Origin of the sequence: Pseudomonas sp. Os17, assembly GCF_001547895.1 — a bacterium.
GTDB lineage: Bacteria > Pseudomonadota > Gammaproteobacteria > Pseudomonadales > Pseudomonadaceae > Aquipseudomonas.
This window is the reverse complement of the sequence record NZ_AP014627.1, coordinates 1957024-2012529: the sequence shown is the minus strand read 5'-3', so window position 1 is coordinate 2012529 and position 55506 is coordinate 1957024. Positions and strand designations below refer to the sequence as shown.

The 55506-nt window shown below is 62.8% G+C and carries 60 protein-coding genes (1 of these 60 only partly in view); 9 read left to right on the top strand and 51 right to left on the bottom strand.

Annotation, left to right across the window (positions count from 1 at the left end):
• The first annotated feature begins 372 nt into the window (after positions 1–372).
• Entirely contained in the window at positions 373–1179 is an 807-nt protein-coding gene (locus POS17_RS09135; protein ID WP_060838263.1) for a c-type cytochrome, read from the top strand.
• Positions 1180–1479: 300 nt separating this feature from the next.
• Here the strand turns inward: POS17_RS09135 and POS17_RS09130 are convergent, their stop codons facing one another.
• The 12 genes from POS17_RS09130 to POS17_RS31600 all read right to left on the bottom strand — a co-directional run bounded on the left by POS17_RS09130 (position 1480) and on the right by POS17_RS31600 (position 9920).
• Entirely contained in the window at positions 1480–1821 is a 342-nt protein-coding gene (locus POS17_RS09130) for a ribonuclease E inhibitor RraB (RefSeq protein WP_060838262.1), read from the bottom strand.
• 213 nt (positions 1822–2034) lie between these two features.
• A complete protein-coding gene (locus POS17_RS09125) occupies positions 2035–2268 on the bottom strand; it encodes a hypothetical protein (protein ID WP_016964988.1) in 234 nt (77 codons plus the stop codon).
• A 143-nt stretch (positions 2269–2411) separates the two neighbouring features.
• Positions 2412–3020, bottom strand: coding sequence for an START domain-containing protein (locus tag POS17_RS09120; protein ID WP_060838261.1), 609 nt, complete (start codon positions 3018–3020; stop codon positions 2412–2414).
• A 43-nt stretch (positions 3021–3063) separates the two neighbouring features.
• The gene (locus POS17_RS30775; RefSeq protein WP_082729197.1) at positions 3064–3318 is read right to left on the bottom strand and encodes a YkgJ family cysteine cluster protein; all 255 of its coding nucleotides are present in this window, start codon (positions 3316–3318) and stop codon (positions 3064–3066) included.
• Between the two features lie 168 nt (positions 3319–3486).
• On the bottom strand, positions 3487–3987 hold the full coding sequence (locus tag POS17_RS09115; protein ID WP_060838260.1) for a hypothetical protein: 501 nt from the start codon (positions 3985–3987) through the stop codon (positions 3487–3489).
• A 76-nt stretch (positions 3988–4063) separates the two neighbouring features.
• A complete protein-coding gene (locus POS17_RS09110; protein WP_011060145.1) occupies positions 4064–5503 on the bottom strand; it encodes an aminotransferase-like domain-containing protein in 1440 nt (479 codons plus the stop codon).
• A gap of 203 nt (positions 5504–5706) precedes the next feature.
• Positions 5707–6519, bottom strand: a complete 813-nt coding sequence (locus tag POS17_RS09105; protein WP_060838259.1) for an OmpA family protein — start codon at positions 6517–6519, stop codon at positions 5707–5709.
• The gene (locus POS17_RS09100) at positions 6516–6872 is read right to left on the bottom strand and encodes a DUF4398 domain-containing protein (protein ID WP_016964456.1); all 357 of its coding nucleotides are present in this window, start codon (positions 6870–6872) and stop codon (positions 6516–6518) included. Before POS17_RS09100 ends, POS17_RS09105 begins: the two co-directional genes overlap by 4 nt.
• 9 nt (positions 6873–6881) lie before the next feature.
• Complete coding sequence (locus tag POS17_RS09095) at positions 6882–7706, bottom strand: substrate-binding periplasmic protein (protein WP_060838258.1); 825 nt, start codon at positions 7704–7706, stop codon at positions 6882–6884.
• Positions 7707–7787: 81 nt separating this feature from the next.
• A complete protein-coding gene (locus tag POS17_RS09090; protein ID WP_047302861.1) occupies positions 7788–8717 on the bottom strand; it encodes an electron transfer flavoprotein subunit alpha/FixB family protein in 930 nt (309 codons plus the stop codon).
• A 2-nt stretch (positions 8718–8719) separates the two neighbouring features.
• Entirely contained in the window at positions 8720–9469 is a 750-nt protein-coding gene (locus POS17_RS09085) for an electron transfer flavoprotein subunit beta/FixA family protein (protein WP_015634720.1), read from the bottom strand.
• A 259-nt stretch (positions 9470–9728) separates the two neighbouring features.
• Positions 9729–9920, bottom strand: coding sequence for a hypothetical protein (locus POS17_RS31600; protein WP_016964459.1), 192 nt, complete (start codon positions 9918–9920; stop codon positions 9729–9731).
• Positions 9921–10019: 99 nt separating this feature from the next.
• On the opposite strand from POS17_RS31600, the gene POS17_RS09080 reads away from it, so the two are divergent.
• A complete protein-coding gene (locus POS17_RS09080) occupies positions 10020–11684 on the top strand; it encodes an electron transfer flavoprotein-ubiquinone oxidoreductase (RefSeq protein WP_060838257.1) in 1665 nt (554 codons plus the stop codon).
• A 168-nt stretch (positions 11685–11852) separates the two neighbouring features.
• Here the strand turns inward: POS17_RS09080 and POS17_RS09075 are convergent, their stop codons facing one another.
• Positions 11853–12743: an AraC family transcriptional regulator gene (locus tag POS17_RS09075; RefSeq protein WP_060838256.1), complete on the bottom strand. Its 891-nt coding sequence runs from the start codon at positions 12741–12743 to the stop codon at positions 11853–11855.
• 180 nt (positions 12744–12923) lie between these two features.
• Here POS17_RS09075 and POS17_RS09070 point away from each other — a divergent pair, with 180 nt between their 5' ends.
• Positions 12924–13976 carry an NAD(P)-dependent alcohol dehydrogenase gene (locus POS17_RS09070; RefSeq protein ID WP_060838255.1) on the top strand — a complete coding sequence of 351 codons (1053 nt, stop codon included), beginning with the start codon at positions 12924–12926 and terminating at the stop codon, positions 13974–13976.
• A gap of 109 nt (positions 13977–14085) precedes the next feature.
• Here the strand turns inward: POS17_RS09070 and POS17_RS09065 are convergent, their stop codons facing one another.
• A complete protein-coding gene (locus tag POS17_RS09065) occupies positions 14086–14565 on the bottom strand; it encodes a GNAT family N-acetyltransferase (protein ID WP_060838254.1) in 480 nt (159 codons plus the stop codon).
• Positions 14566–14693: 128 nt separating this feature from the next.
• Between POS17_RS09065 and POS17_RS09060 the strand changes: the two genes are divergently transcribed.
• The 3 genes from POS17_RS09060 to POS17_RS09050 all read left to right on the top strand — a co-directional run bounded on the left by POS17_RS09060 (position 14694) and on the right by POS17_RS09050 (position 17076).
• Positions 14694–15335 carry an HD domain-containing protein gene (locus tag POS17_RS09060; RefSeq protein ID WP_060841903.1) on the top strand — a complete coding sequence of 214 codons (642 nt, stop codon included), beginning with the start codon at positions 14694–14696 and terminating at the stop codon, positions 15333–15335.
• A 115-nt stretch (positions 15336–15450) separates the two neighbouring features.
• Positions 15451–16668, top strand: a complete 1218-nt coding sequence (locus tag POS17_RS09055; protein ID WP_060838253.1) for an MFS transporter — start codon at positions 15451–15453, stop codon at positions 16666–16668.
• 84 nt (positions 16669–16752) lie between these two features.
• Positions 16753–17076, top strand: coding sequence for a hypothetical protein (locus POS17_RS09050; protein ID WP_060838252.1), 324 nt, complete (start codon positions 16753–16755; stop codon positions 17074–17076).
• Positions 17077–17151: 75 nt separating this feature from the next.
• On the opposite strand, the gene POS17_RS09045 is transcribed toward POS17_RS09050, so the two are convergent.
• The 20 genes from POS17_RS09045 to POS17_RS08955 all read right to left on the bottom strand — a co-directional run bounded on the left by POS17_RS09045 (position 17152) and on the right by POS17_RS08955 (position 35142).
• On the bottom strand, positions 17152–18081 hold the full coding sequence (locus tag POS17_RS09045) for a PfkB family carbohydrate kinase (RefSeq protein ID WP_060838251.1): 930 nt from the start codon (positions 18079–18081) through the stop codon (positions 17152–17154).
• Complete coding sequence (locus tag POS17_RS09040) at positions 18074–19540, bottom strand: purine-cytosine permease family protein (protein ID WP_060838250.1); 1467 nt, start codon at positions 19538–19540, stop codon at positions 18074–18076. Before POS17_RS09040 ends, POS17_RS09045 begins: the two co-directional genes overlap by 8 nt.
• Before the next feature lie 154 nt (positions 19541–19694).
• Positions 19695–20693 carry an ADP-ribosylglycohydrolase family protein gene (locus POS17_RS09035; RefSeq protein WP_060838249.1) on the bottom strand — a complete coding sequence of 333 codons (999 nt, stop codon included), beginning with the start codon at positions 20691–20693 and terminating at the stop codon, positions 19695–19697.
• Entirely contained in the window at positions 20690–21403 is a 714-nt protein-coding gene (locus POS17_RS09030; protein ID WP_047302846.1) for a GntR family transcriptional regulator, read from the bottom strand. The genes POS17_RS09035 and POS17_RS09030 overlap by 4 nt, the downstream gene beginning before the upstream one ends.
• Before the next feature lie 68 nt (positions 21404–21471).
• On the bottom strand, positions 21472–22035 hold the full coding sequence (locus POS17_RS09025; protein WP_060838248.1) for a DUF1285 domain-containing protein: 564 nt from the start codon (positions 22033–22035) through the stop codon (positions 21472–21474).
• Between the two features lie 18 nt (positions 22036–22053).
• Positions 22054–22656: a DUF4823 domain-containing protein gene (locus tag POS17_RS09020; RefSeq protein WP_060838247.1), complete on the bottom strand. Its 603-nt coding sequence runs from the start codon at positions 22654–22656 to the stop codon at positions 22054–22056.
• A 100-nt stretch (positions 22657–22756) separates the two neighbouring features.
• On the bottom strand, positions 22757–23725 hold the full coding sequence (locus POS17_RS09015; protein WP_060838246.1) for a GTP 3',8-cyclase MoaA: 969 nt from the start codon (positions 23723–23725) through the stop codon (positions 22757–22759).
• A gap of 139 nt (positions 23726–23864) precedes the next feature.
• Entirely contained in the window at positions 23865–24503 is a 639-nt protein-coding gene (locus POS17_RS09010) for a TetR/AcrR family transcriptional regulator (protein WP_011060125.1), read from the bottom strand.
• A gap of 799 nt (positions 24504–25302) precedes the next feature.
• Positions 25303–26094 (bottom strand): TatD family hydrolase, encoded by a 792-nt coding sequence (locus POS17_RS09005; RefSeq protein WP_060838245.1) that lies wholly within the window; start codon positions 26092–26094, stop codon positions 25303–25305.
• Between the two features lie 84 nt (positions 26095–26178).
• Positions 26179–27165 carry a DNA polymerase III subunit delta' gene (locus POS17_RS09000; protein ID WP_060838244.1) on the bottom strand — a complete coding sequence of 329 codons (987 nt, stop codon included), beginning with the start codon at positions 27163–27165 and terminating at the stop codon, positions 26179–26181.
• A complete protein-coding gene (gene tmk, locus POS17_RS08995; protein WP_016968275.1) occupies positions 27158–27790 on the bottom strand; it encodes a dTMP kinase in 633 nt (210 codons plus the stop codon). The genes POS17_RS09000 and tmk overlap by 8 nt, the downstream gene beginning before the upstream one ends.
• A 19-nt stretch (positions 27791–27809) precedes the next feature.
• On the bottom strand, positions 27810–28976 hold the full coding sequence (gene mltG / locus POS17_RS08990) for an endolytic transglycosylase MltG (protein ID WP_060838243.1): 1167 nt from the start codon (positions 28974–28976) through the stop codon (positions 27810–27812).
• 3 nt (positions 28977–28979) lie between these two features.
• A complete protein-coding gene (gene pabC, locus POS17_RS08985) occupies positions 28980–29795 on the bottom strand; it encodes an aminodeoxychorismate lyase (RefSeq protein ID WP_060838242.1) in 816 nt (271 codons plus the stop codon).
• The gene (gene fabF, locus POS17_RS08980) at positions 29795–31039 is read right to left on the bottom strand and encodes a beta-ketoacyl-ACP synthase II (RefSeq protein ID WP_060838241.1); all 1245 of its coding nucleotides are present in this window, start codon (positions 31037–31039) and stop codon (positions 29795–29797) included. The genes pabC and fabF overlap by 1 nt, the downstream gene beginning before the upstream one ends.
• A 110-nt stretch (positions 31040–31149) precedes the next feature.
• Positions 31150–31386: an acyl carrier protein gene (gene acpP / locus POS17_RS08975; RefSeq protein ID WP_003175607.1), complete on the bottom strand. Its 237-nt coding sequence runs from the start codon at positions 31384–31386 to the stop codon at positions 31150–31152.
• A 196-nt stretch (positions 31387–31582) separates the two neighbouring features.
• Positions 31583–32323, bottom strand: a complete 741-nt coding sequence (gene fabG / locus POS17_RS08970) for a 3-oxoacyl-ACP reductase FabG (protein WP_047284730.1) — start codon at positions 32321–32323, stop codon at positions 31583–31585.
• 16 nt (positions 32324–32339) lie between these two features.
• Positions 32340–33278, bottom strand: coding sequence for an ACP S-malonyltransferase (fabD, locus tag POS17_RS08965; RefSeq protein WP_060838240.1), 939 nt, complete (start codon positions 33276–33278; stop codon positions 32340–32342).
• Between the two features lie 126 nt (positions 33279–33404).
• Positions 33405–34415 carry a phosphate acyltransferase PlsX gene (plsX, locus tag POS17_RS08960; RefSeq protein WP_082729196.1) on the bottom strand — a complete coding sequence of 337 codons (1011 nt, stop codon included), beginning with the start codon at positions 34413–34415 and terminating at the stop codon, positions 33405–33407.
• A 3-nt stretch (positions 34416–34418) separates the two neighbouring features.
• On the bottom strand, positions 34419–34601 hold the full coding sequence (gene rpmF / locus POS17_RS30770) for a 50S ribosomal protein L32 (RefSeq protein ID WP_003179396.1): 183 nt from the start codon (positions 34599–34601) through the stop codon (positions 34419–34421).
• 13 nt (positions 34602–34614) lie between these two features.
• Positions 34615–35142 (bottom strand): YceD family protein, encoded by a 528-nt coding sequence (locus POS17_RS08955; RefSeq protein ID WP_009047832.1) that lies wholly within the window; start codon positions 35140–35142, stop codon positions 34615–34617.
• 105 nt (positions 35143–35247) lie between these two features.
• Here POS17_RS08955 and POS17_RS08950 point away from each other — a divergent pair, with 105 nt between their 5' ends.
• On the top strand, positions 35248–35826 hold the full coding sequence (locus POS17_RS08950) for a Maf family protein (protein WP_060838238.1): 579 nt from the start codon (positions 35248–35250) through the stop codon (positions 35824–35826).
• Between the two features lie 55 nt (positions 35827–35881).
• Here POS17_RS08950 and sppA read toward each other — a convergent pair whose 3' ends face one another.
• From sppA to rluC, 3 genes are read right to left on the bottom strand one after another with little or no spacing between them, the layout of a single operon-like run.
• Positions 35882–36871: a signal peptide peptidase SppA gene (gene sppA, locus POS17_RS08945; protein ID WP_060838237.1), complete on the bottom strand. Its 990-nt coding sequence runs from the start codon at positions 36869–36871 to the stop codon at positions 35882–35884.
• A 21-nt stretch (positions 36872–36892) separates the two neighbouring features.
• Positions 36893–37555, bottom strand: coding sequence for an HAD-IA family hydrolase (locus tag POS17_RS08940; protein ID WP_060838236.1), 663 nt, complete (start codon positions 37553–37555; stop codon positions 36893–36895).
• A complete protein-coding gene (gene rluC / locus POS17_RS08935; RefSeq protein WP_016965316.1) occupies positions 37545–38501 on the bottom strand; it encodes a 23S rRNA pseudouridine(955/2504/2580) synthase RluC in 957 nt (318 codons plus the stop codon). Before rluC ends, POS17_RS08940 begins: the two co-directional genes overlap by 11 nt.
• A 715-nt stretch (positions 38502–39216) precedes the next feature.
• On the opposite strand from rluC, the gene rne reads away from it, so the two are divergent.
• Complete coding sequence (gene rne, locus POS17_RS08930) at positions 39217–42474, top strand: ribonuclease E (protein WP_060838235.1); 3258 nt, start codon at positions 39217–39219, stop codon at positions 42472–42474.
• A gap of 62 nt (positions 42475–42536) precedes the next feature.
• Here the strand turns inward: rne and POS17_RS08925 are convergent, their stop codons facing one another.
• From POS17_RS08925 to POS17_RS08870, 12 genes are all read right to left on the bottom strand, one after another.
• On the bottom strand, positions 42537–43133 hold the full coding sequence (locus tag POS17_RS08925) for a nucleotidyltransferase family protein (RefSeq protein ID WP_060838234.1): 597 nt from the start codon (positions 43131–43133) through the stop codon (positions 42537–42539).
• Positions 43130–44125 carry an XdhC family protein gene (locus tag POS17_RS08920; RefSeq protein ID WP_060838233.1) on the bottom strand — a complete coding sequence of 332 codons (996 nt, stop codon included), beginning with the start codon at positions 44123–44125 and terminating at the stop codon, positions 43130–43132. The genes POS17_RS08925 and POS17_RS08920 overlap by 4 nt, the downstream gene beginning before the upstream one ends.
• Positions 44125–46440 (bottom strand): xanthine dehydrogenase family protein molybdopterin-binding subunit, encoded by a 2316-nt coding sequence (locus POS17_RS08915; protein ID WP_060838232.1) that lies wholly within the window; start codon positions 46438–46440, stop codon positions 44125–44127. The genes POS17_RS08920 and POS17_RS08915 overlap by 1 nt, the downstream gene beginning before the upstream one ends.
• Positions 46437–46907, bottom strand: a complete 471-nt coding sequence (locus tag POS17_RS08910; RefSeq protein ID WP_016968267.1) for a (2Fe-2S)-binding protein — start codon at positions 46905–46907, stop codon at positions 46437–46439. Before POS17_RS08910 ends, POS17_RS08915 begins: the two co-directional genes overlap by 4 nt.
• 251 nt (positions 46908–47158) lie before the next feature.
• On the bottom strand, positions 47159–48178 hold the full coding sequence (gene murB, locus POS17_RS08905) for a UDP-N-acetylmuramate dehydrogenase (RefSeq protein ID WP_060838231.1): 1020 nt from the start codon (positions 48176–48178) through the stop codon (positions 47159–47161).
• Entirely contained in the window at positions 48175–48639 is a 465-nt protein-coding gene (locus POS17_RS08900; protein WP_060838230.1) for a low molecular weight protein-tyrosine-phosphatase, read from the bottom strand. The genes murB and POS17_RS08900 overlap by 4 nt, the downstream gene beginning before the upstream one ends.
• Positions 48639–49403, bottom strand: coding sequence for a 3-deoxy-manno-octulosonate cytidylyltransferase (gene kdsB, locus POS17_RS08895; RefSeq protein WP_060838229.1), 765 nt, complete (start codon positions 49401–49403; stop codon positions 48639–48641). The genes POS17_RS08900 and kdsB overlap by 1 nt, the downstream gene beginning before the upstream one ends.
• Positions 49400–49585 (bottom strand): Trm112 family protein, encoded by a 186-nt coding sequence (locus tag POS17_RS08890; RefSeq protein ID WP_011060103.1) that lies wholly within the window; start codon positions 49583–49585, stop codon positions 49400–49402. The genes kdsB and POS17_RS08890 overlap by 4 nt, the downstream gene beginning before the upstream one ends.
• 23 nt (positions 49586–49608) lie before the next feature.
• Positions 49609–50619, bottom strand: a complete 1011-nt coding sequence (gene lpxK, locus POS17_RS08885) for a tetraacyldisaccharide 4'-kinase (protein ID WP_060838228.1) — start codon at positions 50617–50619, stop codon at positions 49609–49611.
• The gene (locus tag POS17_RS08880; RefSeq protein ID WP_060838227.1) at positions 50619–51047 is read right to left on the bottom strand and encodes an ExbD/TolR family protein; all 429 of its coding nucleotides are present in this window, start codon (positions 51045–51047) and stop codon (positions 50619–50621) included. Before POS17_RS08880 ends, lpxK begins: the two co-directional genes overlap by 1 nt.
• Complete coding sequence (locus POS17_RS08875; protein ID WP_016968261.1) at positions 51044–51679, bottom strand: MotA/TolQ/ExbB proton channel family protein; 636 nt, start codon at positions 51677–51679, stop codon at positions 51044–51046. Before POS17_RS08875 ends, POS17_RS08880 begins: the two co-directional genes overlap by 4 nt.
• A gap of 117 nt (positions 51680–51796) precedes the next feature.
• Complete coding sequence (locus tag POS17_RS08870) at positions 51797–54013, bottom strand: DNA internalization-related competence protein ComEC/Rec2 (protein ID WP_060838226.1); 2217 nt, start codon at positions 54011–54013, stop codon at positions 51797–51799.
• A gap of 139 nt (positions 54014–54152) precedes the next feature.
• Between POS17_RS08870 and POS17_RS08865 the strand changes: the two genes are divergently transcribed.
• Positions 54153–54668, top strand: a complete 516-nt coding sequence (locus POS17_RS08865; protein ID WP_060838225.1) for a DUF2062 domain-containing protein — start codon at positions 54153–54155, stop codon at positions 54666–54668.
• Positions 54669–54721: 53 nt separating this feature from the next.
• On the opposite strand, the gene POS17_RS08860 is transcribed toward POS17_RS08865, so the two are convergent.
• Positions 54722–55501 (bottom strand): ABC transporter permease, encoded by a 780-nt coding sequence (locus tag POS17_RS08860; RefSeq protein ID WP_060838224.1) that lies wholly within the window; start codon positions 55499–55501, stop codon positions 54722–54724.
• Positions 55498–55506: the 3' portion of an ABC transporter ATP-binding protein gene (locus POS17_RS08855; protein ID WP_060838223.1), read on the bottom strand. It continues 924 nt past the right edge of the window; only the last 9 of its 933 coding nucleotides appear in the window; its start codon lies beyond the right edge, outside the window — the gene reads right to left on this strand; its stop codon occupies positions 55498–55500. The genes POS17_RS08860 and POS17_RS08855 overlap by 4 nt, the downstream gene beginning before the upstream one ends.

Sequence of the window (55506 nt, the reverse complement as noted above, 5' to 3'; positions counted from 1 at the left end):
ATTCGAAAGTACGTCAGGCGGGGCTCATCCTCTTCGCAACCACATTGCTGTTGATCTTGCCGAACCTCACCAAAGTGATCGGCTGATACGGGGTTGCTCGACCAACCGACCAGCACCTTGCCCCCCGGTTCTCGCCGGGGGCTGGCTGTCGCGTGTCCATCTTGCTGAGCAACCGCAAGCAGGAGGCTTCATGTCGCCACCGCCCCGTCCACGCAGGAAGGCCAAGACCCGCTAGCCAAGCGCGACTATTTCGGTATCGTGAACCACGCTGACCACAAAGAACGCCGGGATGCCTGGTCGACCCTGTGTCGCAACCGCAAGACCTGCAGCCCGATGACGCCTACCCACTGACGAAGATCCGACGGCCATCCATTGAAAGCTCTCCTCCTTTGCGCTGCCCTCCTGACGAGCAGCCCGCTATACGCCGCCCAACTGCTGATCGACCTGGGCTCCGGCAGCCGCACCTGGCAGACCGAAGAACTGCTCAAGCACCCCGCCGCGCGGACCATCCAGATCAAGGACGACGTGTCCTACCACCGCGACATGCAGTACCGGGCCGTGCCCATAGCGGCCCTGCTCCAGGGGCTCAAGGCCGATGACCACCTGCAGGCCGTGGCCCTGGACGGCTTCGCCGCCGAACTGAGTGCCGCGCCTCTGCTCGACACCCAGGGCTCCCAGGCCTGGCTGGCCATTGAAGACCCAAGCCAACCCTGGCCTGCCCTGGCCGCGGACAAGCCCGGCGCCGGGCCTTTCTACCTGGTGTGGACGAACCCGCAAGCCGGGCATGTCAGCCCCGAGCAATGGCCATTCCAGGTGGCGCGCATCCAGCGCCTGGCGCCGGTGGCAGAGCGCTTTCCGGCCCTGGCTCCGGATCCGAAGCTGGCCAGCAATGATCCGGTCAACCAGGGTTTCATCCTGTTCCAGAAGAACTGCCTGGCCTGCCACCGCCTCAATGCCGCCGGTGACTCGCAGTTCGGGCCGGACTTGAACATTCCCTACAACCCTACCGAGTATTTCAATGGCGACTTTCTCAAGCGCTACATCCGCGATCCGCAGAGCCTGAGGCGCTGGCCACAGGCCAAGATGCCCGGGTTCGACAGCACTGTGTTGCCGGATCAAGAGCTGGAGTTGTTGCTGGGCTATCTGCGACATATGGCGGGGCGCAAGCAGCTGCCTTGAGCTGATGCGGGTGTTATCTATCGCCTGGATAGCCAGAGTTGATTTCACGGTCCGGCCAGGCAGGCGGACAATCGCGTCCATCGAGCAAAGACTTCATCACGCCTGATGAAGTCGCTGCTGCAACCTTGATGACGCCGATGACAACCGGGTCCGGGCTCTCCCGACCGGTTCCCTCTCCTGACCGGTCTTCCCTTTTAGCCACCCTCCCGGGTGGCTTTTTTTTACCTTTGAGCCCCCTGAAAACGCAATTGGCCGACCCGAGGGCCAGCCAATTGTCCATCTTGATGCAATGGCTCCGGGTTAAACCAGGCGCCCGCGAATCTCCTGCTTCACCCCCCATCCGTCAATGATGCCGCCCAGAGGCTCGACCACGGCCTCGAAGTCCTGTTCAAAATCCCCGATGCCGCCATAGGTGGCGTACATCACCTTGCTCAGTTCCAGATACCAGGCGCCGTCATCACGCACGCTGACCTGGGCGTTCAAGGATTCACCGCGAAACTGTCCTGCCGCCCTGCGCGCCCGCTCCTCATCCGGGAAAATGGCGTAGAACTCGATGGGATGGAATCGTGAAAAATCAAAACCGCCTTCTTTCATGCGGCGCAGCACACTGCTGCTGAGGTCTTCTTGAACGGCTGTGCTCATGAAACGTCCTCCTCAAACCGATGGATAGACTTTCCGTGCTTCCCGACTCGCCGGCCAAAGCAACCGGCATCACGACCCGGGGCGGGTCGTCAGGAAACAAGCATGGAGCTGACAAGATCAGAGCTAGGCGAAGAATTTGCTGATCTCGTTTGCAGATTAGCGCCAACGCCTGGGCGCCGCCAGAAATAGCTGCGCAAGCGATCTCTGTCGTATCTAGATCGGCGTGATGCTGAGAATCTGAATGCTGTTCTGCTCTTTCAGGCTTTTGAGAGTGGGGGCTTCGATACGTCCGTCCAGATCATTCAGATCCAGTTCGGCACTGACCGGCAGCAGCTTGGCCCTAACCAACTGCGCGGCCCGTTCCAGCGTCGGCTCCTGTTCGCAATCGAAGTCTTCGACGGACTGCACACCATGATCGTCCACGAAAGTGACTTGCCACTTTTGCATCAGCGCCTCCTCGATAGCCCTGTCAGTGGGCCTACAACATCTCGACCTTGAGCCAGAGGCAAACGTTCCACGGCACGGGCGGGCCAGCCAACAAAAAGGCCGCCCGGAGGCGGCCTTGATCGAACCCTTGGACCGTCAGCCGATCATGGCTTTTCGGCACGGGCCTTGAGCGCCTTCAGAGTGTTGAAGGGCGCATCCACCACGAACTTGTTGGCCAGCCAGGACGGCACGCTGCCACCGGGCTCGGTGTGCACCTGATAGGTCACTTCGACCTGATCGGCACCTTTGGGCACGAACTTCCAGTAACCCTCGACCTGGGATACACGCACGAAACCTTTCTCTTCCGGGATGTAGGTCGGCACGCCTTCCAGCTTGCGGGTCAGACTGCCGTCCGCGGCTTCGCTGGTCGTGATGTGCAGCACCGAGTCACGCGCAGTGACCGGCCAAGGCGTGTTGAACTGGGTGTAGGTCCAGGTTTGATCGCCTTCGTGCTTGAGCAGTTTCTGGGTCTTGCACTCGTGGATCCAGGCGCAGGCACCCACCACGTCTTCCTGCAATGCACGAAGCTTGGCGATGGAGGTCTTCATGGTGGTGACGCCACGGTAGGCCTTGTATTTGGAACCGGCCACTTCACTCAAGGAGATCTTGATGCCGTCTTCATCCTTCGCCGTCTGCCAGTCTTCGGCGTGGGCTGTTGCCGATAACAGCACGGTGAAGCCACAGAGCACAGCCATTCGATACAGCGAACCCATTGTCTTATTCCTTATTGTTGAAGTTCCGTTCATTGAGAACACTCTAAGCCGCTGTCACTTGTTCCCACCATCCGAGCAAGCGGATGGCATCTTCCCGGCTTTCGCCGCAAACCTCGGGATCTGCCTGAAACGCGCCGCACACCGCTGGCCGCTCCGGCCTACCGAACAAGCCACACAGGTGTTCGACAGACAGGTGCAGGCAACGTTCTCCCGCCGGCTTGCCATTGGGCATTCCGGGGATCGGTGAGCTGATGGAAGGGGCAATGCAGCAGGCGCCACAACCTTCACGGCATTTCATGACGAAAGCTCCTCGCGACAAGCATAGTGTTGAATGACGCCGCACAAGAGTAACCGCTAAAACAGCCGTTTAAAATTACTCAAAGAACGGATTTGACGCACAACCGTGCGTGACTGATCAGTCTCCGACAAAGCGTCGCTGCAGCCAGTCACAAACAGGTTGAAGAATTTACTGCTTGAATTCGAAATCCAGGGCCGCGCCTTCGATTTCACGACGCTCCTCATTGCGCAACTGCAACTGCATTTCGTTGCTCAGCAAGCGACCGTTGAGTTGGAACGGACTGCTTTCCTTGGGTTTCTCGCCAAACATCTGCGGCAGCAACGGTTCGCGCTTGGGCAATGGCACACTGCCGACAGGTTGCAGATGCTTGACCATTTCCGGCGGCAGGCTGAGGTCCAGCTTGGGGCTCTTCAGCGGCGTCTTGATGTCTTGATAGGCCCACTTGGATTTGGGCTTGGCTGCAGCCTTCTTGCTTGCCGGCTTGCTCTTGCCAGTGCTGGCCTGGGCCTTGGCCTTGCTCGCCGAGGCCTGCTTGGCGGTAGCAGGCTTGCTCGGATGGGCGCTGCTGGCGGCCGGTTTATCGGCGGCCGAGGCTGCCTGGACAGGCGTGACAGCGACAACTCCCAACAGACAGGCTGATAACCAGATGGCAGGAAAAAAGGCATTCATAAAGGCAGGTAGATCGACAAAAGGTGCCCTATGCTCGCTTGTTGCAAGCCCCATGACAAGCACAGGGCCGCATTGTTTAAAAACCGCCGGCCGCCTCCTGGCACAACTGGCTGGCGAGCATGCCCAGGGTCATCAAGGCCCGCTCGGCCTCACGGTTCCAGGGGGTGCCGCAATTGAGCCGCACGCAGTGGTTGAACTGCTCGGTGTTACTGAAGATCAACCCCGGGGCGATGCTGATGCCCTGCTGCAAGGCCCGCACATGCAATTCCTGGGTATTGACCCGCCCCGGCAGGCTGACCCAGAGAATGAAGCCGCCGTTGGGCCGGGTGATCTGCGTGCCTTCCGGAAAGTACTGCTGCACCGCCAGTTGAAAGGCGCTGAGGTTCTTGCGGTACTCCTGGCGGATGTAGCGTAAATGCCGGTCGTAGCCGCCGTTCTCCAGGTACGCCGCAACGCCCATCTGCGTCACGCTGCACGCCGAATGAGTACTGAAGGTCTGCAGGCGCTGGATCTCCTGCTGATACTTGCCGGCGATCATCCAGCCGATGCGCACCCCCGGTGACAGGGTCTTGGAGAAACTCGAGCAGTAGATCACCCGGTCCAGGCGGTCATAGGCCTTGAGGGCCTTGGTGCGCCCTACCTCGAACATCAACTCGCCGTAGATATCGTCCTCGACCACCTGGATATCGAAATCCGAAGCCAGACGCAGCAACTGCTTCTGCCGTTCCTCCGGCATGGTGCCGCCCAGGGGATTGCTCAGACGCGTCGTCAGCACCAGAGCCTTGATCGACCACTGGTTGGCCGCCAGTTGCAGCGCTTCGAGGCTCATCCCGGTGGAAGGATCGCTGGGAATCTCGATGACCTTGAGCCCCAGCAGGTCCGCCAGTTGCAGCAATCCGTAATAGGTCGGTGATTCCGCGGCGATCAGATCACCCGGCCGGGTCAGGACCCGCAGCGACATTTGCAGGGCATCGACGCAACCGTGAGTGATCACCACTTCCGAAGGATCGACCACCACCCCGGCGTCACGCATGCGAATCGCCACCTGGCGTCGCAGTGGCTCGAAGCCCGGACTGAACATGTAGCTGAACGCCCGAGGGCTGTGAAACCGCGTGACCTTGGCCAATTGCTGGTGCAAGGCCCGCACCGGCAGGTAGTCGACGCTGGGCACCGCAGCCCCCAGCGGAAAGACCCCTTCGCGACGGGACTCCACCAACACCTGCTGGATAATGCTGCTGCGGGTCACCAGCCCTGGACGCTCGACCCGGGCGATGTCCGGCGTGGGCGCGGTCAGCGCCGGCGTCTGGTGCACGTAGTAACCGGACTGGGGGCGCGCGCGGATCAGCCCCTGGTCCTCGAGGTTGGCGTAGGCCTGGAGCACCGTGGCGTGGCTGACGTTGAGCTGCGAGCTCATCTTGCGTACCGACGGCACGCGCTCCCCCGGCTGGTAGACACCACGGCGAATATCCTCAGCCAGTTGCTGAGCGATACGTTGATAGAGCAAGAGATTGGTCATGGCACAGCACTCGATTTCACGGCGTTTTATTCTTGTGTGAAACAATACCGGCACAGTTTAGAAGTGTACTGGGACAGTTCCTACAATAGTCGAGGACACCGGGCAGTGAAAAGTAGAACTGTAGGGTTTTTGTGAGCACCTTGGCAGACATAAAAAAACCCGACGCCTAGCGGACGTCGGGTTTTTCGGGGACAACAGGGGTTTCAGCGAGCGGCGCCAAGCTGGCCCTTTTCGTCGGAGAAGACGATTTCCACTCGCCGGTTCTGCGCCCGGCCACGCTCCGACGCATTGGCTTCCACCGGGTAGTCGTCACCGTAGCCTTCGACCTGGATCCGCTTCTCGTCGATCCCCAGATCCACCAGCACGTCCGCCACGGCCTGGGCCCGATCACGCGACAGCTGCAGATTGCTCTGACGCTCACCGGTGTTGTCGGTGTAGCCCTCGATGCGCACGACACGCTTGGGGTTCAGTTGCAGGAACTGCACCACCTTGAGCACTGTGCGATTGGCCGAGTTCTTCAATTCGGCCTCGCCGGTGTCAAACAGCACGTCGCCCAGCGTCATCACCAGGCCCCGGTCGGTCTGGGTGGTCGCCAGGCTGATGATCTGCTCCTCCAGCCACTTGCCCTGCTGCTGCACGCTCAACAGTTTGGCCTCACGCAGGGCCAGTTGCAGGCGCTGTCGTTCCAGTTCGAGCTTGGCGGCGCGCTCCTGGTTCAGCGCCTGATCCGTGTGTTCCCGGGCAATTTCGCTGTAGCGCCGACTCAGGTAGGCATAGTGCTCCACATCGGCGCCGCTGCCCCAGTAGGTCGACAGTCGATCGGCACGGGCCAGGGATTCTCCGGCGCGTATCACGTCCTTGGGCGCGATACGCAACACGTTGGAGTCCTCCTTGACCTTCTGGAAGTCGGCACCGGCTTGCTGCAGGGCTTCCTCGCTGTGCTGGCCGGCACAGCCATAGAGACCGGCGCAGGCCAACAGCAACGCGCCACCAAAGATGCGGGTCGAAAGGCTCATTGGGCATCTCCCAGTTGCTTGCGCAGGCGGGTGATACGGGTGTTGAGCTCGTTCACCTGTTCCTGGCTCTTCTGGGTCAGGACCTTGGCCTCGGCCAACCGGGCATCCAGTTCTGCCTGTTCGGCACGCATCCGCGCCTTCTTGTAGGACTCATCCTGCATATTGCCCTGAGCCCGGGAGAACTTGTCTTCGGCCAGTTTCAACTCAGGCATCGCCTCGGCCGAGGCCCCCACGGCCTTGGCTTGCTCCAGTGCCTGGGCAGTGAGGCGCATTTGCTCGGTGGGCGCCGGATCGGTTGCACAACCCGCCATGGCCAACAGGGCCAGGGCAGGGAAAAGAGGTCGAATAGTCACACGTGATTCCTACGGTTTTGGGCTGCTGACGGGTTGCTGCAACTGGGCCTTCCAGCGCTCCAGATTGCGCTGCAGCAAGGCCTCCGTCAGACCGGACGCGGGCAATTCTGTCATCTTTTTTGCCAGCTGTCCGCGCAACCATGGGTCATTGCAGGCGGAGTTATGGGACAGCGCGAGAAACAGTCCCGGTTTGTCGATGGCCTGGGGAAACGCCTGCAGGTCCGCCGCCATTCCCAGGGACTGGGCCATGGCCATGCCCGCATAGCGCGGTGCCAGAACATAGTCCACTTCCCCCAGCAGCAAGGTCTGGAAGACCTGGGTCAAGTTCGGCAGGCGCTTGAGCTGCAAGTGCTCCTTGGCCACGACCTGAAAGGGCTGGGTCAACCGGGCCTTTTCCGAAACCGCGCCCGGATGGCCGGCAAGGTCCGCCACCTGGGTGTAGCTCAGGGTCGAGTCCTTGCGGGTCCACACCAGATAGTCGTTCTGCACCAGCGCCGGATGGATGTAGTCCAGAGACTCCAGCTCATTGAAGGTCAGTGGCGCATCGGCCAGCAGGTCCATGCGCCCGCTACGAACTTCATCCAGGGCGTCGGAACGTTTGCCGGCGTACAACAGCTCGACCTTGAGTCCCAGCTCCCCCGCCACTTGCTGCAGCAGATCGGCACTGGCTCCCATCAGGTGCTTGGGGTTCTGCGGGTCTTGCCACAGGTACGGTGGCGCGTCCGGGCTGCCGGTCACCACCAGACGCTCGCACTTGCCTGCTGCCAGTGACAGCGCTGGCGACAACGCCAGGCCCAACAGCGCTGCCCAGCCACTGATGCGGTGCAGATCCATGGCGATACCCTCCCCCAACAAAAAACACCCATAAAAAAACCCGGCCAAAAGGCCGGGCTCTTTATAAGTGAAGACGCCGGATTAGACCAGCTTCTCCAACTCGGGTACGGCTTCGAACAAGTCCGCCACCAGGCCGTAATCGGCCACCTGGAAGATCGGCGCCTCTTCGTCCTTGTTGATCGCAACGATCACTTTGGAGTCTTTCATGCCGGCCAGGTGCTGGATCGCGCCGGAGATACCGACAGCGATGTACAGCTGTGGCGCAACGATCTTGCCGGTCTGGCCGACCTGCATGTCGTTGGGCACGAAGCCTGCGTCCACTGCAGCGCGGGAAGCGCCGACAGCGGCACCCAGCTTGTCGGCCAGGGCATACAGGTGCTTGAAGTTGTCACCGTTCTGCATGCCGCGACCGCCGGAAACGACGATCTTGGCAGCGGTCAGCTCAGGACGATCGGACTTGGCCAGCTCTTCGCCAACGAAGCTCGACTTGCCCGCATCGTGAGCGGCGCCAACCGCTTCAACCGCAGCCGAACCACCTTCAGCGGCAACGGCGTCGAAGCCGGTGGCACGCACGGTGATGACTTTCACCGCAGCCGAGGACTGCACGGTGGCGATGGCGTTGCCGGCATAGATCGGACGCTTGAAGGTATCGGCGCTTTCGACCGAGATGATCTCGGAGATCTGGTCAACGTCCAGCTGGGCGGCAACCCGCGGCAGGATGTTTTTGCCGTTGGAAGTCGCGGCAGCCAGGATGTGGCTGTAGCCAGCGCCCAGTTCGGCGACCAGCGGCGCAACGTTTTCCGGCAGTTGGTGAGCGTAGGCGGCGTTGTCGGCCACCAGCACTTTGGCCACGCCAGCGACTTTGGCGGCGGCTTCAGCCACAGCACCAACGCCCTGACCGGCGACCAGTACATGAATGTCACCACCGATTTTGGCGGCGGCGGCAACGGTGTTCAGGGTGGCCGGAGCCAGCGCCTTGTTATCGTGTTCGGCGATTACCAAGATAGTCATGATCAGATTACCTTCGCTTCGTTTTTCAGTTTCTCGACCAGTTCAGCCACCGACTTGACCTTGATACCCGCGCTGCGTGCAGCCGGCGCTTCGACTTTCAGGGTCTTGTTGGTGGAGGCGGTGGAAACACCCAAAGCATCAGGAGTCAGCGTTTCAAGCGGCTTCTTCTTGGCTTTCATGATGTTTGGCAGAGACGCGTAGCGCGGCTCGTTCAGACGCAGGTCGGTGGTGACGATGGCTGGCAGGTTCAGTGCAACGGTCTGCAGGCCGCCATCGATTTCGCGAGTGACATTGACCTTGTCGCCGGACACTTCGACCTTGGAGGCGAAGGTGCCTTGAGCGTAACCGCTCAGGGCCGCCAGCATCTGGCCGGTCTGGTTGTTGTCGCTATCGATGGCCTGTTTGCCGAGGATCACCAGTTGTGGCTGCTCCTTGTCGACCACAGCCTTGAGCAGCTTGGCCACGGCCAGGGAGTTCAACTCTTCAGCGGACTCGACGAGGATTGCGCGATCGGCACCCAGTGCCAGGGCGGTACGCAGTTGCTCTTGAGCAGTAGCAGGACCGATGGAGACGACGACGATTTCAGTCGCTACACCTTTCTCTTTCAGGCGTACGGCTTCTTCCACTGCGATTTCGCAGAAAGGGTTCATCGACATCTTGACGTTGGCGAGGTCGACGCCGGAGTTGTCCGCTTTGACGCGAACCTTGACGTTATAGTCGACCACTCGTTTGACAGCTACAAGAACCTTCATGGATTCCTCGTTACTCTCCGGTGAAAAGAAAGTCGCCTAGGCGAGAACCTGGCGGTTGATGCTCATCGGCACAAGGGCACCTCCAAAAACGCTGGCGTACATAAAGGATGACCTTGCTCACGGGAGTGATGACCGTTGGTCAGTGGTGACCGGCGAGTCATTCATTATCGCGGCGTGTAAACTGCGCACGTTCAAGCTGTGCGGCGCATCACCTTTACTGCCTTTGCCCTGTCTTTAGAGGTGCTCTTGAAACCAACAGTCAGCCTACGGCGAGCGCAAAACCGACCGTATCTTGACCGGAACGCCTTTTCTGGTCAATACGGCAAAATAGCCGTTTATAAGCCGCGCTTCTTTGATTTATCTGGGCTGCAGCAATTTCAAACAAACGTTTGTATTGGACGCTGAGAGTGGTGTAGATATAATGCGCCGCCCAGAGAGAAAGGTCGGCCATCCACCCCTCCTCCCCCCATTTGCGATGGGAGAAAGCGCGGATGCAACGCCAAACCTCCAATTAGAAAAAACCGTTGAGCCTTGAGTAGGAGATAGCCTAGTGGAACGCGAATACATGGAATTCGACGTGGTCATCGTCGGTGCCGGCCCCGCAGGCTTGTCCGCCGCTTGCCGCCTTAAGCAGAAGGCCGCTGAAGCCGGTAAGGAAATCAGCGTCTGCGTGGTCGAGAAAGGCTCCGAAGTCGGTGCTCACATCCTTTCCGGTGCCGTGTTCGAACCACGGGCCCTGAACGAACTGTTCCCGGACTGGAAGGAACTGGGCGCCCCGCTCAACACTCCGGTGACCCGCGACGACATCTATGTCCTGCGCAGCGGCGAAACGTCCACCAAGGTTCCGGACTTCTTTGTGCCCAAGACCATGCACAACGAAGGCAACTACATCATCTCCCTGGGCAACCTGTGCCGCTGGCTGGCCCAGCAAGCCGAGAACCTGGGCGTGGAAATCTACCCGGGCTTCGCCGCCCAGGAAGCCCTGATCGACGAAAACGGCGTGGTGCGCGGGATCATCACCGGCGACCTGGGCGTCGACCGTGAAGGCCAGCCAAAAGACGGCCTCTACACCCCCGGCATGGAACTGCGCGGCAAATACACCCTGTTCGCCGAAGGCTGCCGCGGCCATATCGGCAAGCAGCTGATCAAGCGCTTCAACCTGGACAGCGACGCCGACGCCCAGCACTACGGCATCGGCCTCAAGGAAATCTGGGAAATCGATCCGGCCAAGCACCAACCGGGCCTGGTGGTGCACACCGCCGGCTGGCCGCTGGACATCATGGGCAACGAGAACACCGGCGGCTCCTTCCTCTATCACCTGGAAAACAACCAGGTGGTGGTGGGCCTGATCGTCGACCTGTCCTACGCCAACACCTACCTGTCGCCGTTCGACGAGTTCCAGCGCCTCAAGCATCACCCGGTGCTCAAGCAGTACCTGGAAGGCGGCAAGCGCATCAGCTACGGCGCCCGTGCCATCTGCAAGGGCGGCCTGAACTCGCTGCCGAAGATGGTGTTCAAGGGCGGCGCGCTGATCGGTTGCGACCTGGGCACCCTGAACTTCGCCAAGATCAAGGGCAGCCACACGGCCATGAAGTCCGGCATGCTCGCCGCCGACGCGGTGGCCGACTCGCTGTTCGCCGGCTCCGAAGGCGCCGACGAGCTCAAGAGCTATGTCGACTCGTTCAAATCCAGCTGGCTGTATGAAGAGCTGTTCGCCAGCCGCAACTTCGGCCCGGCCATGCACAAGTTCGGCCCGATCATCGGTGCCGGCTTCAACTGGATGGATCAGAACATCTTCGGTGGCAAGCTGCCCTTCACCCTGCACGACACCAAGCCGGACTACGCCTGCCTGAAGCTGGCCAAGGACTGCGCGAAGATCGACTACCCGAAACCCGACGGCAAACTCAGCTTCGACAAACTGAGCTCGGTGTTCATCTCCGGTACCAACCACGAAGAAGAACAGCCGTGCCACCTGAAGCTGACCGACCCGAGCATCCCGCTGAGCCGCAACCTGCCGCTGTACGATGAACCGGCCCAGCGTTACTGCCCGGCCGGCGTGTACGAGGTGATCACCCAGGAAGATGGCGAGAAGCGCTTCCAGATCAACGCGCAGAACTGTGTGCACTGCAAGACCTGCGACATCAAGGACCCGGCCCAGAACATCACCTGGGTCACTCCGGAAGGCGCCGGCGGCCCGACTTACCCGAACATGTAACTCGCCGCGCGACACAAGAGGCCCCCTATATGGGGGCCTTTTTCATGCCCGGCATTCGCCGCCCCGGCAGCCTGTGGAACCGGCCGCCGGCGAAAACGCGCCCTCAAGCCCGGTACCGGCTCAGGGGCATCTTCGCTGGCAAGCCGACGCCTGCAAGGGCATGGCTGCTCAGGCAGCGCGCTCTTCGCCGGGGTTGCGCTCGAAGTAGCGCTTGTACTCGCGACTGAACTGCGAGGTGCTCTGGTAGCCCACCCGATGCGCTACCTGGGCCACGCCCAGCCCCTCCCCCAACAGCAGCTGCTGGGCCTTGAGCAGGCGCAGGCGCTTGAGGTACTGCACCGGCGAGAGCAAGGTGCTGCGCTTGAAATGCTCGTGGAAGGTCGAGGGGCTCATATTGGCGCAGCGGGCCAGGGTCTCGACGCTCAGGGGCTCGGTGTAATGCTCGTGCAGATGATTGAGCGATGCCGCGACCCGGGCGAAATGCCCCTGCTGCTCCACCAGTGCCCGCAGGGCATCGGCCTGGGGCCCACGCAGGGCAGCGAAAAGCAGTTCGCGCACCCTGGAGGCGCCCATGACCTTGCACTCCAGAGGATCGTGCAGACAGCGCAGCAGCCGCTCCACACAACCACGCATGCTGTCATCGAGCACCGCCGAGGTCATGGATTCCAGGGTCTGCGCCGAAGCGGCCCGGCCTTCGGTGATGCCCATGGCTAGCACCAGCTCGCTGAGGACCGCCCGGTCGATGGCGATGGAAATGCCCAGCAGCGGCGCATCGGGCATAGCGAAGGTTTCACATTCGAAGGGCACCGACAGGGCCTGGATCAGGTAGTGCCCGGCCCCATATTCCAGGGTCCGCGTGCCCAGATAGGCCAGTTTGCTGCCCTGGACAATGATCATCAGGCTCGGCTCATAAATCTGCGGGCCGCGCGCCACATCACAGCTGGCTCGCAGCACCTGGACTCCAGGCAAGGCGGTAGCCACGAAACCATCTCGGCTGGCAAGGGGCCGGATCAGCGAAACCAGGGTGGCGTTGGCGTCCAGATGACGGGTCAGCAGCATGGGAAAAACTTCACGGAAAAAGGGATGAAAACATCATCGCAGGTCTGTCCGCCAATGCCGCGTGAAAACCGCCAAAGACGGAGGAATAGGCATGACATGCCGAGGAATCGCCATGGTTGGCCGCAGGCCCGACGCCGAGAATGCCCCGCCTCAATCGTCAGCGTTTTCGCGAGGTCCATCATGTACACCGCCATCGGTTATGCCGCCCAGTCGGCCACCACTCCCCTCGCCCCCATGAGTTTCCAGCGCCGCAGCCCGCGCCCGGACGACGTCGCCATCCAGATCCTCTACTGCGGCGTCTGCCACTCCGACATCCACCAGGCCCGCAACGAATGGGGCATCGCCGTGTACCCGCTGATGCCGGGCCACGAGATCGTCGGCAAGGTCACCGCGGTCGGCGCCAACGTCAGCAAGCACAAGGTCGGCGACCTGGTGGGCGTCGGCTGCATGGTGGATTCCTGCCGCCACTGCGAGGCCTGCGCCGCGGACCTGGAACAGTACTGTCTGGAAGGTCCGACCATGACCTACGCCACCCCGGACCGGATCGACGGCAGCAACACCATGGGCGGCTACTCCGACAGCATCGTGGTCAGCGAGCACTTTGTCGTGCGCATCCCGGAGAAACTCGACCTGGCCAGCGCCGCGCCGATTCTCTGCGCCGGCATCACCACCTACTCGCCGCTCAAGCACTACGGGGTCAAGCCCGGCGACAAGGTGGGAATCCTCGGCATGGGCGGCCTGGGCCACATGGGCATCAAGTTCGCCAAGGCCCTGGGCGCCGAAGTGACCCTGTTCACCCGCTCGGCGAGCAAGGCCGAAGAAGCGCGACGCCAGGGCGCCGATCACGTGATCGTGTCCACCGACGCGGCGCAGATGCAGTCGGTGGCCGGGCATTTCGACTTTCTGCTGGACACCATTCCGGTGCCCCACGACCTCAACCCCTACCTCGATACCCTGCGCTTTGATGGCGTGCACATTCTGGTGGGCCTGATCGAGCCGGTGGACCCGGCGTTGCACGCCGGCAAACTGGTGATGAGCCGTCGGGTGCTGGCCGGCTCACTGATCGGCGGCATCGCCGAAACCCAGGAGGTGCTGGACTTCTGCGCCGAGCACGGCATCACCTGCGACATCGAAATGCTCGACATCCGCCAGATCAATGAAGCCTTTGAGCGCATGATCAAGGGCGATGTGAAATACCGTTTCGTGATCGACATGGCGAGCCTGAAGGGCTGAATCCCCGCGTCATGCAGACCCGGCTTGGCGGTGGCAGGCGCTCCATGGAGCGGCCTTGGCCGGCAAGCCGGCTCCCGCCCAAGCCGGCGTCGGCGAACAGCGGCGGTGATCAGCCGCGGGCAAAGGCGCGCAGCACCTCACCGTCCATGCGGTACTTGACCCACTCTTCCTGAGGCTGGGCGCCCAGGGACTTGTAGAACTGGATCGCCGGTTCGTTCCACTCCAGCACGCTCCATTCGAAGCGTCCGCAATCGTTGTCACAGGCGATCTGCGCCAGGTGCCGCAGCAGTTGCTTGCCCGCCCCGCCGCCCCGCTGTTCCGGAGTGATGTAGAGATCCTCCAGGTACAGGCAGTTGCTGCCCAGCCAGGTGGAATAGCTGAAGAAAAACACCGCGAAACCGATCGGCTGTCCGTTGCGCAGGCAAATCAGGCCGTGGGCCGTGGCGCCCTCGCTGAACAGGCTGCGCTCGATGTCGGCGACACTGGCGATCACCTCATGACGTGCTCGCTCGTAGTCGGCGAGCTCGGTGATAAAGGTAAGAATCTGTGGGGCATCACTGGGCAGTGCGGGACGGATTTCGACGGACATCGACGGTTCTCATGGCGGAATCAGGCGGCCATATTAGAACGACAGTCGAAAGACTTGCACGGGCATTTATGGGAATCGGCCAATCACCGATCATGCAGCACACCGAACCGCATATCCTGGACCGCCGAATGCACTTTGCCCCCCTGCACGCCCTGGCAGAAACCTTGCTGCCCCACGCCCTCGAACCGACCAAGGACGGCTCCCACGACCTGTCCCACCTGCAACGGGTCTGGCACAACGTGCGACGCATAGTCGACGAAGAAGGCGGCAACCTCCGGGTGCTGCTGGCCGCCACCCTGCTCCACGATTGCGTGAGCGTGGAAAAAAACTCGCCGTTGCGCGCCCAGGCATCACGTCTGTCGGCGGACAAGGCCCGCGGCATTCTCGCCGGGCTGGGCTGGAGCGACGCCGAGCGCGAAGCGGTAGCCCACGCCATCGCCGCCCACAGTTTTTCCGCCGCCCTCACCCCTGCCACCCTGGAAGCCAGGATCCTTCAGGACGCCGATCGCCTCGATGCCCTGGGCGCCCTGGGCGTGGCGCGGACCTTCTACGTCTCCGGCCGTCTGGGCCTGGCCCTCTACGACCCCGCCGACCCCACGGCCCGGCAGCGCGAACTCGATGACTCACGCTTCACCCTGGATCACTTCCAGACCAAGCTGCTGCATTTGGCCGAAGGTTTCCAGACGTCCTGCGGCACCCGACTGGCGCGGATCCGGCAAGAGCGCCTGCAACGCTTCCGACAGGAGTTGCTGGAGGAAATCGGCGAGTGAGCCGGCGGGCTTACTCCGCTGGCGGCTAACCCTGAGACCACCAGGAACACAACCAACCGGCGGCGGCGCCATGTTAGAAAGCCCGGCATGACTTCCAGCATGACGAGGCGCTTTCATGTCCACGCAGGCCAAGCCGCAATCCGAGGTGCCAGGCCCCTTGTTCGGGCTGTTGTGCCTGGGCAGCTATCTGCTGTCTCTGTCTTACGGCTCGACCTTTCTCCTGTCCCTGCTGATCAGCAGCCGTGGCGGCAATGAGCACGACGCCGGCCGCGTGATCGCAGCCGCGATGCTCAGCACCTTTGTCGCCGTGATCGGCTCCGGCCACCTCTCGGACTGGCTCGGCGCCGCCCGCTCGGTGGCGCTGTTCGGCTGTCTCCTGGTGGTGGCCAGCCTGGGGTTTGCCCTGACGCCGGGGCTCGGCCACAGCCTGCTGTGGTTCGGCCTGACCCTGGGCCTGGGCTGGGGGGTGTTCTACACCCTGGGGCCGATCATCGTGGCGACGCTGGTGCAGCCCGCACAAAGGGCGCGCTATTTCGCCCTGCTGTCGGGCAGCATGCTGAGCGGCATTGGCTCCGGCCCGCTCCTGGGCCGCTTGGCCAGCGCCCTCGACTACCCGTTGACCAGTGCCTTCTGGCTGGCGGCAGCAGCCAGCCTGATGGGGGTGCTGATCTTCTGGAAACTGGGCGCCAAGCTGCTTCGACAGACCAATCACCTGGGCGCCTCAGCGGCGAAAATCAGCTGCAACGGCGCGGCCCGCGTGCTCTCGTCCAAGGCACTGTTCCCCATTCTCATGGTGGGCCTGGGGGGCTGTGTCTTTGGTGGACTGTCGAGTTTCCAGACCAGCTACGGCCCCTCCCGAGGCGTGGATTACTCGCTGTTCTTCCTCGGTTTCATGAGTGCGGCCATCGCCAGCCGCCTGCTGCTGGCCGGCATCGTGGTCAGGCACGATCCCTACCGCGCCGCCTGCCTGCTCTCGGGACTGATGGTGATATCGATCCTGCTGTTGCTGTTCGCCGTGAACGGCAGCGCCAGCTACCTGTTGGCCGCCGCCGTCCTGGGTGTCGGCTATGGCCTGACCTATTCGGTGATCAATGGTCTGGCGGCCAACGAAGCGCCGAACGGCAACACGTCACAATCCCTGTTGCTGTTCAGCCTGTCCTACTTCATCGGGGTGTTCGGCTTTCCCTGGCTGGCCGGCAGGATCATCGTCGAGGCCGGTATCCAGGCGCTGCTGTTCAGCGTGTTGGCCATTGCCGTGCTGAACTGGCTGATCAGCCTCGCGCGCCTGGGGTGGCGCCGCTTGCAGGCACCCCAGATGGCCCACGGGGCCTGACACCGTTCGTCGGCCGTCAGGCACCAACCGCCAGGCAGCACAGACCAATATCAGGTAACGACTCTGACGAATGGAGGCGACACCATGATCAAGCTTCAACTGGCTGTACTGACCCTGGCCGGACTGCTGTCCACCTGTGCACTGGCCGGCGCCACCGGGCCGGACAATCCCGTGGACGGGCCGACATCCCCCGCGCCCAAGAACACACCCAAGATCAACATCAACCCGGCCCCCATGGACGAAGGTTCGCTGCCACCGGCCACCGGCACCGACCCGCGCACCCAGGGCAACGACAATGGCCGCCAAGGCGGCGCGGGCGCTCAACAGGCCACCCCGGACAACGGCAAGACCGGCACCGCCTCGAAAACCACCAGCGGCGGCTCCGGCTCCGAAGGTAGCAGCCAGTAAGGCTGGGCCGGGGTTCATTGCACCTGGCGCTGTTCGAGGCATCGCGCAAGCCGATGTCCGGCCTGCGCCGGGCACTTAGCGAGATTCCCGGGCCTGCAGCAACGCGTCCACTTCTGCACGGCCCGGCGCGGTGGCCGGACCACGGCGGGTCACGGCAATGGCCGCTGCGGCATTGGCTCGACGGGCGGCCACCAGTGGCTCAAGCCCCGCCGCCAGCCCCGCGACAAAGACTCCGGCATGAGCGTCGCCGGCCCCGTTGCTGTCCAGCGCCTGGACCTTGAATCCGTCAACCTGCGCCTGTTGCCCCTGGGCGCCTACCCAACAGCCCCGAGCGCCGTCGCGTAGCACCAGCAAGGCCGTGGGTGACAGCCACGCACCAAGCCGCTGCAAGGCCAGTTCGATACTCGAACTGGCGGTAAAGCCCAAGGCTTCGGCGCGGTTGCTGCTCCAGATATCGATCCGCGGCAACAGGGCCGCCATCAGGGGGGAGTCGGGCGAGTCCACCAGCGGGCCCGGATCGAACATCACGGGCACCGAGCGCGGCAATGCCAGCAGCCAGTCGATCAGGGCCTGGGCCTTGCTCGCCTGCAGCAGGCTGTAGCCGCTGACATACAGATAGTCATCCGCCTGGACCCTGACCTGCGCCAGGTCCTGGGCCGAAAGCTCACCCTCGGCGCCGATATGGGAGATGAAGGTGCGCTCGGCCGAGGCATCGGTCAGGGCCACACACACACCGGTATCGGCACCCGGGCTGGACGGCAGACTCAGGCCAATGCCTTCCGCCTGCATCGCTGCTCGGGCCAGGTCGCCAAAGCGCCCCTGGCCGTGGCGCCCCAGGTAGAGTACCGGCAAGCCATTGCGCGCAGCCGCGGCCATGACATTGAAGCCGCCGCCGGCCTCGAAGCTCGCTGACTGGGCCAAGACATCACCACCGGCAGGCGGCAGGCGGTCCACGGCCATCACCAGGTCGACGATCACCTGGCCGCTATGGAGCAACCTAGGCATTGGCATTCTCGACAAAGGCCCCACGCCGATCGCGGGCTCCGCCCAGCAGAGCGTACCCACCGCCGGCCACCAGGAAGGTGACGATCCAGCCCAGGCCGTTATGCCCCAGCCAGGAATCGGCCAGCGGCCCGGTGAACCAGACGTCCTCAGCGGTGGTGCCGATGCTGGTGAAACAGAAGCCCAGAATGATCGCCAGCACCCAGGCGCCGAAAGCCCGCCACTCGATCCCGCCCTGATACCAGTAGGCACTGCTGGGCCCGACATTCAACAAATCATCGGCGCTGTAGTAATGGCGATGGATCAGGTCCACCACGAAGATCCCCACCCAGGCAGTGATCGGCACCGCCAGCAGGGAAATGAAGCTGATAAAGGGCCCGTAGAAGCTGTCGGCAATCAGCATGAAGTAGATCGAGCCGAGGAAGATCGCCACGATATCCACCAGCACCGCGTAGACCCGCTTGACCTTGAGGCCCAGGGTCAGCGCGGTGAGACCGGCGGAATACACCGACAGGTTGTTGGACAGCAGCAAGCCGCCAAAGGCCGCGATCAGGTAAGGCACGGCCATCCAGGTGGGCAGCATGTCGCGGATCGCGATGATCGGGTCCACCGCCGAAGCCAGGTGATCGTTGCCCACCGACAGCAGGCCGCCCAGGGTGATCAGCAGCACCAGCGGGATACCGGCACCGAACGCCGCCGAGGCCACCAGGCGTCCTGCCGTCACCGAGCGATGCTGGTAGCGCGACATGTCGGCCCCGGAGCTGGCCCAGCCGATCCCGGTGCCGGCCGCCATGGTGCCGACCCCGATGATCATCGCGCTCATGGGGGCCGGTGCCGCATTGAACACCGCCGTCCAGTCGATGGTGGCGCAGAGGAAACCGCCCACCAGTACGTTCAACGCGCCAAAACCGTAGGTGGCCCACTTCTGGATCACCAGCAAGGTGGCGTGGCCCAGGCCGGAGACGCTCAGGGTCATCAGTACGAAGATGCCAATGAACAGCAGGGTCAGCAGTGGCGCGTCCTTGGCCGAAGCCGGGGTCTGGAACAGGATCGAACTCAGCGACAGCAGGACAAAGGCTGCGGTGGTGGTGTTCACCGTTTCCCAGCCGACCCGCGAAAGCATCGACACCAGGGTCGGACCGATGTTGCCACGCACGCCGAAGATCGCCCGGGACAGGGTCAGGCTGGGGGCCCGACCGCGTCGGCCGGCCACCGAGATCAGGCCGACCACGGCGAACGAACCCACTGAACCGAGGATCGCCACCAACAGCACCTGCCAGATCGACAGGCCACGAAACGCCACCAGCGTCGCCCCGAGGGGCAAGCCGAGAATACTGATATTGGCCGCGAACCAGACCCAGAACAGCTGCAACGGATGACCGTTGCACTCCGCCTCGGGTACCGGTTCGATGCCGCGGGTTTCCAGTTGCCCGGCGCCTGAGCCGACCGTCGATGAACTCATGAATGAAACTCCTGTTGCCGTTATTGGGGTGTCTGGCAATTTCGGAAGTCACAGAACAGTCCGGCATTCCTGGCCGTGTTCCAGCTTTCCCTAGCGATCGGCAGTACGGCCGAAAGGTGTAGCGAGCCTGGGGCTCGGCACTGGGCGCGACGACTTAACGCAGCGCCAGCAACGCTTCTACCAGAGGCAGCAGGTCCAGTTCATTGACCTGTTGCACCTGATGGATCAACTCCGCGGGCCAGGCCTGCAAGCCCAGGCAGGCGCCCAGCATGGCGCCGAGAATCGCCGCGATGGTGTCGGTGTCGCCGCCAAGACCGGCGGCCATGCACAGTGCCTCGAAGGCCTCAAGGTGCCCCAGGGCGACCTGCCGGGCCAGGGCGAAACTGACCACCACCGACTCTTGGGAGGCCACCGAGGTACCGATCAGTTCATACAGCATTCGAGCAAAGGCCTGCTTGTCGCCTTCAATCCTCAAGGTGCCGGCCCACTCCAGGCGCGCCGCGATAGTGGCCCCGGCCACCCAATGGCCATGAGCCTGTGCCTGGCGGGCAATCTGCGCCCCCAGGGGCAGGGCCTCGATCAACGCGGCGCCATTGATGCCGGCGGACACCACCGCCGCCACCGCTGCCGCGCTGGCGATTCCCAGGTTGGTGTTATGCGTGACCTGGCAGGCCTCGACCACCGCCTGGACAAAGCCTTGAGTGCCGGCGACATCGGCGGCGATGCCCACCGGCGTGATGCGCATGGCGGCGCCATTGGTGGCGCCATAGCGTCCGGCCTCCTCCACCGACTCACCGGCGAGGATCATTTCAATGGCGCGCTTGGTGGACGGGCCGAGCAGGTCCTGGGAACCCTTGGCCTGCATCGCCGCCTCCCACTGGATCAGGCTCCGGGCCAGGGCCGCCGGATCGATCCGGCCTTGGCCCTGAACCAGCAGGCGCCCCACCAGGATCGCCTGTTCGGTGTCGTCGGTGATGGTCCCTGCGGGCAGGTTGGCAGCAATCGGCTGCTCGGGCCCCGCGTCTTCCAGGGTGCGGATCACGCCGAAACGCTGGTGGATCTGTTCATGACTCAAGGATTGGGTGGGCATGCCCAGGGCATCGCCCAGGGCCAGGCCATAGAAGGCGCCAAGTGCCCGCTGAAGCGGGCTCAACGCGACTCTCCGAATTGCAGGTGCATGCGGAAATGCTGTGGATCGAGCAGGCTCTCGACCTGCTCCATGAAACGCCCCTGGCGATCATAGGTGGTGCGCAGGGCCTTGAGAAACACATCTCCCGGCGCCCGCCCGAGCAGCTCGGCGTCTTCGGCGTTCAGGGGCTCGGCGCCGATCCACTGATCGCCGCGCTCGCCGATATAGCCGTAGGCGGCCAGGGTAATGGTCAGGGAATCATCGATCAGGCCGACCCGGGGCAAGCCTTCCAGCTCGCCGGAGGCCGGGATCAGGGAACGTTCGAGGGACAGCACCCTGCCGTCGGTGCTGCGCCGGCGGCGATCCAGGGCTATGAACTGGTCGGTGCCCAGGCGGTGCTTGAGCTCCGGTCGGCGCACGGCCTCCAGGCGCAGTACCTCGGTGTTGACCAGGGCGCCGCTCTCGGCCAGGGCCTGGGCCCAGCCATGATGCTGGTCCAGGGCCACGCCGTCGAAGGTGACGATGGACCCCACCCCGCTCTGCGTGGCGATGTAGTTGCGACGCTTGAGCTCGGCCAGGGCTTCACGCAAGGTGCCACGACTGACACCGAACTCCCCGGCCAACTGGTGCTCTCCCGGCAGTTGGAAGCCGTCTTCCAGCAGACCGCTTTCAATGCGCCGGATCAGCTCGTCGACCACTCTTGTTTTCTTATCGAATCGAACATGTTTAGGCATGTGCGGGTTGATACATGAAACCCGGGATCAAGATCAAGAAATATCTCGAAATCGAAATTGAAATGTCTTTAGGGCTCCAGGCCAATGGGGAAGAACACCCCATCACTCCACACTCCCAGCCAGCGCTGGCCATCCAGAACACGCGTCTGTGCCAGCTCCACCAACTGGTAGAAGACATTGCGATGGATCAGCGCCTCAAGGTTGTTTCGAACCAGAACATAAGGCGCAGGCTCCTGGGTCAGCGGGTCGATCACCACCCGCAGCGGATGCTCGAGGCTAGCAACCACCTGCTCGTCGACATTGCTGGTAAAGCGCAACAGTTGCCCTTCACCCTGCCCTTCGACCTCCAGGGTCACGGCGACGAAAGGAGCATCGTCGACCTTGATACCCACCTTCTCCACCGGGGTAATGAGGAAGTAATCGTCACCATCGCGGCGGATGATGGTGGAGAACAGCTTGACCATCGGCTTGCGACCGATGGGCGAGCCCAGGTAGTACCAGGTGCCGTCGCGGGCGATACGCATGTCGATATCGCCACAGAAATCGGGATTCCACAGGTGGACCGGCGGCAGGCCCTTCTCGGCCTTGGGAATCTGCGCCAACAGGTCGTTGGCCTTGCCTGGACCACTCATGTCGCTCTCCTCGTTCAATCAGTCGCTCAGGCCCAGCAAACCGCGGGCATATTGCTGCAACGGCGGGCCCAGCAGGTCCTGGGGCTTGTTGTCGTGGAACGTCAGTAATCCGCCACGACTGCGAATACGGGTCGTATCGATCAGGTACTGGGTACTGGTTTCGATCAGCATGATCTGGATGGTGCTGGTATCGACGCCCAGGCGATCCACCGCCTCCTGGTCCAGCCACTCATCGGAGTTGCCGATACGGTCGTCGGCCTTGGCGAAACGAGCGTAGAGCAAATAGTGGGCGCCCGCTTCCCGGGCTTCGGCCATGGCTTCGTTCAAGCCTTCGGGAGCTTTGGCCCGGCGCACCATGGGGAAATACTCGACAAAGCCGTTGAAGGCCTCTTCGGCCACTACGTTGGGTCGCGGGTAAGCACCGCCCGGCGGTACAAAGTGCCCTTGGGCGATGAAAATGAACGAATCCGGCTGAATGCGGAATGAACTGGTACGACGGGTATCGCTGTGATCGAGCATCCCCGCATCGCTCAGGTGATAGCGCACCCCCTCGCCCATATCACTGACATTCATGCAGCCGCCGAGTGCCAAAAAGGCCAGCAGCAAAACCAGGCTACGCATCCTACCCTCCAAAAACCGGTGACGGAAAACCGGCGAATGGCCACGGGATGCAGCTTCCGCGCCAGCTAGGCAAATGGAGGACATTCCAGCGTCGGCCAAACTAGCCGCCGATGATTTTCATCACCGTGGCGCCACCGGAAAAGGCCAGGTCCTGCTTGTCGCCCAGGGCCTTGACCAGCAGGCGCTGGAGCGCCGGCAAGGCTTGATGGCGCGGCTTGTCCAGCAGGTCGCCAACATAGTGGCGATTGCTTGACGACAGGCAGCCGTGCAGCCAACCGGTCGAGGACAGGCGCAGGCGCGAGCAGGTCCGGCAGAACGGCACGCTTTCGTTGGCAATCACCCCGAAATGACCGCGCCCGGGAATCTCGTAGCGCACGGCGGTCGCATCCAGCGGCGCGTCGGCCTGGAGGTACTCGTAGTGCTCGCCGATCATCTCCAGCAACTGTTGCAGGCTGACAAACTGCTGCAGGAAGGCATTGCCATCGCTGGCCAGGTGCCCCATGCGCATCAGCTCGATGAAACGCAGCTCATAGCCTCGCTCCAGGCAGTAGTCGAGCAGGGGCATGACCTGATTCAGGTTCTGCCCGCGCAACGGCACCATGTTGACCTTGATCTTCAGCCCGGCCGCGCGTGCTTGCTGCATGCCATCGAGCACGCTGGCCAGGTCGCCACCCCGGGCAATGCTGCGAAAAGCCGCGGCATCCAGGGTGTCGAGAGAAACATTGATCCGGCGGATCCCCGCGTCCACCAGCAATGGCAGCTTGCGTGCCAGCAACTGGCCGTTGGTGGTCAGGCTGATGTCTTCCAGCCCCATGCGTCCGACCGCGGCCATGAAGGTTTCCAGCTTGGGACTGACCAGCGGCTCACCGCCGGTGATGCGCAGCCGTTCAATACCGGCCGCTTCAATCAGATACGCCACGCCCCGAGCCATTGCCTCGGCCGACAACTCATCCTGGGCAGCCACCAGCCGCTTGCCGTTGGGCACGCAGTAGGTACAGGCGTAATTGCAGGCGGACGTCAGACTGATCCGCAAATTGCGAAAGCGCCTGCCTTGACGATCAACGATCATGGATGACTCCGGCGTAGGAAGGGAGAACCGGCCAAAACCTGACTCAAAAATCAGGTTCTGGCAAGTCCCATGCCTGAGTATATTCCTCGGACACTGCGCCATACAGATGGTCGATGGCGCAATACAGCGGCTGAATGCCTTAGCTGTTCGAGGTGTCGGGGTCGCGCTTGCGCTTGTTGCCCATGCGCACGCCGATGTCCATCAGGAACTGGAAGAAGCCCTCCTGGTCCTCGAGCACATTGCTCCAGAACGGCGAGTGGTACAGCGCCACCGCGCCATGCACCAGCGCCCAAGAGGCACAGTAGTGGAAGTAAGGCGGTACGTCTTCGAGCTTGCCTTCGCTGATACGGCCCTTGATCAGCAAGGTCAGGCGCTCGAAGTTGGAGGCGCGGATCTTGTGCAGTTCCTCGACCATTTCCGGCACCTGATTGCCCTTGACCACCTTCTCTTCCAGGCGGTCGAACAACCGGTAGCGCTGCGGGTCGCGCATGCGAAATTCGAAGTAGGCCCTGGACAGGGCTTCCTTGTCCTTGTCGACATCGGCCGAGTGCAGCAGCTCGTTCAGGTCACGCTCATAGTCGAGCATCAGGCGCAGGTAGATCTCCGCCTTGGACTTGAAATGCTTGTAGATGGTCCCTTTGCCGATACCCACGGCATCCGCAATCATCTCGACGGTGACACTGTCTTCACCTTGTTCGAGGAACAGCTTGAGCGCGGTATCGAGAATTTCTTGCTCGCGGCGACGAAACTCACGGACCTTACGAGGTTCTTTCTGCATAAGAAAAGGTCTGTTCGGGGTCAAAATCGAAGCCGCGTATTATGCCTAACTTGCGCCAAAATGCACGGATCATCCTTCGTTGCAGCTGTTTCTGGCGGAAAAGCCCACCTGACGCCATCCCCTGAATGGGTCGCCGAAACCAGGAAAATCCCGTGAATACGGGGTCGGCGCGCGGTTCACATAGCAAACATCCTGGGCCTTCGAGCCTCGGATCAGACCGCAAAGTCTAGAGCTTTTCCATAACAGGGTCCCGACACCCGCCCACGCCCCCTACTCGACGAAAATACATTCACGAGTCGCAATGACGTCATTGCTCATCAGCTTCGTTGCTTAATGGAGATTAGAAAAAACCCTGAAAAGCACCGAAAAAGACATCGGGAACGGACGAACATTCTGAAAATGCCGATGCCATTGATCAGGATCAGGCTGAGTGGAGGACTGAACTGCAACAGCTTGTGTGCAAAAAGCGCGGCAACAATCGTTGTTTTACGCCGCATTGCGCCAAAAACAGTGAAAAAGAGCGGAATTACAGGAAAAAATGCGGCGAACCTCGAAAAAATGAGAACTCAAGCGAAGCGCGCGTATTCCAAATTTGTTTAAAAACCAAGCAGGGGCAACTGGACTGAATGCAATAGTGATCAATACTTCAACTGTCGGCGGGACATCTCCCCCAAGTGAAACGCCGATTTAGGTACCGATGGACCGCGTGCCTTAGTTTTACTCCTAATGGTCTTAACCCGGATTCCCCCCCCAGAACCCGGGTTTTTTTTGCCTGAAATTCAAGCTTTCCACCACCGGATCAAGCCCCGCTCTTGACCCGAGCCAGGGGAAACAGGCGCTTGAAGTTGGCCGTGGTCTGTTCGGCAAAGGCCTCATAGGCCTCGCCGCGCAGCATCGCCAGGAACTCCGCCACTTCGCGCACGTACTGCGGCAGGTTGGGCTTGCCGCGATAAGGGATAGGCGCCAGGTACGGCGAGTCGGTTTCCACCAGCAGCCGATCGGCAGGCACCTGGCGAGCCACATCGCGCAAGGCATCGGCATTGCGGAAAGTGACGATGCCCGACAGAGAGATATAGAACCCCAGGTCCAGAGCCGCCTTGGCCATGTCCCAGTCTTCGGTGAAGCAATGCAGCACGCCGGCATTGGGCAATGCGGCTTCCCGCAGCAGCGCCAGGGTGTCGGCACGGGCACCGCGGGTGTGCACCACCACCGGTTTGCCGGTCTGCTGCGCGGCCTGCAGATGCAGACGGAAAGACTCCTGCTGCAGCTCGGCCGCTTCCGGTTCGTAGTGATAGTCCAGACCGGTTTCGCCAATGGCCACCACCCGCGGGTGGTTCAGCTCCTCCAGCAGCCAGTCCAGGGCCGGCGCCGCGCCGGGCTGCACGTCCAGCGGGTGCACCCCTACCGAGCAATCGACATCGTCGTAACGCTCGGCCAGGGCCTTGACGTCCGCGGCGTTGTCGGCACTGACGCCAATGCACAGGAAGTGCCCGACACCGCGCTGGCGGGCAGCGGCCAGTGCCGCATCCAGGGAACCGTCATGGGCGGCAAGGTCGAGACGATCAAGGTGGCAATGGGAATCTACGAGCATGGGAGCCTACAACTACATCCGATCAATGAAAGGGCCGGGCGTTGTCGTCCGACCGGATACCAGCCTGATTCAGGAGCAGGCCGCTCAGTGCCGGGACGGCAACGCCGCCCATTGCACCAACAGTGCCTCCAACAGCAACACGCGGTTGAGGTTGGCCTTGCTCAGGACCTTCTGTCGCTGGGCCAGGATCCAGTCCTGGATCGCCAGCACCTTGTCCTGGCCGGACTTCTGCGCCAGGTACTGCAACACCTTGCGCATGTCCGGCAGGCCCAGGCCGTCCTCGTCCTGGGTCAGCTGGTAACGCAGGACCAGGTTCGACCAGTCACAGAACCAGTCGAACAACAGCAACAGCGGGATGGCGTTCCAGGCCTCGGCCAGCTGGGTCGGCGATTGCTGCTGCTTGAGCAGTTTCTTCACCCCGTCCACCACCAGCGCCCGCTGCTCGCGAACCCCCTGGGCCTGCAAGCCGACAGCGGCCAGCGGTGATCCGGCGGCCAGGGTCAATAGCTCCAGCCGCTCCTCATCGGAACATTCGGGCAGGGCCCCGGCCAGCCATTGCTGGCTCATCGCCGCGCTGGGCAAGGGACACGCCTGCTGGACACAGCGACTCTTGATGGTCGGCAGCAAGCGGCTCGGCTGATGACTCACCAAGAGCAGCACGGTATCCCCGGAAGGCTCCTCAAGGCTTTTCAGCAAGGCGTTGGAGGCATTGATATTCATCGACTCCACCGGCTCGATCAGCACCACCTTGCGCCCCCCCAGCTGCGCGGTCTGCACCACGAAGCTCACCAACTCGCGCACCTGGTCGACCTTGATCGCCTTGTCCGCTTCTTCGGGCTCCAGCACGTAGTTGTCCGGATGACTACCGGCCTGGAGCAACAGGCAGGACTTGCACTGGCCACAGGCATCCAGCCCGTTCGGACGCTGGCACAGCAGACGCGCCATCAGGCGTTCTGCCAGGGCTCGCTTGCCAATGCCCGCCGGGCCGTGCAGCAGATAGGCGTGGGCATGTTGCGTGCGCCCGGCCAACTGCTGCCAGAGGCCGTCCTGCCAGGGAAAGACTTCAGCCACGGGCGCGCTCCAGCAATTGCGGGAGCAAGGCGTCCAGGGACTGCTGGACCCGGGCCAGGGGCTGCGCCGCATCCACCAGGCAATAACGCTGAGGAGCGGCGGCGGCGCGTGTCAGGTACGCCTGGCGCACCTTCTGGAAAAACGCCTGACCTTCCTGTTCGAAGCGATCCAGCCGACCGCGGGCACTGGCCCGGGCCAGGCCGACATCCACCGGCAAGTCGAAAACCAGGGTCAGGTCCGGGCGCAGCTCGCCCTGGACGAAACGTTCCAGGGCCTCGATGCGCTCAAGGCTAAGGCCACGACCGGCCCCCTGATAGGCGTAGGTCGAATCGGTGAAACGGTCACACAAGACCACCGCGCCGCGAGCCAGTGCCGGGCGAATCACTGTGGCCAGATGCTGGGCACGGGCGGCAAACACCAACAGCAACTCGGTGTCGGCATTCATGACTTCCTCACCCGGCGTCAGCAGCACTTCGCGAATCCGCTCGGCCAAGGGCGTGCCGCCGGGCTCACGGGTCAGCACCACCTCGATACCCGCGGCGCGCAGGCGCTCGGCGAGGTACTCGCGGTTGGTGCTTTTACCGGCCCCTTCCGGGCCTTCCAGGGTAATAAACAAGCCAGTCACAGGCAGTCCTTAATCAAAGTCATTGCGGGCTTTTCGGCGCGGGCGCAGGTTCCACCGCAGCGGGAGCCTCGGCGGGCGCTGGCGATGCGCTGTCCGGGCTCGGGGTGACGGCAGGCGCCGGGCTCTCGGCCTCGGGCGTGGCCGGGGCGGCCAGCGGCGCCGGACTGGAGCGGTAGTCGGCGCGACGCTTGAGCTGGAACTCGCGCACCGCACTGTTATGGGCATCCAGGTCATCGGAGAACACATGGCTGCCATCGCCCCGGGCAACAAAATACAGGCTCTTGCCCGGCACCGGATTGAGGGCGGCGTGAATCGCCTCGCGCCCGACCATGGCAATCGGCGTCGGCGGCAGCCCGGCAATCACGTAAGTGTTGTAGGGCGTGGCTTCCTTGAGATGAGCCCGGGTCAGCTTGCCGGTGTAGCGCTCGCCCAGGCCATAGATCACCGTCGGGTCGGTCTGCAGCAGCATGCCGATCTGCATGCGCCGCACAAAAACCCCGGCGATCTGTCCACGTTCCTGGGGCACGCCGGTTTCCTTTTCCACCAGCGACGCCATGATCAGTGCCTGATAGGGATCGCTGTAAGGCGCATCATCAGCCCGCTTGCTCCACTCTTTTGCCAGCACATCGTCCAGGCGGTCGTAGGCTTTTTCCAGAAGCTCGGCGTCGGTCATGCCCTTTACAAAACGATAGGTATCGGGGAAGAAACGCCCTTCGGGAAACACCCCGCCGTGGCCGAGCTTTTCCATCACCTGAGTGTCGCTGAGGCCAGCCAGGGTCTGCTGCAGCTTGTCGCTCTTGGCCAAGGCATTGCGCACCTGGCGGAAGTTCCAGCCTTCCACCAGGGTCAGGCTGTACTGCACCACCTCGCCGCGTTGCCAGAGACCGATCAGGCCCTCGGCGGTCATGCCCGGCGTCATGCGGTACTCACCACTGTGCAGAGGCTGGCCCTGAAGATTGAAGCGCCAGTACAGACGCAACCAGAACCCATCCCGGATCACGCCATCGGCTTGCAGACGATTGAAGGTGCCGGTGGGCGTCGAACCGGCGGGAACATCCAGCAACTGCTCCTGGGAGAGGTTCAGCGGTTGTTCCAGGGCCGAATGCAGTTTCCAGGCACTCGCGCCCAGCAGCAGCCCTGCCAGGACCAGTCCGGTTTCCAGCAGGAGCAGTAATTTACGTCTCACGAATCAAGCATCCAGTAGTGCGCGGGTAATGCCCTGCAGTTTACGGGTGAGCGGTCCCGCCGACCAGCGCATCCCGGCACAGGCACGCACCGGCCAGATGCCATAGACGCTATTGCAGACGAAGACTTCGTCCGCCTGCTGCAACTGATCGAGGCTTATGTCCGTGACCTCCACGGAAACTCCCAGTGACGCGGCCTGAAACAGAATTTCCGCGCGCATCACCCCGGCCACCCCGCACCGGCTCAGGTCGGCGGTCAGCAAACGCCCCTGGCTGACCAGGAACAGATTGCTGAACACCGCTTCGATCACTCGCCCGGCGCCATCGAGCATCAAGCCTTCGGCATGCTCGGCATCACGCCATTCGGCGCGAGCCAGCACCTGTTCCAGCCGGTTGAGATGCTTGAGGCCCGCCAGCAACGGCTGCTCGGATAAGCGCGTGGCACAGGGAAACAGCACAATGCCCTGCTCGGCATTGGCCGGGGCATAGGCCGGCAAGGCAGCGCCCTGGAGAATGCGTCGCGCCGTGGCTGCCGGATCGGCGGCATAGCCCCGCAGACTGTCGCCGCGGGTCAGGATCAGCTTGAGCACGCCCTCCCCCAAGGCCGCCGCATAGGCCAGCACTTCGTGGCGAATCAGTGCCTGATCGGCATTCAACGCCAGACGTCGACAACCTTCGGCCAGGCGCTGCAAGTGCCGCTCCAACAGTTGCGGCTGCCCGGATCTGACAGCGATGGTCTCGAACAGACCATCGCCATAGGCCAGGCCGCGGTCCTTGAGCGACACGGCGTCAGCCGGCCGACCGTCGACCCAGCAGTGCATCACTCGGAGAACCGGCGGAACACCAGGGAGCCGTTGGTGCCACCAAAACCGAAGGAGTTGGACAGCACCACATCAATGTCCATGCTGCGCGCAGTGTGCGGCACGAAATCGAGGTCGCAGCCCTCATCCGGCTCATCCAGGTTGATGGTGGGCGGCGCGACCTGGCTGTTGATGGCCAGCACGCTGAAGATCGCCTCGATCGCCCCGGCGGCACCCAGCAGGTGACCGGTCATGGACTTGGTGGAGCTGACTGCGAGCTTGTAGGCGTGCTCGCCAAACACGGTCTTGATCGCTTCGGCTTCTGCCAGGTCGCCGGCAGGGGTCGAAGTACCATGAGCGTTGATGTACTGCACCTGATCGACATTGAGCTTGGCGTCGCGCAAGGCATTGGCGATGCAGCGAGCGGCACCGGCGCCGTCGGCAGGAGGCGAAGTCATGTGATAGGCGTCGCCACTCATGCCGAAACCGATCAGCTCGGCGTAGATGGTGGCGCCACGAGCCTTGGCGTGCTCCAGCTCTTCGAGCACCAGGGCGCCGGCACCGTCGGACAACACGAAGCCATCACGCCCCTTGTCCCAGGGACGGCTGGCACGGGTCGGTTCGTCATTACGGGTCGACAGCGCACGGGACGCGCCGAAGCCGCCCATGCCCAGGCCACAGGCGGCCATCTCGGCACCGCCGGCAATCATCACGTCGGCTTCACCGTAGGCAATGTTGCGCGCGGCCATGCCGATGCAGTGGGTGCCGGTGGTGCACGCCGTGGAAATGGCGTAGTTCGGCCCCTGGACACCCAGGTGGATGGACAGGAAACCGGAAATCATGTTGATGATCGAGCCCGGCACGAAGAACGGAGAAATCCGGCGCGGGCCGGAATCGTGCAGGGTGCGGCTGGTTTCCTCGATATTGGTCAAACCGCCAATACCCGAGCCCATGGCCACGCCGATGCGTTCACGGTTGGCATCGGTGACTTCCAGACCGGCGTTGCGCACCGCCTGAAATCCGGCCGCCAGACCGTACTGAATGAACAGGTCGAGTTTGCGAGCCTCTTTGGCCGACAGGTACTCCTCGACATTGAAGCCCTTTACCGAGCCGCCAAAACGGGTGGAATAGGCAGAAAGGTCGGTGTGTTCGATCAGACCAATGCCACTTTGGCCAGCCAGAATGCCCTGCCAACTACTCGGCACATCCGTACCCAGTGGCGACAACATACCCATACCGGTGACTACGACGCGTCTACGCGACACAGCACTCTCCTTTTTCTAATGACGACACTTTGTATCAGGCCTAAAGAAAAAACCGCACGCCGTAACGGCAGTGCGGTTTTTCCATGACAGCAAAAGACGACTAAAAACGATTAAGCCTGGTGGCTGGTAACGTAGTCGATAGCTGCTTGAACGGTAGTGATCTTTTCAGCTTCTTCGTCAGGGATTTCGGTCTCGAATTCCTCTTCCAGAGCCATCACCAGCTCAACGGTGTCAAGGGAGTCGGCACCCAGGTCTTCAACGAAGGAAGCGGTGTTCACAACTTCTTCTTCTTTAACGCCCAGTTGCTCAGCAACGATTTTCTTGACGCGCTCTTCGATGGTGCTCATACCTTGTTTTCACTCCTAATGGACAAATTCAGGCAGCTGGCCAGTGGGTAAGTGTATAGAAAGGCTTTTCAGCTTTTCAACTGAAAGCTTCGTCCCTCAAACCCTTTGGCCATCTGCCTATAAATTGATTGCAGCTTTATAACGGATTTTAGACAGCTCGTATGACATTTTTTTGAAGCAATCCGTCACATTTGACTCACATATACATCCCGCCATTGACCGGGATTGTAGCCCCAGTAACGTATGCCGCACCGTCGGATGCCAGAAAAGCGACCACTTGCGCGATCTCTTGAGCCTGACCCAGACGACCCAGCGGAATTTGCGTCAGCAGGGCTTCACGCTGTGCTTCCGGCAGCTCACGGGTCATATCGGTGTCGATAAAACCTGGAGCAACCGAGTTCACAGTGATCGACCGCGAACCCACTTCACGCGCCAGGGCACGGCTGAAACCTTCCAGACCGGCTTTGGCGGCTGCGTAGTTTACTTGGCCGGCGTTGCCCATGGCACCCACAACCGAGCCAATACTGATAATTCGACCCCAACGAGCCTTGGTCATGCCGCGCAGAACGCCCTTGGACAGGCGGTACAAGCTGTTCAGGTTGGTATCGACCACGTCGTACCACTCGTCATCTTTCATGCGCATCATCAAGTTGTCGCGGGTGATGCCGGCGTTGTTCACCAGAATCGCCGGCGCACCGAACTGCTCAGTGATGCTGGCCAGCACTGCAGCCACGGACTCGTCGCTGGTGACATTGAGTTCAAGGCCGGTGCCCTGAATGCCGTTTTCCTTGAGGGTAGCGGCGATGCGCTCGGCACCGGAGGCGGAAGTGGCTGTGCCCACCACGATAGCGCCCATACGACCCAGCTCAAGCGCGATGGCCTGGCCGATACCACGGCTGGCGCCGGTCACCAGTGCAACTTTACCTTGCAGACTCATGCAAGCTTCTCCTAGTTCAGGCCAACGCTGCACGGGCGGCAGCGAAGGCATCTGGGGTATTCAGGTTAGAGGTCGACACGCCTTCGGCGCAGCGCTTGTTGAGACCGGCCAGGACCTTGCCCGGACCGCATTCCACCAGCTGGGTGGCGCCTTGGGCTGCCAGGGTCTGCACCGACTCGACCCAGCGCACAGGCTTGTACAGCTGCTCCAGCAGATCGCGCTTGAGAGTATCGAGATCGGCCGCTACGGCGGCGCTGACATTCTGTACCAGAGGAATCTGCGGCGCCTGCCAGTTGATCGCCGCGATCGACTCGGCAAAACGTTCAGCCGCAGGGCGCATCAGCTCGCAATGGGACGGCACGCTGACCGGCAGCGGCATGGCACGCTTGGCACCGCGGGCCTTGCAGCCCTCGATGGCACGATCCACCGCCGCCTTGGCACCGGCAATGACCACCTGGCCCGGGGAGTTGTAGTTCACCGCGCTGACCACTTCACCTTGCGCCGCTTCCGCGCAGGCCGCCACGACATCGGCGTCATCCAGACCAAGAATCGCCGCCATGCCGCCTTGACCTGCCGGCACAGCTTCCTGCATCAGCTGACCACGACGCTCGACCAGCTTGACCGCCTCAGCCAGAGTCAGGCTGCCAGCCGCTACCAGGGCGCTGTATTCACCCAGGCTGTGACCCGCAACGAAGGCCGGACGCGCGCCACCCTCGGCCAACCAGACGCGCCACAGGGCGATGGAGGCGGTGAGGATGGCCGGTTGAGTCTTGTCGGTTTGATTGAGCAGCTCTTCGGGACCTTGCCGGGTCAGAGCCCAGAGGTCGTAGCCCAGAGCATCGGAGGCTTCCTTGAATGTGTCGAGGATCAGTGGGTACTGCGCGCCCAACTCGGCCAACATGCCGAGGGACTGCGAGCCCTGTCCTGGAAAGACGAATGCGAGGGATGCAGACATGTAACAAGCCCCTAATGATCTTGTCGTCGGAGAATTGACGTCACACCGCAGTGGACGCAAGAAACTGACAGTTGGATGGCCAATTGAACTGAGCGGTCACATTTAAGCACTCCACAGGATAAACGCCTAAAGCAACAGATCTTCAAGGCGCCCGTGCAGGCGTCGCGGCAAGTCTTCCTGGATTTCGATCAGCGCGCGCTGAATTGCACTCTGAAACCCCTGAACACCCGCAGAACCGTGGCTTTTCACCACTATTCCCTGCAACCCGAGAAAGCTCGCCCCATTGTGCCGAGCCGGCGCCAGGTCCGCCTGCAATCGCCGCATGAGCGGCAAGGCCAGCGCACCGACAGCCCGGGACAGCAGATTCCGCCTGAACAATGCCTCGATACGGGCAGCGATCATGGTGGCCAGCCCCTCGCTGGACTTGAGCAGGATGTTGCCGACAAAACCGTCGCACACCACCACATCTGCCTCGCCGCGATACAGTCCGTCACCCTCGACGAAGCCTATGTAGTTCAGACCCCGCGCCTGCTGAAGCAGGCTCGCCGCCAGCTTGACCTGCTGGTTGCCCTTGATGTCTTCGGTGCCGATGTTCAGCAAGGCCACTCTTGGCCGCACTATGCCCAGGCATTGCGCTGCAACCGAACCCATGATTGCGAATTGCAACAGGTGCTCGGCACTGCAATCGACGTTGGCCCCCAGGTCCAGCAACTGGCAATAGCCACGCTGAGTGGGAATCGCCGCCACCATCGCCGGACGGTCGATGCCAGGCAGGGTTTTGAGCACGTAGCGCGACAACGCCATCAGCGCCCCGGTATTGCCGGCACTGACGCAGGCCTGGACCTTTTCATCCCGCAACAGCTCAAGCGCCACCCGCATCGAAGAATCGGGCTTACCGCGCAGAGCCTGGGCAGGCTTCTCGTCCATGGTGATCACTTCACTGGCAGGAGCGATTGTCAGGCGCGCGCGATCCACAGCCGAATGGCCGGAAAGCAGATCTTCAAGTAGGGAGGGTTGACCCACCAGGGTCAGATGCAGCGAGGGGGTAGCAGACAGGCAAGCAATACTGGCCTGAACAATGCTGCGGGGACCGAAGTCCCCGCCCATTGCGTCAATCGCGATGACTTGAGCGGACAAGGATTACTCGTCAGCGCCCTTGTCGATCACTTTACGACCACGGTATACGCCTTCTGGCGATACGTGGTGACGCAGGTGAACTTCACCGGTGGTCTTTTCTACGGACAGAGTGCTTGCCTCGAGAGCATCGTGGGAGCGACGCATGTCACGGGCAGAGCGGGATTTTTTGTTCTGCTGAACAGCCATAATTGATTAACTCCTAAACGTTTGGGTCACGCTTTAACTGCGCCAATACACTGAACGGGTTGGACCGCGTTACCTCGTCCTCGCTCGGTTCGGGCTCATCGAGCCCCGCCGGCTGCTGGCATTCTTCCGGATGATGAGCAGGCACGATGGGCAAGGCAAGCAAAAGCTCCTCCTCGATCAACGCCTGCAGATCCAAAGGATCTTCGCCCAGTTCCAGCACGTCATAACCTTTCGGCAACGACTGGGTATTCGCACCCTCCTTCACCACGGCGTAACTGCACTCGCTGTGGATCGGCAGGGTGACCAGCTCAAGACAACGCTGGCAAACCATTTTGACTTCGACGTCGATGGAGCTGTGGATAACTACAGCTTTACGCTCGTCACGCTCGAAAACGAATTTAGCCTGCACCGTACCGACATTGTCGGAAAGCGGGTCGCAGAGTCTCTCCAAATCGGCCAGCAGCAGTTCACCTTGAAGGGTGGTGCCACGGTCAGCCAATTTGCGCGGGTCAACGTGAGGTGGAATCGGGTCATTCAACATAGGCGCAGCATTATAGGGATGCCCCCAGCCATGTCAAAGGAAATTCAGCCCTGTCCGTCACTTGCCAGCCCCGCTAGAATTCCCGCCCCATCCCAGGAGATGCGCATGCTGCCTTTATTACTCGCCTCGAGCTCGGTCTATCGCCGGGAATTGCTGTCCCGCCTGCAACTGCCCTTTACCTGCAGCTCTCCCGATATCGACGAAAGCCACCGACCAGGGGAGCCCGCCATGGCACTGGTGAAACGCCTGGCGGAAGAAAAGGCTCGCGCCCTTGCAGCCACCCACCCGGATCACCTGATCATCGGCTCGGACCAGGTAGCGGTACTGGGGGAACGCATCATCGGCAAACCCCATACCTTCGACAAGGCACGCCAGCAACTGCTGGACGCCAGTGGCGCCAGCGTGACCTTCCTCACCGGCCTGGCCCTGCTCAACAGCCGGACAGGCCACTGTCAGGTCGACTGCGTCCCCTTCACCGTGCATATGCGCACCCTCGACCAGCAACGCATCGAGCGCTACCTGCACGCCGAGCAACCCTTCGACTGCGCCGGCAGCTTCAAGGCCGAAGGCCTGGGAGTCAGCCTGTTCCAGAGCACCACCGGCAGCGACGCCACCAGCCTGGTAGGCCTGCCATTGATCCGCCTGGTGGACATGCTGCTAGCCGAAGGCGTGGCCATCCCCTGACCAGACACTAAAAAGCCGGCACTCTGGCCGGCTTGGTTTGTTCAGCGCCGCACAATCAGCGCAATGCCGGCCCCTGAAAGCCCATCCACATAGCGATCTGTTCAGCCACGCTGGCGCCCAGCTTCTTCGAGAAGCGATCGAGTGGCGACTCCTGGACAGTGAAGTCCACCAGCTCTTTTTCACCAATCACGTCCCGCGCCACCGAGCTGGTATTACCCAGGCCGTCGATCAAGCCCAGTTGCAACGCCTGCTCACCGGACCAGACCAACCCCGAGAACAACTCAGGATGCTCTTTATCCTTGAGGCGCTCGCCACGCCCCTGCTTGACGCTGGCTATGAACTGACGGTGAGTGGTGTCCAGCACGCCCTGCCAGAACTGAGTTTCATCAGGTTTCTGCGGCTGGAACGGATCGAGGAACGACTTGTGCTCGCCGGAAGTGTAGGTACGACGCTCGACCCCCAACTTCTCCATGGCGCCGACAAACCCGTACCCGGCCGCCGTAACGCCGATGGAGCCCACCAGACTCGCCTTGTCGGCATAGATCTCATCGGCAGCACTGGCGATGTAGTAAGCACCAGAAGCCCCCAGGTCAGAGATCACCGCATAGACCTTGGTGTCCTTGTGCAAAGCCCGCAGACGACGAATCTCGTCATAGACGTAGCCAGACTGCACCGGGCTGCCGCCAGGGCTGTTGATGCGCAGAACAATACCCTTGACCTTGGGATCATCGAAGGCGGTACGCAGACTGCCGACGATATTGTCCGCACTGGCCGACTCCTTATCAGCAATCACACCCGTGACATCGATCACCGCGGTGTAGCTGCCGCCACGAGCCGCGTTCTTTTCCATGGTCATCAGCGGCGTGAACAAAGCCAACGCCACAAACAGATACACAAAGGTCAGCAGCTTGAAGAAGATCCCCCAGCGCCGCGCACGACGCTGCTCCTGGACACCGGCCAGGAGCGTCTTTTCCAGTAGCTTCCAGCTCTTGTCATCACTCTCTTCAGCGCCCGCCTTGCTTGGCGCTTTCCATTCGTCGCTCATGCCTGCTACCCCAGCAAAAACTTATTCGGCAGCCTGACTCAGCCAGGCATGCAATTGAGGAAAACGGTCGATGGACAAGCGCGGCTCGAAGGCCTGCAAAGCCTCGATGGACTGGGCACCGTAGCTAACGGCCACCGAATCCATGCCGGCATTGCGCGCCATCAACAGATCAAAGGAGGAATCGCCAACCATCAGAGCCTGCCTTGGCCCGACTCCGCAATGAGCAAGAATTTCCTCCAGCATCAACGGATGAGGCTTGCTGGCGGTTTCGTCGGCCGCCCGGGTGATATCGAAATATTCTTCCCAGCCATGAGCCTTCAGCACCCGACCCAATCCGCGCCGGGCCTTGCCCGTGGCAACTGCCAACCGATAACCCTCGGCCCGGAAAGCCTCCAGAGACTGCACCACGCCAGCAAACAACGGCGAAGGCTCAGCCTCCAGCGCGATGTAGTGATCCGCGTAATGCTGACGAAAGGCCATCAACTGACCTTCGTCGATTTCGGGATACAAGGTACGAATCGCCTCCGGCAAGCCAAGACCGATGATGCCCTTGACGGCAAAATCGTCACGCCGGGGAAAACCGGAGCGATCGGCCGACACATGCATCGACTCGACAATCCGACCAATGGAATCCGCCAGAGTGCCGTCCCAATCGAAGATCAACAGCTGGTAATCAGGGTGCACTCAAGCGCTCCACGGTCTTGGCCCACATTTCATCCACCGGCGCCTGCAGCTTCAGCTCGCCGCCATCAGGCAGCGGCACCGTCAACATATAGGCGTGAAGGAACAGGCGCTTGCCGCCCAATTCGCGAATCTCGCGGGTGAAATCATCGTCGCCGTACTTGCTGTCACCGGCAATGCAGTGCCCGGCATGCAGGGTGTGCACGCGAATCTGGTGAGTGCGGCCAGTCACCGGCTTGGCCTCGACCATGGTGGCGAACTCGCCGAAGCGGCGCAGCACCTTGAACACCGTCAAGGCCTCCTTCCCTTCTTCATTGACCTCCACCATGCGCTCGCCAGAACGCAGGTTGCTCTTGAGCAAAGGCGCGCGCACCTGCTTCAGGGCCGTTGCCCAGTGGCCACGCACCAGTGCCATGTAGCGCTTGTCCACACCATCACCACGCAGCGCGGCGTGCAGGTGGCGCAACATGCTGCGCTTCTTCGCGATCATCAGCAGACCGGAGGTGTCGCGATCGAGGCGATGCACCAGCTCCAGCTCCTTGGCATCCGGACGCAACTGACGAAAGGCTTCGATCACCCCGAAATTCAGGCCGCTGCCGCCGTGCACGGCAATGCCGGCGGGCTTGTTGATCACAATCAGCGCCTTGTCTTCAAAGACAATCGAGGCTTCCAGTCGCTGCAACAACCCTTGAGCCAGCGGCACCGGCTCGTCGCGCTCGGGCACGCGCACCGGCGGCACGCGCACAACATCACCGGCCTGCAGCTTGTACTCGGGCTTGATGCGCCCCTTGTTCACCCGCACTTCGCCTTTACGCAAAATGCGATAAATCAAGGTCTTGGGCACGCCTTTGAGTCGCGCGAGAAGGAAGTTATCAATACGTTGGCCGGCATATTCCGGCGAGACCTCAAGCAATTGAACGCCTGGAGTCGAGGGGGCAGTAGTCGTCATGGCGCGAATGATAACAATTTTTTATGGATTTGAAGCACTTAATGATTGCTGCTATAGTCGCGAACGCCGCCAAAAGCGGCTGGACAGCGGAACAGCGGCAACTAGCCGGCCCTGACCAACGCAATTCATAAGGACGCAAGGCCGTCCTACGCAGCTCTCGCTACATACCGGAAGAGTCTGACGTTGTAACAAGCGCAGGTGACATGAGGCCTGAAACCCGTAAAAAGCAGAGTTATCACTCGCCTTTTATGCAGCGATTAACGGCCAGTTCACAAAGTGCAGTCAGCGCCTGACAACCCCAAGCGAAGGTTGTGGAAACAACGCCTTTAGCCATGATGCGTGACCTCCCCTTTCGGAGTTCACGGTAAATGCCAACCCGCTGCGGATTCTGCGCGCGGCAGCACCCGAATTATCAGGGATACGTGTAGGGTGGAGATGCACAACCGTCGGACTGTGTAGCATTAGGCTTTATTCAAGACGCTTCATCTCGTCCACAGTCGCCGGTTGATTCCTCCTCCTGACAGACTTTTGCTTAAGCGGTGCCTTAGTCACCACAGCAAGCAGGACGCGTGAGTCGCGACTTCGTTCTTAGTTATTCGGACGAACCTCGCTAGACACTCGAGTGGTCAACCACTCCTGACGCACCTGACACCGACCGTGAGAAGTCGTGTGTGCCGAACGCCGTTTCCGGCAGCCCGGAAACCGACGGTACTACATGAAAAGAATGCTGATTAACGCAACTCAACCCGAAGAGTTGCGTGTTGCCCTGGTAGATGGCCAGCGCCTCTACGATCTGGACATCGAGTCCGGTGCACGCGAGCAGAAAAAGGCCAACATCTATAAAGGCCGCATCACTCGCATCGAACCAAGCCTCGAGGCTGCCTTTGTCGACTTCGGCTCTGAGCGCCACGGCTTCCTGCCCCTCAAAGAAATCTCCCGCGAATACTTCAAGAAAGCCCCCGAAGGCCGCGTCAACATCAAGGACGTCCTGAGCGAAGGCCAGGAAGTCATCGTCCAGGTCGAGAAAGAAGAGCGTGGCAACAAGGGCGCCGCCCTGACCACCTTCATCAGCCTCGCCGGTCGCTACCTGGTACTGATGCCGAACAACCCGCGTGCCGGCGGCATCTCCCGCCGCATCGAAGGCGAAGAGCGCAACGAACTGCGTGAAGCGCTGAACGGCCTGGTAGCTCCTGCCGACATGGGCCTGATCGTGCGCACCGCCGGCCTGGGTCGCAGCAGCGAAGAGATGCAGTGGGACCTGGATTACCTGCTGCAACTCTGGACCGCCATCAAGGAAGCCTCCCTGGATCGCTCCGCGCCATTCCTGATCTACCAGGAAAGCAACGTGATCATCCGCGCGATCCGCGACTACCTGCGCCAGGACATCGGCGAAGTGCTGATCGACAGCGTTGAAGCCCAGGACGAAGCCCTGACCTTCATCCGCCAGGTGATGCCGCAGTACGCCAGCAAGATCAAGCTGTACGAAGACAGCGTGCCGCTGTTCAACCGCTTCCAGATCGAAAGCCAGATCGAAACCGCCTTCCAGCGCGTGGTCGAACTGCCTTCCGGCGGCTCCATCGTCATCGACCCGACCGAAGCCCTGGTGTCCATCGACATCAACTCGGCTCGCGCCACCAAAGGCAGCGACATCGAAGAAACCGCCCTGCAGACCAACCTGGAAGCAGCGGAAGAAATCGCTCGCCAACTGCGTCTGCGTGATATCGGCGGCCTGATTGTCATCGACTTCATCGACATGACCCCAGCCAAGAACCAGCGCGCCGTGGAAGAAAAAGTCCGCGAATGCCTGGAAGCCGACCGCGCCCGCGTGCAGATCGGCCGCATCTCGCGCTTCGGCCTGCTGGAAATGTCCCGTCAGCGCCTGCGCCCTTCCCTGGGCGAAAGCAGCGGCATCGTCTGCCCACGCTGCAATGGCACCGGCATCATCCGTGACGTCGAATCGCTGTCCCTGGCGATCCTGCGCCTGATCGAAGAAGAAGCCCTGAAAGACCGCACCGCCGAAGTTCGCGCCCAAGTGCCGATTCCGGTCGCCGCCTTCCTGCTCAACGAAAAACGCAACTCGATCACCAAGATCGAACTGCGCACCCGTGCCCGCATCGTCATCCTGCCGAACGATCACCTCGAAACGCCGCACTTCGAAGTCCAGCGTCTACGCGATGACAGCCCGGAAGCCAACATCAACCAGTCCAGCTACGAAATCGCCGCGGCCGCAGCCGAAGCCGAAGAAGTACAGCCAGCCGCCGCCACCCGCACCCTGGTTCGCCAGGAAGCCGCGGTGAAGACCGCACCGGCCCGCGCCAATGCCCCTGTGCCGACCGAAGCCGTCGCTCCGGTTGCCGCTCCAGCCCCGGTTGCTGCCGAGCCAAGCCTGTTCAAAGGCCTGGTCAAGTCCCTGGTCAGCCTGTTCGCCTCCAAGGAAGAGCCGGCCGCTCCGGTCGTGGTCGAGAAGCCGGCAACCGAGCGCCCTGCCCGCAACAACGAAGAGCAGCGTCGCAACGGCCGTCAACAGAGCCGTAACCGCAACGGTCGCCGCGACGAAGAGCGCAAGCCACGTGAAGAACGTGCACCGCGTGAAGAGCGCGCACCACGGGAAGAGCGTCAACCTCGCGAAGTGCGTGAAGCTCGCGAAGAAGTCCAAGGTGTAGCCCGCGAAGAACGCGCACCACGTGCTCCGCGCGAAGAGCGTCAACCACGCGCCCCACGTGAAGACCGCAAGCCACGTGGCGAGCGTGAAGAGCGTGTTCGCGAACTGCGCGAGCCTCTGGATGCCGCTCCGGCCGCCGCCGCTGCTACCGCCGCCGTTGCCGTTGCCGAAGAACGCCCGGCTCGTCCGCCACGGGAAGAGCGCCAGCCGCGTCCGCCGCGCGAAGAGCGTCAGCCACGCGCCGAACAGGCTCAGGCCGCTGCCGCCAGCGAAGAAGAAGCACTGCCGAACGAAGAGCAACTGCAGGAAGAAGGCCAGGACAACGCCGACGGCGAACGTCCACGCCGTCGCTCCCGCGGCCAGCGTCGTCGCAGCAACCGTCGCGAGCGTCAGCGTGATGCCAACGGCAACGTGATCGAGGGTTCGGAAGAGAACGCCGAAGAGCCAAGCAGCGCCGATCTGGCCGCCGGCCTCGCGGTCACTGCCGCTGTTGCCAGCACCGCCATCAGCGCCAACGCTGAAGCACAAGCGCATCAGCAAGCCGAACGCGCGACCGCCGCTGTTGCAGAGCAGGCTCCGCAAGCACCTGTGGTCGAAGCCACTACTGAAGTGGAAGCGCCGGCTGCTCCAGCTGTTGAACTGGCCCCAATCGAACAGGCCCCAGCGGCCGAAGTTGCTCCGGTTGTTGCAGAGCAGCCTCAGGTTGAAGTCGCCGCCGAACCCGCCGTGACTGTCGAAGCACAACCTGTGGTAGCCGAGCAGCCTGTCGCAGAACCTGCGGTCCAGGCGCCGGTGGTTGAGGAAACAGCCATCGAGCCTGCCCAGGAAGCTCCGGCCCCGGCCGCTGAACCTGTTGCCATCGAGCAGCCAGTGATTGCCCAGCAGCCTGCCCAGGCTGAAGAGCCTGCACCGGCTGTTGCCCCTGTCGTCACCGAAGCCCCGGCTCCAGTGGTTGAAGCGGCTCCGGTGAGCGCCCTGACCAGCAACGGTCGCGCACCAAACGATCCGCGCGAAGTGCGCCGTCGCAAGCGTGAAGCCGAGCGTCTGCAGAAGGAAGCCGAGCTGGCTGCCGCTGCCGCCCCGGTTGAAGCGGTGGCTGCTGCCGAGCCCGCTCCGGTCGAAGCGCCAGTGGTGGTCGAAGCCGCTCCAGCGCCTGTCGAGGCGGCTGAAGCAGCACCTGCGCCGGTCACCGAACCTGTGGCAGAGCAACCTGCCCCGGTGGTGGAAGAGGCACCGCACAACGTCGAGCACGCCGTTGAGCACGTAGCCCACACCGAGGAAAAGCAGCACGAGCCTAAACCTCTCGCCTGACTCCATCGGTAATGAAAAAGCCCCGCCCGGGTAACCGGGCGGGGCTTTTTCATGCCTGCCATTCAATGCTCGCGAAACACCAGCGCTGCCGGCAGATCCACATCCCACACCACGCCCGGGTCGCTCAAGGGCACTTCGACCACCTTGCCCGCAGCAAACAGACACCTGGCGCCACGATCACCGGACAACCCCTGCAACGCAGCGGCATAAACCCGACCAAACCCCACCGGATGCCCCAGATCGTCCCCCAGCCGCGGCACGCTGATGTTCTCCTCGGTCAACCCCGCGATCACCCGCCTTATGCTGGCCGGCAGGATGAAAGGCATGTCCCCCAGCAACACCACCCAGCCATTGGCGTCGACACTGGCCGCTACCGCGGCTGCCAGGCTGTGCCCCATACCCGGCGAGTCCAGCAACAACACCTGACAACCATAAGCCCGCCCCAGCTCCGCCACCCGCGGCCGTCCCGGCGTCGTGACCAGCACTCGCCGTACCACTTCGGCAGGCAGGTTGACCAGCACCTGCTCCAGCACCGGCCGCTCTACGCCATCGCGCCCCACACAAGGCGCCAGCAACTTGTCCTGATCGTCTGCGAGCGCCTGCCGATAACGACTGCCCTGCCCCGCCGCCAGGATGATCGCGCAAGGCCAGGGACTCATCCGGCCACCTCGGCCACGCGCGCCACCGGCTGCTGCGACAGGGGCTCGACACCATTTTTCAGCGCCACGATCTGCGCCATCAGCGAAAGGGCAATCTCCGCCGGAGTATGACTGCCAATGTGCAGCCCCACCGGCCCGTGCAAGCGCTCGATGGCCGCGCTCGACAATCCCAGCAGGGCCAGATTGTCCCGGCGCTTCTGGCTATTGACCCGCGAACCCAGGGCGCCGACATAAAACGCCGGGGAATCGAGGGCCGTCAGCAGCGCCATATCGTCCAGACGCGGATCATGGGTCAGGGCCACCACCGCCGTGCGCTCATCCGGCTCGATACTCAACACCGCATCGTCGGGCATGCCGGCGACCAGGCGTCCATCCTGCTCCTCCCAGCCATGCACGAACTCCTGGCGCGGATCACAGACCAGCACCTCGAAATCCAAGAGACGCGCCATTTGCGCCACATAACGAGACAGCTGCCCGGCGCCGATCAGCAACAGGCGCCAGCGCGGTCCGTAGATCGCCCGCAGGGTGACACCGTCAAACGCCAGCTCATCCCGCTTGCCCGCTGCCTTGAGCAGCACCTGGCCGGTGCTCAGGTTCAACTCCCGGGCCACGATCTGATGCGCCGCGCAACGTTGCAGCAACTCGGCGACCCAGGACGGATCGCCGACCCGCTCCTCGGTCAAACGCAGGGTGCCGCCACAGGGCAGACCGAAACGCGCCGCCTCCTCCACCGTCACACCGTAAGTCACCAGTTGCACCGGCGGCCCCTGCGGTGCGAGACGCCCGTCCCCGAGGCGGCTGATCAGGTCGTCCTCGATGCAGCCGCCGGACACCGAGCCGATCACCACGCCGTCGTCGCGCAGGGCAAGCATGGCGCCCGGAGGGCGCGGCGCGCTGCCCCAGGTCTGGACCACGCTGTAGAGCAGCACCCCGCGCCCGGCACGGCGCCACTCCAGCACGCTGCGCAGGACATTCAGGTCGACACTGTCCATCAGGCACCCGCCTGCTGCCAGCCTTGCAACTGATAACGCACCGGCAGATTGCGGATGCGCTTGCCGGTAGCGGCGAAGATCGCATTGCACAGAGCCGGGGCAATCGGCGGCACGCCGGGCTCGCCAACACCGCCCAACGGCACCTCCCCCGGCGGCGTTACCAGGTGCACCTGCACCTGCTTGGGCGCCAGGGACATGCGCGCCACCTCGTACATGTGGAAGTTGTCCTGCTGCACCTTGCCGTCCTTGAAGCTGATTTCCCCCAGCACCGCATTGCCCAGGCCCATGACACAGGCGCCCTCGAACTGCGAGCGGATACGCTCGGGGTTGATCTGCGGGCCGCAATCCACGGCGATGTCGGCCTGGTGCACAATCAGCGTGCCATCGTCCTTGACCTCCACCTCGATCACCGCTGCCACATAGGTCACGAAGCTGTAGTGCATCGCCAGCCCCAGGCCACGCCCCTTGGGCAGCGAGCGGCCCCACCCGGCGGCCTTGGCCGCGGTTTCCAGTACCGCACGCATGCGCCCGGTGTCGATCGGGTAACGCTCCGGGGACTCGCCGTAATTCCACTCTTCGCTCAGGGTTCGCGGATCGATCTGACGGTCCGGCCCCAGCAGCTTGAGCTGGTACTTCAGTGGGTCCTGGCCCGCCTTGTGGGCCAGTTCGTCGACAAAACTCTGAATGGCGAAGCCGTGGGGAATGTTTGACACCGAGCGATACCAGCCCACCCGGGTATGGGCCGCAGCTTCGGGGTTTTCCAGGCGCACATTGGGAATCGCATAGGCCATGTTGGTGAAGCCCATGCCCAGCTCGAAGGCGCCCTCGTGGTTCATCCCCGGGGCGAACAGCGCAGTGATGCTCGGGGCCACGGTGCGATGCAGCCATGCGGCGGGCATGCCGTCCTCGTTCAAGCCGGCCTTGAGGTACTCCGCCGACACGGTATGGAAGTAGGAGTGATGGATATCGTCCTCCCGGGTCCACTGCACCCGCACCGCCTTGCCGGGAAAGGCCTTGGCCAGGATGGCCGCCTCCAGAATGAAGTCCGGCTTGGATTTGCGCCCAAAACCGCCGCCCAGCAAGGTGACATTGACCGTGACCTGATCAAAGCCGATGCCCAGGCGCTCGGCGATCCGCTCACGGGTCACCTGAGGCGCCTGGCTCGGCGCCCAGGCTTCACAGCGCCCGTCGAGAAAGCGCGCCACCGCCACCATCGGCTCCATGGGGGCCTGGGCCAGGTGCGGCAGGTAATAAGTGGCCTCCAGACTGCTCTGGGCGGCGTTCATGGCCTCATCCGGATTACCGGTGCTGCGCACCACCTTGCCTGGCTTCTGTGCCGCCGCCTCCAGTTCCTTGCGGTATTCGACGGAGTTGTAGCCGGCATTGACCCCATCGTCCCACTCGATCTTCAAGGCATCGCGGCCCTTGATTGCAGCCCAGGTATTGCTCGCCACCACCGCCACGCCCCCCAGGGGCTGGAACTCGGAAGGCAACGGACGACCATCGATGGGCATGACCTTGATCACCCCAGGCACCTTCAGGGCTGCACTGTCATCCACGGACTTGACCTTGCCGCCATAGACCGGGGGCCGCGCCACTGCCGCGAACAGCATGCCTTCAAAGTGCACATCGGCGCCGTACACCGCGCGGCCGTTGACGATGTCCTGGCCGTCGATGGCGCGGGTTGCCTCCTTGCCGATATAGCGAAACTCCGACGGCTGCTTCAGGCGCAGGCCGTCCCGGGCCGGAACCGCCAGAGCCGCCGCTGCTGCGGCCAGAGCGCCATAGCCCAGTTCGCGCCCGCTGGGGGTATGAACCACCTTGTGCAACTGCGCCCGACATTCGCTCGGCGGTACCTGCCACTGCGCGGCAGCGGCCTGCTCCAGCATGGTCCGCGCCGCGGCGCCGCAACGCCGCATGGGTTCGTACCAATGGCGCATGCTGCGCGAGCCATCGGTGTCCTGGTTGCCAAAACGCGTTTCGTCTCCGGGCGCCTGCCTGACCTTGACCTGGGCCCAATCGGCCTCCAGCTCATCCGCCACCACCATGCTCAGGCTGGTACGCACCCCCTGGCCCATCTCCGAACGGTTGCAGATCACCGTCACGCTGCCGTCGCCGGCAATGCTCACATAGACCTTGGGATCGTCGACCCAGCCGTGGGGCATGCCATCGGCGCCAAACTTCTGCTCTTCGGCAAACGCCTGCTGCCAGCCCCAACTGGCCGCCAGTACCAGGGCTCCGGTGGCGCCCACCCCCTTGAGAAAACCACGGCGACTGAGGTTGCAGAGGGCAAAATCACTGAGGAGCCGGTTCATGCCTTGGCCTCCTGCAGATGGTTGGCCGCCTGGCGGATCGCGGTCTTGATCCGGTTATAGGTGCCGCAGCGGCAGATATTGCCGAGCATCGCCTCTTCGATCTGTTCGTCACTGGGATTGGGATGGATCTTGAGCAGCGCCGTGGCGGACATGATCTGCCCGCCCTGGCAGTAGCCGCACTGGGCCACCGCCGTATCCAGCCAGGCTTGCTGCACCACCTGCCCCACCGGATCGTTGTGCAGGTAGTCGATGGTGCTGACATTCTTGCCCAGCACCGAGCCGACCGGGGTGATGCAGCTGCGCGCCGGGTCGCCGTCGACATGGACGGTGCAGGCACCGCACAAACCCATGCCGCAACCGAATTTGGTGCCGCTGTAACCCGCCACATCGCGGATGGCCCATAAGAGCGGCATGTCCTCGGTGACGTCCAGGGGATGATCTTGACCGTTGAGCTTCAGGGTAATCATGGGCACGCCCGCATTCTATGAGGTGATGGGGTCGAGCCATCTGCCACGGGGCAACGCGGCTGCGGTGCGCGCAGATCGGCTCAGGCTAATCGGGCTCTCTTGTGAAGACGGGGCTTCACCGGGCCTTTGGGGACGACAAATACTTACATTGTTAGCAAGCTAAGTTAAGCCGCCGGACATAAAAAAGCCTTGCAGGGTGTGCACCGTGCAAGGCCTTGGGCTCAAGCGCTGAGCTTAGTTCAAGAGTCGCCTCAATACAGATTCGGCTCCATCTCCAGCTCGACACTGAAACGCTCGGCGATATCGCGCTGGATCCGCCGGGCCAGCTCCAGCAGTTGCAGGCCGGTGGCCGTGCCGTAGTTCACCAGCACCAGGGATTGCAGGCGATGGACCCCGGCATCGGCTTCACGAAAGCCCTTCCAGCCCGCCTGCTCGATCAGCCAGCCGGCCGCCAGCTTGACCTGCCCATCGGCCTGGGGATAACCCACCAGCCCCGGATAGGCCTGCTTGATCTGCGCCGCCAGCAACGCCGGGACCACCGGGTTCTTGAAGAAACTGCCGGCATTGCCCAGCACCGCCGGGTCGGGAAGCTTCTCGCTGCGGATACTGCAGATCGCCCGACTGACGTCGCTGGCCGTCGGATGCTCGATGCCCTGCTCGTTCAGGCGCTGACGCACCGGACCGTACTCGAGGTGCAGATGATCGACGCGATTCAGGACAAAACGCACCCGCAGGATCAACCAGCGACCGGCCTCATGCTTGAACAGGCTGTCGCGGTAAGCGAATTGGCACTGGGCCAGGTCAAAGTCGCGCAACTCCCCGGTTTGCCGGTCCAGGGCGGTCAGGCCGGCGAACACGTCCTTGATCTCCACGCCATAGGCGCCGATGTTCTGCATCGGCGCCGCGCCCACGGTGCCGGGAATCAGGCTGAGGTTCTCCAGCCCGGACAAGCCCTGCTCCAGGGTCCACTGCACGAAGGGATGCCAGGTTTCCCCGGCCTCGGCTTCCACCACCACCCGTTGCCCATCGTCGCTGAGCAGACGGATGCCGCGGCTGGCCATGCGCAGCACCAGGGCCCGGATATCCGCGGTCAGTAGCAGGTTGCTGCCACCACCGATCACCAGCAGGGGCAACTGCTGCGCGGCGCAATAGGCCAGGGCTTCGCGCACGTCGTCATCGCTGTGGGCCTGGGCAAAGCGCAGGGCCTTGACCTCGACTCCGAAGCTGTTGAACGGCTTGAGCGAGACATCGGACTGAATGTGCAGGGTCATAGCCGCCCCTTCAACTCGATCACCAGCCGGTCGCAGGCCTCTTCGATCAGATCCAGCACCTGCTCGAAGCCCTGCTCGCCGTCGTAGTAGGGATCGGGCACCTCATCCAGGACCGACTCGTAACGGCGCAGGAACAGGTCCAACTCGGCCTTGCCCCGGGCCGGCTGCAGGGCCTTGAGGTTGCGCAGGTTGCTCTGGTCCATGGCCAGGATCAGGTCATACACGGCGAAATCGGCACTGCCGACCTGCTGCGCCCGTTGCGCCGAAAGGTCGTAGCCACGGCGCAAGGCCGCCTGCTGGCTGCGTGAATCCGGGGCCTTGCCGATATGCCAGTCGCTGGTGCCAGCCGACGCGACCTGCACCTGATCGCCCAGGCCGGCGGCGCACAACTTGTGGCGCAGCACACCCTCGGCAGTGGGCGAGCGACAGATATTGCCCAGGCAGACGAACAGAACCCGCATCAGGCCTCCAGCAGGCGCCGAACGCGCTCAAGGTCTTCGGCGGTATCGACGCCAGTGGGTGGGGCCTCCAGAGCATCGGCGACATGAATCCGCACGCCGTGCCACAAGGCACGCAACTGCTCCAGGGATTCGGTGTTTTCCAGCCAGCACGGGCCCCAGCTGACGAAGTCATGGAGGAAACCGGCGCGATAGGCATAGATGCCGATGTGGCGCCGGTAAGGCACGCCTTCCGGCAAGTGCTCATGACTCTTGGCGAAGGCATCCCGCGCCCAGGGCAAGGTGGCACGGCTGAAGGTCAGGGCCAGACCGTTGAGGTCCGTGACCACCTTGACCACGTTGGGATTGAACAGCGTCTGCACATCCTCGATCGGCTCGGCCAGGGTGGCCATGCGCGCCTCGGTGTGGGCCGCCAGGTTGGCCGCCACCTGGTCGATCACCGAAGGCGGGATCAGCGGCTCGTCGCCTTGAACGTTGACCACGATGGCATCCGCCGCCAGGCCAAGCTGGGTGGCGACTTCCGCCAGGCGATCGGTCCCCGAGTTGTGGTCTTCCCGGGTCAGCAGCGCTTGCGCGCCAAAGCCCTGGCACGCCTCGACGATACGCGGGTCGTCGGTGGCCACCACCACACGCTCGGCGCCGCTCTTGCAGGCCTGCTCCCAGACCCACTGGATCATCGGCTTGCCGGCAATCAGTTGCAGGGGCTTGCCCGGCAGGCGGGTGGAGGCAAAGCGTGCCGGGATGACCACGGTGAAGGCGCAGCTCATTTGTCCAAGCGCTCTTCGGTAGTCAGGGTACGGGCTTCGCTTTCCAGCATCACCGGGATGCCGTCGCGGATCGGATAGGCCAGGCCGGCGCCCTTGCTGATCAGCTCGGTCTTGTCGGCACTGAGTTTGAGCGGGCCCTTGCAGATCGGGCAGGCCAGGATGTCGAGCAGTTTGGTGTCCATGAGGTTTCCCTGGATAAAAGCGATTAAGGCAACAGACGATCAGGCAGCAGGCGCATCAGCTGGGTATCGAACCAGGCGATGAAGGCCGCGGACGGCACCGCATCCACCGCCAGGTACCACCAGTCGGCAGCCGCGAAGTCACGGCACTTGACCGCATCTTTCTCGGTCATGACCAACGGCAATGACGGGGTGAACGCCAGGGCCTGCGCACTGTATTGAGCGTGATCGGCAAATGCATGGGGGACAGGCCGCCAGTGTAGCGTTTCAAGGGTATTGAAGAAACGCTGGGGGTTGCCGATACCGGCCACCGCGTGCACCGCCTGCCCTGGCGCGAAGTGCTCCACCGGGCGGCGCTCGCCGCTCTGCAGATTGACCAGCGCCGAAGGCTTGAGATGGAAGGCAAAGCCGTCGGCGTGATCATCAAAGGCGCCGTTGTAGAGCAGTGCATCGACGCTCTGCAGGCGCTCCACCGGCTCGCGCAGGGGCCCGGCCGGCAAACAGCGGCGATTGCCCAGGCCGCGGGCCGCGTCGATCAGCACCAGCTCCAAGTCACGGGCCAGGCGGTAGTGCTGCAGGCCGTCGTCGGAGAGAATCAGGTCCAGCGGTTCGGCGGCCAGCAAGGCCTGCACCGCGCGGCTGCGATCAGGGTCGATCATCAGCGGTACGCCACAGCGCTGGACGATCAGCAGCGGTTCATCGCCGGCCACTGCGGCGCTGTCATTGGCCGTCACCCGCCAGGGCAGTTGCGGCGGCTTGGCGCCATAGCCGCGACTGACCACCCCGACCCGCAGGCCAAGGCGCTGGCAGTGCGCCACCAGCCACAAGATCAACGGCGTCTTGCCCGTGCCGCCAACGGTAATGTTGCCCACCACGATCAACGGCACCGGCGGCTGATAGATCGCCCCCTCGCCCGCCAAAAAGCGCCGGCGCTTGCCCACCACCACTCGGCGGTACAGGTATTCCAGAGGCTGCAGCAGCTTCAGCGCGGGATGGCCGTTGTACCAGGCGGCGAGCAAACGATCGGAGAGTGCCATCAGGGTGCCGGCGCCGCCTCGACGGTGGTCATGCGCAGGTGGCTGAAACCGAGCTTGCCGGCCGCGTCCATGGCAGTGATCACCGCTTGATGTTGAGTCTTGCCGTCGGCGCTGATGGACAGCGGCAGATGGGTGTCCCCTGCCGACTCCTTCTGCAAGGCGTCCATCAGGGTGGCCAGGTCACTTTTCGGCAGGACCTGATTGTTGACCGAGAACACCCCGTCGGCGCTGATGGCGATATCCAGCTGCTTGACCTCCTGGTCTTCGGCGGGTGAGCCGCTGACCGCTTCCGGCAGGTCGACCCGCAACTGGGTCTCCCGGGTAAAGGTGGTGGTGACGACGAAAAACAGCAGCAGGATGAACACCACGTCAATCAATGACGCGAGGTTGATGTCCACGGTTTCCCGGGGTTTGCGACGGAATTTCACGCTTTGCCCTCGGCCAGGTCGACATCGCGGTCACCCTGGATCACTTCCACCAGCTTGATCGCCTCCTGTTCCATGCCCACCACCAGCTCATCGACCCGACGTTGCAGGAAGCGGTGGAAGAACACCGAAGGAATCCCCACCATCAGGCCCGCGGCAGTGGTGATCAAGGCCTTGGAAATACCGCCGGCCAGCACGTGGGCGTTGGTGGTCATGCCCGAGCCCATGAACGAACTGAAGATGTCGATCATGCCCAGCACCGTGCCCAAAAGGCCCAGCAGCGGGGCCATGGCGGCGATGGTGCCGAGGGCATTGAGGTAGCGCTCCAGCTCGTGGATCACGCGGGCCGCCGCCTCTTCAATGCATTCCTTCATGATCTCGCGACCATGCTTGGAGTTGGCCAGGCCCGCGGCCAGGATCTCCCCCAGGGGCGAATCGGCGCGCAGCTCCTTGAGCTTTTCCTTGTTCAGTTGCTTGTCCTTGATCCAGCGCCAGACCTGACCCAACAGATGGGGCGGGGTGACCCGGCTGGCCCGCAGGGTCCACAAACGCTCGGCAATGATGCCCACAGCCGCGATGGAACTCAGAATGATCGGCAACATCATCCAGCCGCCGGATTTGACCAATTCCCACACAGTGACAGTCCCCTCGAAAAAGTGCGCCACTCTAACATAGGGGCCGGACGCACCGAAGACCGTGATGTCGCATGCTCACAGGCTTTAATAACTCACGGTTATTTAAGGCATTAGTGCTCAATCGCGCCAGAAACGCCGCTGCGCGCGCAGGCTTTGCACGGGCCCGAAAGTCCCCAGGCGCAGTTTCAGCGCTCCTTGATCGGCGCTGTCATGCACAGCCACCCCCAGCCGTCGATAGCGCGCCAGTACCTCGGCATGGGGATGACCGAAGGCATTGCCCCGCCCGCGGGAAATCAGCACCGCGGTCGGTCGCAGGCGTTGCAGCAGGGCCATGGACGAAGAAGTGCGACTGCCATGATGGGGGGCCTGCAACCAGTGGGTGTGAACCGCCAGCGGACTGGCGAGCAATGCCCGTTCGGCATGCACGTCGATGTCGCCGGTGAGCAACAGCCGCTCGCCCCGAGCCTCGACCTGCAACACGCAGGAAGCCTGGTTGCCATCGGCCGCCGCCGGCCATTGCCACAGCCGAAAGCGCACCCCATTCCATTGCCAGCCCAGGCCCGACTCGCAAGGCTGTGCTTGCAGGGCGTCGGGCAATGCCCCGGGCTCGCCGCTGCGCACCCGGGCCACATCGATTCCGCGCCAGACCGCCAGGGCGCCACCGGCATGATCGTTGTCGGCATGACTGAGCAGCATCAGGTCCAGCTGCCTGATCCCCAGCTTGCGCAAGCTGGGCAGCACCACCCGCTCGCCGAGATCGAAATCCCCCACCCGGGCGCCGGCATCGTAGAGCATGGCATGATCGCGGGTGCGCAGGAGCATCGACAGCCCCTGCCCCACGTCCAGTTGCCAGACCTCCACCTCACCCTCGGGCAGCACTCGCTCGGGCGGCCAGATGGCCAATAGCAACAGCGGCCACCCCAGCACCCGCAGCGGTACACCGCTGGGCAGGAGCAACAGCAAGGCCCCCAGGGCACTGAGCCCCCAAAGCCACCAGGGCAGCAACGGCGCCACCCAGGCCGGCCAGGCACCGGCGATCATCCCCAACAGGCGGAACAGCCCATCCAGCAGCCCCCCGGCCAGCCACAGCAACCCCTCGCCCACATGTGGCACCGGCAGCAGCAGACAACCCAGCAGGGCCGGCGGCAGCACCAGCAGACTGATCCACGGCACCGCCAGCAGATTGGCCAGGGGACCGCTGAAACTGATGGGCAACCCCAGGGCCAGCAGCGGCGGCAGCAAGCCAATGGCGATCAGCCACTGCGCACGGCTCCAGGCCTGCCACCAGCGCCAGCGCCCCAGGCGCCCGGCGAAGGTAAGAAGCAGGATCGCCACCGCGGCAAAGGACAGCCAGAATCCCGGCTGCAGACTGGCCAGGGGCTCGAACAGCAACACCGCATTCAACGCCAGCAGCCAGGGTCGCCAGACGCCCAGATGGCGAAAGCGCAGCCGCCATAGCAGGACCAGGGCGACCATCACGCAAGCCCGTTGCACCGGCACATCGAACCCGGCCAGCAAGCCGTAGCCCAGAGCCCCGAGAAAGGCCAGGGCACAGGCCCAGGGCAACCATGGCAGGCGCTCGGGCCAGATGCCCCAGCGGGCAAGCCCGGCCACCCCGAGGTAGATCACCCCGGCCAGCAGGCTGATGTGCTGACCGGAAATCACCATCAGGTGAACCGTGCCGGTGTCCTGCAGCACCTGCCAGTCCTGGCGCGTCAGCCCCGAGCCGTCGCCCATCACCAGTGCCGCCAGCCCGGCGCCACGCCCTTGTGCCTCGACACCCAGCAGGCGCTGGCGCAGGCCCTCGCGCCAGGCCAGGCGGGCGGGCCTGAGCAACTGCCCGGCCTTGACCGTGCCGGTGGCCCCGATGCGCCGCGCCAGCAGCCAGGCCTGGTGATCGAAGCCCTGGACATTGAGCAGCCCGGCAGGACGCCGCAACGTGACCGCCAGGCGCCAGCGCTCGCCACTGTGCAGCGGCGGGGCGTCGCGCCAGGCCAGGCGTATCCGCCGCGGCAGACGCTCGCGTCGCGCCTGGGCACCCTGCAGTTCAAAGCGCACCACGCCCTGGCCCTGCTCCGGCAAACCACTGACCTGCCCCTCCAGCCAGCGGGTCTGTCCTTCCAGGCCAGGAGCCAGGCGATCATTCAGGGCCCAATGCCCGGAAACGCAAGCCCAGGCGAAACCGAAGAGAAAAAATGCCACGGGATGTGTACGAAACGGCAGCAGCATCAGCCCCACGACCGCCAACGCCAGCAACAGCCAGACCGGCGGCAACACCGGTAGAAAACCCAGCGCCAGCAGCCCCGCGGCCAGTGCCAGCAACCCCGTCCCCATCAGCCAGCCCCTCCTTGGCAGTCCCTACTCTGGGCTTAGCCGAGGATCGGCGGCGCGGCTTTATCATTTGTCACAATGTCTGAATTTGCCCTGACTAGAATCCGTTCATAATCGCGGCCTGATCCAACCGAGAAGCCTTATGCCCCGGCGCTTATTCAAACGTTACATGCCAGATCCGGCCAGCATCCGGGAACACAAGTCCTTACGCTTTCTTGGCACGCTGTTGCATGACGCCAACCTCTGGCACCTCAATCGACACTCCGTGGCCCGCGCCATGGCGGTGGGCTTGTTCGCCGCCTTCATCCCCATTCCGATGCAGATGCTGCTGGCGGCGGTGCTGGCCGTCTGGCTGCGGGCCAACATGCCCATCAGTGTCAGCCTGGTGTGGCTGACCAATCCCATCACCATGCCGCCGGTGTTCTTCTGCACCTATCAACTGGGGGCCTGGCTGATGAACGTGCCGGCCCGCACCCTGCCCGACGAGTTGACCTGGGAGTGGATCAGCGGTCAGCTCAGCACCCTGTGGCAACCCTTTCTCCTGGGGTCGGTGGTGGCCGGCCTGGTGCTGGGAGCCGCGGCCTATTGCCTGACCATGCTCTATTGGCGCTGGTGGGTCGCTCGCCAGTGGCGCAGGCGCAAGCAGCAGCGCCTATGAACAACGCAAACGGCCTCCCGAAGGAGGCCGTTTGCATCAGACGCGCAAGCCGTTCACTGACGCATGCCGCGCCCGCTGACCAGCAACCGGGCGCAACCGATGTACAGCACCACGGTGGCCACCAGCATGAACGTGATGGCCACGCTGATCCGGATGTCCGACACCCCGAGGATGCCGAAGCGGAAGGCGTTGACCATGTGCAGCACCGGGTTGGCCAGGGACACGGTCTGCCAGAACGGCGGCAGCAGGTTGATCGAATAGAACACCCCGCCCAGGTAGGTCAGGGGGGTCAGCACGAACGTCGGAATGATCGAGATGTCATCGAAGTTGCGCGCGAACACCGCGTTGATGAAGCCCAGCAACGAGAAGATGGTCGCCGTCAGCACCACCACCAGCACGGTGACGCCCAGGTGATGCACCTGCAACGTGGTGAAAAACAGCGACAGCAGGGTCACGATGATCCCCACCATCAGGCCCCGCAGGACCCCGCCAAGGGTGTAGCCGATCAGGATGGTGTGCGGCGACACCGGCGATACCATCAGTTCCTCGATCGAGCGCTGGAACTTGCTGCCGAAGAAACTCGACACCACGTTGCCGTAGGAGTTGGTGATCACCGACATCATGATCAGCCCCGGCACGATGTACTCCATGTAGGTGAAGCCACCCATATCGCCGATCTGCCGCCCGATCAGGTTACCGAAGATGACGAAGTACAGGACCATGGTGATGGCCGGCGGCAGCAGGGTCTGCGGCCAGATCCGGGTGAAACGGCGGATCTCGCGATAGACGATGGTGTTGAGTGCCACCAGGTTGGGTTTCAACTCCGAACTCATACCGC

What these genes read in the sequence shown, in the direction of transcription:
- POS17_RS08925 (WP_060838234.1), bottom strand. Translation starts at nt 43,133, where the DNA reads ATGAGTCCCTGGCCTTGCGCGATCATCCTGGCGGCGGGGCAGGGCAGT.
- POS17_RS09105 (WP_060838259.1), bottom strand. Translation starts at nt 6,519, where the DNA reads ATGAGCCTTTCGACCCGCATCTTTGGTGGCGCGTTGCTGTTGGCCTGC.
- POS17_RS09130 (WP_060838262.1), bottom strand. Translation starts at nt 1,821, where the DNA reads ATGAGCACAGCCGTTCAAGAAGACCTCAGCAGCAGTGTGCTGCGCCGC.
- POS17_RS08910 (WP_016968267.1), bottom strand. Translation starts at nt 46,907, where the DNA reads ATGATTACCCTGAAGCTCAACGGTCAAGATCATCCCCTGGACGTCACC.
- POS17_RS09095 (WP_060838258.1), bottom strand. Translation starts at nt 7,706, where the DNA reads ATGGATCTGCACCGCATCAGTGGCTGGGCAGCGCTGTTGGGCCTGGCG.
- sppA (WP_060838237.1), bottom strand. Translation starts at nt 36,871, where the DNA reads ATGAGCGACGAATGGAAAGCGCCAAGCAAGGCGGGCGCTGAAGAGAGT.
- POS17_RS09020 (WP_060838247.1), bottom strand. Translation starts at nt 22,656, where the DNA reads ATGCGTAGCCTGGTTTTGCTGCTGGCCTTTTTGGCACTCGGCGGCTGC.
- POS17_RS08955 (WP_009047832.1), bottom strand. Translation starts at nt 35,142, where the DNA reads ATGTTGAATGACCCGATTCCACCTCACGTTGACCCGCGCAAATTGGCT.
- POS17_RS09070 (WP_060838255.1), top strand. Translation starts at nt 12,924, where the DNA reads ATGTACACCGCCATCGGTTATGCCGCCCAGTCGGCCACCACTCCCCTC.
- POS17_RS09065 (WP_060838254.1), bottom strand. Translation starts at nt 14,565, where the DNA reads ATGTCCGTCGAAATCCGTCCCGCACTGCCCAGTGATGCCCCACAGATT.
- POS17_RS08915 (WP_060838232.1), bottom strand. Translation starts at nt 46,440, where the DNA reads ATGAACCGGCTCCTCAGTGATTTTGCCCTCTGCAACCTCAGTCGCCGT.
- POS17_RS09125 (WP_016964988.1), bottom strand. Translation starts at nt 2,268, where the DNA reads ATGCAAAAGTGGCAAGTCACTTTCGTGGACGATCATGGTGTGCAGTCC.
- POS17_RS08860 (WP_060838224.1), bottom strand. Translation starts at nt 55,501, where the DNA reads ATGAGTTCGGAGTTGAAACCCAACCTGGTGGCACTCAACACCATCGTC.
- POS17_RS09060 (WP_060841903.1), top strand. Translation starts at nt 14,694, where the DNA reads ATGCACTTTGCCCCCCTGCACGCCCTGGCAGAAACCTTGCTGCCCCAC.
- POS17_RS09010 (WP_011060125.1), bottom strand. Translation starts at nt 24,503, where the DNA reads ATGCAGAAAGAACCTCGTAAGGTCCGTGAGTTTCGTCGCCGCGAGCAA.
- POS17_RS09040 (WP_060838250.1), bottom strand. Translation starts at nt 19,540, where the DNA reads ATGAGTTCATCGACGGTCGGCTCAGGCGCCGGGCAACTGGAAACCCGC.
- POS17_RS09005 (WP_060838245.1), bottom strand. Translation starts at nt 26,094, where the DNA reads ATGCTCGTAGATTCCCATTGCCACCTTGATCGTCTCGACCTTGCCGCC.
- rne (WP_060838235.1), top strand. Translation starts at nt 39,217, where the DNA reads ATGAAAAGAATGCTGATTAACGCAACTCAACCCGAAGAGTTGCGTGTT.
- POS17_RS09085 (WP_015634720.1), bottom strand. Translation starts at nt 9,469, where the DNA reads ATGAAGGTTCTTGTAGCTGTCAAACGAGTGGTCGACTATAACGTCAAG.
- POS17_RS08900 (WP_060838230.1), bottom strand. Translation starts at nt 48,639, where the DNA reads ATGCGGGTTCTGTTCGTCTGCCTGGGCAATATCTGTCGCTCGCCCACT.
- POS17_RS31600 (WP_016964459.1), bottom strand. Translation starts at nt 9,920, where the DNA reads ATGGCCGACCTTTCTCTCTGGGCGGCGCATTATATCTACACCACTCTC.
- POS17_RS09045 (WP_060838251.1), bottom strand. Translation starts at nt 18,081, where the DNA reads ATGCCTAGGTTGCTCCATAGCGGCCAGGTGATCGTCGACCTGGTGATG.
- POS17_RS08920 (WP_060838233.1), bottom strand. Translation starts at nt 44,125, where the DNA reads ATGGACAGTGTCGACCTGAATGTCCTGCGCAGCGTGCTGGAGTGGCGC.
- POS17_RS09050 (WP_060838252.1), top strand. Translation starts at nt 16,753, where the DNA reads ATGATCAAGCTTCAACTGGCTGTACTGACCCTGGCCGGACTGCTGTCC.
- fabG (WP_047284730.1), bottom strand. Translation starts at nt 32,323, where the DNA reads ATGAGTCTGCAAGGTAAAGTTGCACTGGTGACCGGCGCCAGCCGTGGT.
- POS17_RS09120 (WP_060838261.1), bottom strand. Translation starts at nt 3,020, where the DNA reads ATGGGTTCGCTGTATCGAATGGCTGTGCTCTGTGGCTTCACCGTGCTG.
- pabC (WP_060838242.1), bottom strand. Translation starts at nt 29,795, where the DNA reads ATGCACTGCTGGGTCGACGGTCGGCCGGCTGACGCCGTGTCGCTCAAG.
- POS17_RS09025 (WP_060838248.1), bottom strand. Translation starts at nt 22,035, where the DNA reads ATGAGTGGTCCAGGCAAGGCCAACGACCTGTTGGCGCAGATTCCCAAG.
- POS17_RS08950 (WP_060838238.1), top strand. Translation starts at nt 35,248, where the DNA reads ATGCTGCCTTTATTACTCGCCTCGAGCTCGGTCTATCGCCGGGAATTG.
- POS17_RS08865 (WP_060838225.1), top strand. Translation starts at nt 54,153, where the DNA reads ATGCCCCGGCGCTTATTCAAACGTTACATGCCAGATCCGGCCAGCATC.
- POS17_RS08870 (WP_060838226.1), bottom strand. Translation starts at nt 54,013, where the DNA reads ATGGGGACGGGGTTGCTGGCACTGGCCGCGGGGCTGCTGGCGCTGGGT.
- POS17_RS08890 (WP_011060103.1), bottom strand. Translation starts at nt 49,585, where the DNA reads ATGGACACCAAACTGCTCGACATCCTGGCCTGCCCGATCTGCAAGGGC.
- POS17_RS30775 (WP_082729197.1), bottom strand. Translation starts at nt 3,318, where the DNA reads ATGAAATGCCGTGAAGGTTGTGGCGCCTGCTGCATTGCCCCTTCCATC.
- rluC (WP_016965316.1), bottom strand. Translation starts at nt 38,501, where the DNA reads ATGACGACTACTGCCCCCTCGACTCCAGGCGTTCAATTGCTTGAGGTC.
- POS17_RS09075 (WP_060838256.1), bottom strand. Translation starts at nt 12,743, where the DNA reads ATGCTGCTGACCCGTCATCTGGACGCCAACGCCACCCTGGTTTCGCTG.
- kdsB (WP_060838229.1), bottom strand. Translation starts at nt 49,403, where the DNA reads ATGAGCTGCGCCTTCACCGTGGTCATCCCGGCACGCTTTGCCTCCACC.
- POS17_RS09110 (WP_011060145.1), bottom strand. Translation starts at nt 5,503, where the DNA reads ATGACCAATCTCTTGCTCTATCAACGTATCGCTCAGCAACTGGCTGAG.
- acpP (WP_003175607.1), bottom strand. Translation starts at nt 31,386, where the DNA reads ATGAGCACCATCGAAGAGCGCGTCAAGAAAATCGTTGCTGAGCAACTG.
- POS17_RS09055 (WP_060838253.1), top strand. Translation starts at nt 15,451, where the DNA reads ATGTCCACGCAGGCCAAGCCGCAATCCGAGGTGCCAGGCCCCTTGTTC.
- rpmF (WP_003179396.1), bottom strand. Translation starts at nt 34,601, where the DNA reads ATGGCTGTTCAGCAGAACAAAAAATCCCGCTCTGCCCGTGACATGCGT.
- POS17_RS09015 (WP_060838246.1), bottom strand. Translation starts at nt 23,725, where the DNA reads ATGATCGTTGATCGTCAAGGCAGGCGCTTTCGCAATTTGCGGATCAGT.
- fabD (WP_060838240.1), bottom strand. Translation starts at nt 33,278, where the DNA reads ATGTCTGCATCCCTCGCATTCGTCTTTCCAGGACAGGGCTCGCAGTCC.
- POS17_RS09090 (WP_047302861.1), bottom strand. Translation starts at nt 8,717, where the DNA reads ATGACTATCTTGGTAATCGCCGAACACGATAACAAGGCGCTGGCTCCG.
- POS17_RS09030 (WP_047302846.1), bottom strand. Translation starts at nt 21,403, where the DNA reads ATGCCTAAACATGTTCGATTCGATAAGAAAACAAGAGTGGTCGACGAG.
- murB (WP_060838231.1), bottom strand. Translation starts at nt 48,178, where the DNA reads ATGACCCTGCACATTCAGTCCGATGTCTCGCTCAAGCCGTTCAACAGC.
- POS17_RS09115 (WP_060838260.1), bottom strand. Translation starts at nt 3,987, where the DNA reads ATGAATGCCTTTTTTCCTGCCATCTGGTTATCAGCCTGTCTGTTGGGA.
- lpxK (WP_060838228.1), bottom strand. Translation starts at nt 50,619, where the DNA reads ATGGCACTCTCCGATCGTTTGCTCGCCGCCTGGTACAACGGCCATCCC.